The sequence below is a fragment of the Actinomadura sp. KC216 genome (genome assembly GCF_004348535.1).
GTDB lineage: Bacteria > Actinomycetota > Actinomycetes > Streptosporangiales > Streptosporangiaceae > Spirillospora.
This window is the reverse complement of the sequence record NZ_SMJX01000012.1, coordinates 1-55,754: the sequence shown is the minus strand read 5'-3', so window position 1 is coordinate 55,754 and position 55,754 is coordinate 1. Positions and strand designations below refer to the sequence as shown.

Sequence of the window (55,754 nt, the reverse complement as noted above, 5' to 3'; positions counted from 1 at the left end):
CCTCGACCTGGTAGAGCCTGACGCACCTGTAGCACTTGGACGTGATGGCCCCGTCCAGCAGATCGAGGTAGCGGATCGCCGTGCCTCGCCCGAGCCGCGTCCGCCATCGCAGCACGTACCGTTCGGCCCGGACGTTCAGCGGCCGCAGCGAGCCCATACGACCTTCCCTTCCTCATCGAGCTGCCTGACGCCCCAGTCGTGGACGAGCTGCACCACCAGCAGCAGGCCGCGCCCGCACGTCGCGTCGTGGTCCTCGTCCCGGACGACGGGCAGCCCCGTCCCGTCGTCCCGGACCTCGATGACGACCAGATCGTCACGCTTGTCCTGGAAAACCCGAACCACGATCTGCCCGAATCCGACGTGCTTGTATGCATTTGTAACCAGTTCCGTAACCACGATCCGAGCGACGTAGTCGTCGTCGCACCCCAGCTCACGGAACCGCTTGGCGATATAGCACCGCGCCTCAGCGGGCGCCCGGTCCGTCGGCTCCAGAACCAGCCCCGACCTCCCCGGCGCAAAAGCCCCTGTAGTCATCACCATGCCCCTCGAACGTGTCTGGTTGCTTGCTCGCAATTGAGGCAGCCGACGCTTCCCGGGACCCATCAAGCCCGAAAGAAAGAGAAAACCGACTATCTCTAACTTGATGGCAACTTGAGGGCGCTTGAGTCACCATTGCTGTATGACAGCCTCCCGCCAGCAGGGCAAACGCAACGGTGCGTCCCCCATGCTGATCGCCTTTGGCAAGGCGGTCCGGCGCTACCGCACCGCCACCGGGCTCAGCCAGGAACGGCTGGCCAATAAATTGGGCGTAACAACCCAATATGTATCTTTGGTAGAACTCGGACGCACCCGCTGCCGGTTCGAGTTCGCCACTGCGGCCGACGAGACGCTTGGGGCTGATGGGCAGATTCAGGAGCTCTGGAAAGACCTCGTCATGGACGCGGCCTACCCCACATGGTTCGACTGGCCCACCGTCGAGGCCGAGGCCGTAGAGCTCACGGAGTACAGCCTCACCGTCGTACCTGGCCTTCTACAGACGCCCGCGTATGCAAACGCGATCCTCCACGGAGACAAGGAGGCGGTCGATGCCCGCCTCAAGCGTCAGGAAATCCTCCGCAGGGACCAACCCCCAGCGCTGACCGTTTTGCTGGACGAGGCGGTCTTGTACCGCGAGACCGGCAACAAGGAAATCATGCGCGAGCAGCTTGAATACCTGATCAGCATGGCTGGCCCCAACCTCACCATCCAGATCGTGCCGAACCGCGGCGAGCACGCGGGCAACTCGGGCGCCTTCGTCGTGGCCACGCTTCAGGATCGCTCCGAAGTGGCGTACGTCGAGAGCGGGTATCGTGGACTCACCTTGAGTGAGCCAGACGCCCTGGCTACGATCGCAAAACCCTCCGCGAACTTCGCAGCCTGGCACTGCCGATGGCAGCGAGTATCGACCTGATCCGCAGAATGGTGGAAGAGAGATGGACCTGACTCAGGCTGTGTGGCGCAAGGCCAACCGCAGCACCTCCAACGGCGGCAACTGCGTAGAAGTCGCCAGCATCCCTGAAACCGTAGCCATCCGAGACAGCAAGAACCCCAATGGCCCCAAGCTCTTCCTAAGCCACAACGACTTCCGCCACCTCACTCAAACCCTCAAGAACCTCTAACAACAAGCTGGTTCACAGGACGGGGGTAGAGAAATGGACCTGATCCAAAGCACGTGGCGAAAGTCGTCCTACAGTGGCGCCAACGGCGGCGAGTGCATCGAAGTAGCCCGCACCCCGATCCACTTTAGCGTCCGCGACAGCAAAGACCCTCACGGCCCCAAACTCACCATCAGCCACCACGACTTCCGCCACCTCACCCAGCTTCTCAAGAACCTCTAACAACCAGCTGATTTGCCGCACCGAGGCGAGAAATGGACCTGAGTAACGCTGTGTGGCGCAAGGCGCGTGGGACGACGGAGAACGGCGGCAACTGCGTAGAAGTTGCCAGCCTCCCTGAAACCGTGGCCATTCGCGACAGCAAGAACCCCAATGGCCCCAAGCTCTTCCTTAGCCACAACGACTTCCGCCACCTCACCCAGATCCTCAAGAACCTCTAACCACCAGCTGACTTACCGTACCGAGGCGAGAAATGGACCTGAGTAACGCTGTGGCGCAAGGCACGCAAGAGCGCCGAGAACGGCGGTGACTGCGTGGAGCTTACCTCTGTGAGCAATGTGATCGCCATCCGAGACAGCAAAAACCCCAATGGCCCCAAGCTCGCCCTTAACCACAACGACTTCCGCCACCTCACCCAGACCCTCAAAGACCGCTAGAGGAAAACCGAGTGGCTGGGGCGATAGATAAGAGACGGGCGGAGCTTGCCCGTCGCAGCACCTCAAACGGTAGTTATGGCGCTCGCAACTCTGCTACAGCCTCCACCAGACCAGCGTGTTCTAGCTCATCGAGTACGTCATCCACGGTACCCGGCGGGTTGTTCCGAGTGTCTGCGATCTCTTGAACACATGCCCACACGTTGCGGTCGTCGATGTCGATCTGATCGAGAATGAACTCATCCGGTGTCTTGGCTTCCAGAGCCCAAGGCTGCAGAGCCTCCCTGGGAAAGTCCCTGACATTTGCAGTAACGATGACCTGAGCCCCCGCCTTGATGGCAGCGGCCAGCACGTGGCGGTCGTCTGGGTCCGGCAGTTTTAAGCCCTCGATCAGCGGCTCATAGTCGGTCACTATCGCGTCCGGCACCGCACGGTTCATCAATTGCCGAACCCTGGGTAGTCTCAGCTATGTCCGGCCGCCGAGCGGCGAGGTTCTTGAATACTTCATCCAGGATCTGGTCGGTCCACTTGGCGCGGATCCTGCTGGTCCGCTTCATGGCGATGCGGACGAACAAGTCCCGCATTGTGTTGCCGAACAGTACGTTGGCGTCATAGACCACGACGAAGGCCATGGCTCAGTTACCCAGCTCCTAGCCGAGCACTGACAACTCATCGGCCGCAGCTCGGCGCTCAGCATCATCGCGTCGCTGGTAGTCGAGCAGATCCTCATACCTGATCCGGCGGTGTCGCCCAACCAGCCGATACGGGATCTTGCCGTCTTCCAGCAGGCCGATCAGATAGGGACGGGATACGTTGAGGATGTCGGCCGCCTGCTGGGTGGTCAGCTCAGCCTTGAGAGGCATGACGTTCACTCCCCGGCCCTGGGCAGCCTGGATGAGGATGAACGCGAGCAGGTCAACCACCTCGCGTGGCAGGACCAGGGCGTGCTCACCTGCAAGCTCACCGGTAACTCGGATCTGCTGAGCGTCGGGGTTGCTGGTGAGGTAGTCAGCGATCCGCCGCTTGGCCCGTTTGGCCAGTTCGGCATCGATTGTTCCGGGGCTTAGGCGCTTGGCTTGCACAGTCGTCATGTATGCAGTATCCGCAACATACGCAATAAACGCAACCCTCGTACCGTGGACGGGTCTACCACCGCGCGGCACGGTCCGGGCCAGGCATGCGATCCCCCCAGGAGTCCAGCGACTGGAGCCTTACGCCGGAGACGGTTGGTGAGTGTTGGTGACCGGATGTGGCGGGTGTAGAAGCCGAACGCTGTCTGGAACGGCAGCCGGGGCAGTGGGCGCTTGGCAGGATTGGTGTGGTTCCGGGCGGGCGCGAGCGAGCGGCATGCTTGCAGAATCGGGTGATCGGCTGGATGACCGGGCCCTCGGAAGCGGGTCTATGGGTCGTACTAGTGGGCGCTTTGAGGGGGCGGGTGTGGGGACGCTGTTGAAGCGAGCGAAGTTGGTCGCCTGGGGCGAGCTCGCTGCTTCTTCGGGGTCTGCGGCCAAGGGCCCGTCGCTGCTGGCGAAGGTCGCGTGGAGTGGTCCGGACGATGCGCTTGCGGCGTTGGGTGACCTGCGCTTTCTGCTGTGTCGGGATGGTATAGCGGTTGAGCAGGCGACCGCTGCGGCCGTTCCGCTGTTGTGGGAGTTGACGCAGGCGCCGCAGGTGACCTGTCGGCCTGAGATCCTGCAGTTCCTGCAAGAGATTTGGTGTAGCGACGCCTGGAGCCAGGCCGCAGCCGCCTTGGGGGACTCGCCCGGTTACAGACCGAAGGTGGAGTGGGAACGATCGGCTCACCGGGCCGTTCGCGCCGAAGTAATGGCTGCGCGCCGGTTGACGCAAGATGCCGATCCCGAGGTCGCCCTGGCAGCGCAGTGGCTTGTCTCCGCTCTCGGTGAGGGCTGAGAGCGCCTGGCGGCAGGGCCGAGCTGAGGCAGGCGACCCTGCGTCCATGGAGTCTCCGGCCACCCAAAAGGCCCGGACCGATGACGGTTCCGGGCCTTTGAGGACAACGTCCTGGTTACTCCAAGATCAGGATGCTCTCGTCCGGCGCGTAGAGCGTGTTCTCGGACGGTGGAAGATTGAACCAGCCGGCCTGATCGGTGCAGTTCGGACGCATGATGAGCTTGATCGGCCTGGTGGTCTCGTTATAGAGGGCGCCGACCTTGGTGTGCCCGGCCTGGGACGAGAGGTTATAGCAGGCTCCCGCAGGAGGGTTCTCGATGACGACCCGGTAACCATTGCGCTGGTCGAAAATAAGCTTGCCGGACGCGGCGTTTGCGGGGGTCGGTACAGCGACTGCTCCCGCGACCGTCAGAACTCCGATACCGAGCGCGACTCGTCGCATCTCATCTCCTCGCTGCAAAAAGTGACGGTCAGTGAATTGACCAATTCAGTTTGCAGGCACCATGTCGCCAGCAAAATGGATGATCATTATGGCGTGCGACGAACAACCGGGCAAGCCGGTTTTGTACGGAGGCCGGTCTCGTATCGACGCATTAACGGCTGAGCGAACTCGAACCAGTGAGCTTCGCAGGCTCCGTCGAAGGCCTTCTGCCATCTCGGTTGGTTCCCATCCTGGGGGTGGCCTCAGAGTGGCAGGTGATCTACAGGGAGGCCGGGTACGGGCTCGGCCTGGCCAAACACCGGACGCAATGCGGCACCTGGGTCTGGTTCCACGGAGGCGTCAGCTGGGGCGTCGCCAGCGTCAACGCCGCTTCTGCGGACGGCCGGACGAGCGTGGAGATCGTGCTCGCCTCCGAGCCGAGCTACCCCGAAGCTAAGAAGGCCCAGCTGACCAGGTGCCTGAAGCTGACCGACCGGGCCCTGTGCGCTCATCGATGACGCGGCGGGCACCCATTTAGGTTGGGGCCATGACGACTCTCGCTCAGCTCCGCAAAACCGCCCTCTCGTATCCCGAGACCGTCGAGCAAGCCACCGATTCGGGAAGCGTCGTATTCACGGTGCAGGAGAAGCCGTTCGCGTCGTTGGGCACGGACAAGGTGGTTCAGCTCCGGCTTCCTGCGTCCGATGTGGAGGAGGTTCTTGCAGCTCATCCGACGGCGGAGGCGTTGGGGCGTGGTGCGGCGCCGGGCGGTGTGCGGGTGCCGATCGGGGACATCAATGGGCAGCAGCTCAATCACTGGGTTCGGCGTGCTTGGCTTTCGCAGGCGCCAGAACGGTTGGCGGCGGGGGTGGCCGCTGGGGACGGCGCGCGGCCCGGTGAGGTCGGCGACCTGCCCAAGGGCATTGGAGGGCCCGCCACCCGGGCGCTGGTGGGGGCTGGTATCACCTCGCTCAGTCAGGTCGCAGACCTGACCGATGCCGAGTTGCTGGCCATGCACGGGGTTGGGCCGAAGGCGGTTCGGATTCTTCGCGAGGCGCTGGCCTGAGGCAGCCCGAGTAGACTTCGGGGTGCGGAAGGTTCACTCGGTTGTCCGAGTGTCGTAAGAGGGAACCCGGTGCGAATCCGGGACTGCCCCGCAGCGGTGAGTGGGAACGACCGCCGTCATCACGCACTGGGCCGGAGGGCCTGGGAAGCGACGGTTAGTAGGACGCTTCTTCCGGGAAGCGATGCCCGCGAGTCCGAAGACCTGCCTCCGCCCGCGCGCCGGCCGGTGCGCGGTGGTCTGCGGCCTCGCGGGAAGGTCCGCGGCGTACGATTCGCCGTGCGCTCCTCCCGCGTCCGCCTACGGCACAGCGAGGGAAGCCGCCATGAACACGACGATCCTTGGATATCCCCGAATCGGGCCGCGCCGGGAGCTGAAGTTCGCCACCGAGGACTTCTGGGCCGGACGCATCGACGCCGACGCCCTCAAGGCGAAGGGCGCGGAGCTGCGTGCGGATGGATGGACGAGCCTGCGCGACGCCGGTCTGGACGCGATCCCGTCCAACACCTTCTCCTTCTACGACCAGGTGCTCGACACGAGCGTGCTGGTCGACGCCGTCCCCGACCGGTACCGCCACCTGACGGGGTTCGACCGGTACTTCGCGATGGCGCGCGGTGCGCAGGACGTCCCGCCGCTGGAGATGACGAAGTGGTTCGACACGAACTACCACTACATCGTCCCCGAGCTGGGGCCGGGGACGCGGTTCCGGCTGGCGGACGGCTCCGCCGCCAAGCCGCTGGTCGAGTACCGGGAGGCCAAGGCGCTGGGCATCGAGACCCGGCCGGTTCTCGTCGGGCCGCTCAGCTACCTGCTGCTCGCCAAGCCCGCGGAGGGGGCACCCGGCGACTTCCGGACGCTCGATCTTCTCGACGGGCTCATCGACGTGTACGCCGAGGTGCTGGAACGGCTCGCCGGGTCAGGGGCCGGGTGGGTTCAGCTGGACGAGCCCGCGCTCGTCGCCGACCGCAGTGACGAGGAGATCGCGGCATTCGCTCGTGCGTACGCGCGGCTGGGGCGGTTGACGAGCAGGCCACGGCTGATGGTCGCCACGTACTTCGGCACGATCGGCGCGGACGCGCTGCGCGTGCTGGCCGGGAGCCGCGTCGAGGCGGTCGGGCTGGACTTCGTGGCCGGGCCGGACAACCTTGATGTTCTGGCGTCGGTGGGCGGGCTGCCACGTAAGACGCTCGTCGCGGGTGTCGTGGACGGGCGGAACGTGTGGCGTGCCGACCAGGGGCGGGCGAAGGCCACCTGCGCGGCTCTGCTCGGGCTCGTCGATCAGGTTGTGGTGAGCGCGTCCTGCTCGCTGCTGCATGTGCCGATCGATCTGGACGCCGAGACGTCGCTGGATCCGGGCGTTCGGGGGCGGCTTGCGTTCGCGCGGCAGAAGGTCGCGGAGGTCGTCGCGGTCGGGCGGGCGCTGCGGGAGGACGTTCCCGCGTCGGTCGAGGCGTCGGCGCCGCCTGCGGGAGTCGATCATGGTGTTCGGGCCCGGCTGGAATCGCTTGGTGAGGCGGCGGCCGGGCGCGGTGATCGGGGTGCGCGGTTCGCCGCGCAGCAGGACGAGCTCGGGCTGCCCGCGCTGGCGACGACGACCGTCGGCTCGTTCCCGCAGACCCCCGAGATCCGCCGGATCCGTGCCGACTATCGCGCCGGGCGCGTCACCGCCGACGCCTACACGCGGGCCATGAAGGACGAGATCGCCCGCGTCATCGCGCTGCAGGAGGACCTCGGCCTGGACGTTCTCGTCCACGGCGAGCCCGAACGCAACGACATGGTGCAGTACTTCGCCGAGCAGCTCGACGGGTACGCCACCACCCAGTACGGGTGGGTGCAGTCATACGGGTCGCGGTACGTCCGGCCGCCGATCCTGCACAGCGATGTCGCGCGGCCCCGTCCGATGACGGTGGAGTGGGCGACGTACGCGCAGTCGCTCACCAGCAAGCCGGTCAAGGGCATGCTGACCGGACCCGTCACCATGCTGGCCTGGTCGTTCGTGCGTGACGACCAGCCGCTCGCCGACACCGCCCGGCAGCTCGCGCTCGCGCTGCGGGACGAGATCGCCGACCTGGAGGCGGCCGGGATCCGCGTCATCCAGGTGGACGAGCCCGCGCTGCGCGAGCTGCTGCCGCTGCGGGAGGCGGGCCGTCCGGCCTACATGGAGTGGGCCGTCGCCGCGTTCCACCTCGCGACCTCGGGCGTCGCCGACACGACGCAGATCCACACGCACATGTGCTACTCCGAGTTCGGCGAGATCATCGGGACGATCCGGGCGCTGGACGCCGACGTGACCAGCGTCGAGGCCGCGCGCTCGCACATGGAGCTCGTCGCGGATCTGCGTGACGGCGGGTACGAGAACGGGATCGGGCCCGGCGTCTACGACATCCACTCGCCGCGCGTTCCCGGTGCCGATGAGATCGAGGAGAACCTGCGGCGGGCGCTGCGGGCCGTCGAGCCTGGACGGTTGTGGGTCAATCCGGACTGCGGGCTGAAGACCCGTGCCTATCCGGAGACGGAGGCGTCGCTGCGGAATCTGGTGACGGCGGCGCGGCGGGTCCGTGCCGACGTGACCGGTGTGAGCGGCTGACCCCGGGCAGGCCGATCCCGGGATGTGGACGTCCCGGGGTCGGCCTGGTGCCGATCATGGGTTGCCGTCCGGGCTCAGGGGTTGCCCAGCGTGCGGGGGTCGGTTTCCTTGTCGTCGAGGCTGAGGAGCAGGGTGCGCAGGGTCGCGGCGAGGTCGTCCTGCTGGTGCCTGTCGAGTGCGGCGAGGATGCGCCGTTCGTTGTCGAGGTGGGCGGCGACGGCGCGGTCGATGAGTTCGCGGCCCTCGGGCGTGAGGTCGACGATGACGCTCCGGCGGTTGGCCGGGTCGATGTCGCGCGTGATGTAGCCCTTGGCGACGAGCCGGTCGAGCCGGTTGGTGACGGCGCCCGAGGTCACCATCGAGGAGCGGGCCAGCATGCCGGCGGTCATGCCGCCCGGCGTGCCGCCGCGCCGGAGGGTGGCGAGGACGTCGAACTCGCCTCTCTCCAGGCCGAACTCGGCGAAGAGCGCCTTGAGTTCACGCTCGACGATCCGGGTCACCCGGGACAGGCGGCCGAGGACCCGCATGGGGGATGCGTCCAGGTCCGGGCGGGCGCGACCCCACTGCTCCACGATGCGGTCGACCGCGTCGCGCTCCCGTTCCCGCTCCCGATCCGGCTCCCGGCCCACGATCAAAACCCCTCAACATTGAACTGTTTGACGCCAAGGTATCACCGGCGTACGGTCTTCATCGTTGAAAATTTCAGCATTGAGAGGTTAGCCCGTGCGTCGTTCGAGAATCTCCGCCGTGCTCGTGCTCCCGCTCGTCCTGGCCGCCTTGACGAGCGCCCCCGCCCAAGCCAGCTCCCCCACCCAAGCCGCCGCCCCGGTCCAGGCGGCCGTCGATCGCTTCCCGACCACGATCCCCTTGCCGGACGGGTTCCAGCCCGAGGGGATCGCGACCGGGCCCGGCCCGTTCGCCTACGTCGGCTCCATGGCCGACGGGTCCGTCTACCGCGCCGACCTGCGCACCGGACGCGGCGCGATCATCAGCCGCGGGACCGGCGGGCAGGCACTCGGGATGAAGACGGACGCGCACGGACGGCTGTTCGTGGCGGGCGGCACGGGCGGTGACGCGCGGGTTGTCGACGTCCGGACCGGGCGAGTGCTGGCCTCCTACCGGCTGGCCACCGGGCCGACGTTCGTCAACGACGTCATCCTCACGCGGGATGCCGCCTGGTTCACCGACTCCTTCGCTCCGGTGCTCTACAAGCTGCCGCTGCACGGCGGCGAGCTGCCCGCCGAGGCGGTCCGGATCCCGCTCACCGGCGACCTCGTGTACCGGACCGGGCCCGACGGCGCCGCCTTCAACGCCAACGGCATCACGCCGACCCCGGACGGCCGGGGCCTGATCGTCGTGCAGTCGAACACCGGCGGGCTGTTCCACGTCGACCCGGCGACCGGGACGACCCGCCGCGTGGACCTGCACGGCGAGTCGCTGCCGGACGGCGACGGGCTGCTCCTGCACGGCCGGACGCTGTACGCGGTGCAGAACCGCTTCGACACCGTGGCGGTCGTGCGGCTGAACGCGGCGGGCACGGAAGGCCGCGTCATACGGCGGGTGACCGACAGCCGGTTCGACCTGCCGACGACCGTCGCCGAGTTCGGATCGCGGCTGTATCTGCCCAACATCCGGTTCTTCAGCACGGAGCCGACCCCGCACCTCTCCTACAACGCCGTCGCCATCCCCCGGCCCTGAGCAGCGGGGCGCGTGTCGTATGGCCTGACCGCCGCTCTCCGGGCACGGTCAGGCCACCCGACCCCCTCCTAACTCCGGTCGTCCAGAGCCTCGTAGAGCCGGACGACCTGCTCGCACACCTCCGTGATGTCGGAGGCGGGGAGCTTTCCGGTCTCGCCGGAGCGCGCGCACCAGCGGAACGTCGCGGTCTCGCACCACACCGTCAGGTCGCCGGGGCCGGTGAGCATGCTGACGCCGAGCTCGTCCCTGCGCTGGAGGCGGTCGACGCCGCGCTGGACGAGGAGCTTCTCCAGGTTCCTCATCGCGTGCGGCTCGTCGACCTGCCGGGCGTGGCGGCGGGCGTGGACGGTGCGGGTGACGGGGAGCGCGAACCAGGTGGCCTTGCCGCGGACCGCCGGGTGGCTCAGCCGGGACCTGGACGGATGGTGCCCCCACCGCCCGTCCGCCAGGATCCGGATGATCTCCAGCCCGCGGCCGTGCTCGTGCATGTCACCGGGCGCCTCGCGGCGGCGGCGCCAGTGCCGGAGCGTGTCGAAGGCCTTGATGACCAGCTCGTCGCGGCCGCGCTCGTCGCTGCGCTGATACACCCAGAGTTCCGCGCCGGGCGTCCCGTCGCCGGACGTGGCGTGCTGCAGCACGTTGGTCGCCAGCTCGCTGACCATGATCGCGAGGTCGTGGACGTCGTTGACCGCCAGCCCCAGCGTGGGCAGCAGGCCCCTGACCTGGGATCGTGCCACGGCTGCGATGGAGTCGTCCCCTGGCAGGGGAAGGACGGCGCAGCCACCGTCCTCCAGCCGCCAGGGAATCCCGCACGCGGCCGCGGTCTTCGTCATGACGCCCACTCTCCGAGTATCGCGGAGCCATCATCGCAATTCAGACAATCGCGACATGAACCTCCGTGGTTCGCGACTCGCTATGTGTGAATCACAGATCCAAGCTTCGCACATCCCGGCGACCGAAACCGGCTACACGACCAAGGTTCTCCTTCTACAAATGAGACGTTCACCGATACGCCCGAAGCCGCACAGAACGCGCCCGCGCGGAGGGGCGGATGCGCGTACCGGCGGGCACGCGACGGCTCGGCCTCCGCGCTGTAACGTGGACGGCGCCTGAGAGAGGGCCGCACACACGCAGATCCCCCAGGGGTGCAGCCCTGGGGGATCTGGTGTGCGGCCCGGCCTCCGCCCCGGAGCCGGTCCGCTGGTCTCGCCGAGTGCGGTCCCTTACGCGAGGATCACCTGGTCGGTGGGCGGTCCGTGCGCCAGGTCAGCGGTCGTAGCGGCCGGCCCTGACGTCGTCCAGGAACGTGGCGAACACCGACCGGGGGACGACGTGCGCACCGGCCTCCGGCGTCTTGCTGTCCCGCAGCCCGGTGGCCGTCTCGAGGTCGGCGACCTCGACGCAGCCGCCGTTGCTGCTCGCGCTCGCGGTGGCCTTGAACCACCGTGCCTGAGAGAGGTTCATATCGCTTCATCTCCAGGTAGTTCTTACTCCGGAGCTAGCCCTCCGGAGCCTTACTCCAGCGTCGCGATGAGTTTCTCCAGGTGCTCCGCGGTGTCGGCGGTGCTCAGCGCCGCCGCGCGGATCTGCTCGAAGATCCGGTCATAGGCCTCCACTTTGCCGGGGGTGTCGATCTGCTGGATGTCGGCGTCGTTCTCCAGGAAGACCACGGGCGGCTCGTCCCCCGGGAAACGGAAGATGTTGACCAGCGTCGACATGCCGGGGTGCAGGCCGTCCGACAGGCGGAGCAGCCGCAGCTCGACGTTCGGGCGGCCGGACGCGGTCAGCAGATGGCGGAGCTGGGCGCGGCGGTCGCCCTCGTCGCCCCACTCGTACATCAGGGAAGCCTCGGTGATCAGGGCGATGAGCTGCGGCGCCGTGCCGTCCGTGCGGTCGAGGATCTGCTGGCGCCGCAGCCGCGCCCGCAGCGCCTGCTCGCGCCACTCCGGCGACTTCGTCCCGGACGACAGCAGGGCCTGCATGTACGGCAGCGTCTGCAGCAGGCCCGGCAGGACCAGCGGCATGATGACCCGGATGCTGGACGCGTCGCCCTCGTAGCCGGGGAACTCGTTGTCGAACACGTCCGGGTAATCGCGCCACCAGGCACGCTGCCGGGCCTTCGTGGCGAGTTCCTCCAGCTCGTCGAGGTCGCTGCCGTCGTAGATGCGCGCGAGGTCGCGGATGTCGCTGAGCTCGGGCCGCACCCAGGTGTTGGCCTCGAACCGGCCGACCTTGCCGCGGCCCCAGTTCAGCCGGTCGCACACCTGGTTGGCCGTGTATCCCGCCTCGACGCGCAGGTCCCTCAGACGGCGTGCCAGCCCCCGCTTGGCGATGGTGGCTCCGTAGGCCTCGTTCAACGGAACCACCTCCCTTGACAGACGACCGCCATCAGCATACGCCTTCCGAATTTGTGAATCACAGATTCAGCGCCGAATCGGCATACCCGGATCGGAACCCCGGTCCGGGCATGCCGGTCAGGACGCCGCGTTGTCGAACTCACCCTTCTTCACGCCGTCGAGGAAGCACGCCCACTCGTTCTCGTCGAACACCGAGATGAGCTCCCCGGACGTGCGCAGCAGCGTCCATCCGCCGGCGAACGCGACCTCGATCGCGCCCTCGTCGTTGCCGGAGCGCTTCCAGTCGAGGGCGTCCGGATCGATGCCCAGCTCTTCGACGGTCGGCTTCCGGGTCATGCCGGCTTCCTCGCCACCGCACAGTATCCCCAGCGCGAGCCCTCGCTGTCGGCCGCCACGGGGTCCTCGGCGCCCCACTCGCCGAAGTAGCAGACCTCCGCCGGCGCGCCCTTGTACGGCGGGACGATGTCCAGCCCGGTGAAGAAGCTCGCGATCTCCGCGCGGGACCGGGGATAGGCGCCGCCGGACGACGACTTGGCGAACACCTTCTTGAGGTCGTCGACCGCGCCCTCCATCTGCCGGTCGCTGGTGACGGCCGACAGGGCGAGGTAGCTGCCGGGCACCAGCCGGTCCATGTACTGCTGGATGAGGCCCCAGGGGTCGTCCTCGTCCGACACGAAGTGGGTGACGGTCACCAGGAGCAGCGCCACCGGCTCCGTGAAGTCGATCATCGCGCGGGTCTCCGGGTGCTCCAGGACGCTGTCCGGATCGCGGAAGTCCGCCGTGATGCAGGCCGTGCCGGGAACGTCCTTCAGCAGCTCCTTCGCGTGCATTTCGACGATCGGGTCGAAGTCGGCGTACAGGATCCGCGCGTCGGGCGCGACCGCCTGCACCGCGTCATGCGTGTTGTTCCCGGTCGGCAGGCCGGCGCCGACGTCGATGAACTGCCGGACGCCCTGCTCGGCGAGCCACCGCACCGAGCGCTGCAGGAACCCGCGGTTGGCCCAGGCGGTGTCCACCATGTCGGGCATGGCCTGGCGGACCTTCTCGGCGGCCTGGCGATCGACCTCGTAGTTGGCCGTGCCGCCGAGGATGTAGTCGTAGATGCGGGCCGGGCTGGGGACGGTGATGTCCACCCCGGGAGGAGCCTGCTCGGTCTCGCCCACCTGATTTCGCCTCCATTGCCACGATTTGTGATGCACGAATTATGAAGCAGCTTCCCCCGCCCGGGAGATCGTTACGGCCAGGCGGGGGACGAAACGCACAACCGGCCCGGCCGGACGGGTCCATTCGCACGGGGAGCGGCGGCCGGGCAGGTTCCTAGCATGGCGGCGGAGCGTCCCGGAGGGCGTGTGGGCTGACCAAATGTGAGCCGATCAAAAGCCGACGGGCGACACAGGGGGGCGCGATGAGCGGCGAGACCGACCTGCGGAACTTCATCGACGGCGAGTTCACCGGAACCGCCGGCCGCATGGAGATCGCCGACCCCGCGTCCGGGGAGGTCTACGCGACGGCGCCGAGATCGGGCGCGGACGACGTCGACCGGGCCTGCGCTGCGGCGGCGCGGGCGTTCGCCACGTGGCGGCGGACGACCCCCGGCGAGCGGATGGCGCACCTGCTCCGCATGGCGGACGCCATCGAACGGCACGCGGACGAGCTCATCGCCATCGAGTGCCGCGACACCGGCAAGCCTCCGGCGCTGACCATGCGCGAGGAGATCGTGCCGATCGTCGACCAGCTCCGGTTCTTCGCGGGGGCGGCCCGGATGCTCGAAGGCAAGGCGACGGCGGAGTACGTGCGCGGGCACTCCTCGTCCATCCGGCGGGAGCCGGTCGGGGTCGTCGGGGTGATCGCGCCGTGGAACTACCCGGCGATGATGGCGGTGTGGAAGTTCGGCCCGGCGCTGGCGGCGGGGAACACGGTGGTGCTGAAGCCGTCCGACACGACGCCCGCCAGCGCCCTGTACCTGGCCGGGCTGTTCGCGGAGATCCTGCCGCCCGGGGTGTTCAACGTGGTGTGCGGCGACCGGGACACGGGCGCCGCGCTGGCCGCGCATCCCGTCCCGGCGATGGTGTCGATCACCGGGAGCACGGCGGCGGGACGGGCCGTCGCCCGGTCCGCGGCCGACACCGTCAAGCGCGCGCATCTGGAGCTCGGCGGCAACGCGCCCGTGCTGGTGTTCGGCGACGCCGACATCGAGGCGGCGGCCGACGGCGTCGGATTCGCGGGCTACTTCAACGCCGGGCAGGACTGCACGGCCGCGACCCGGGTGATCGTCGCGGAGGAGGCGCACGACGCGTTCGTGGACGCACTCCTCCGGCGGGTCCGCACGATCGGGTTCGCGCCGGACGAGACCGATGACGGCGCGCTGTACATCCCGCCGCTGAACAATCCGAACCAGCTCGCCCACGTCGGCGGTCTGGTCGAGCGGACGCCGTCGCACGCGAAGGTCCTGGTCGGCGGGGAGCCGGCGGGGCCCGGGTACTTCTACCGGCCGACCGTCGTGGACGGGGTCGGCGCGTCCGACGAGCTGAGCCGCACCGAGATATTCGGGCCGGTCGTCACCGTGCAGACGTTCGCCGGAGAGGCGGACGCGCTCCGGCAGGCGAACGACTCGCCGTACGGGCTGGTGTCCAGCGTGTGGACGCGCGACCACGCGCGGGCGCTGCGCCTGTCCGCCGCGATCGACGCCGGGCACGTCGGGCTCAACTGCCACCTGCCGCCCGTCCACGAGATGCCGCACGGCGGCGTCAAGCAGTCGGGCTACGGCAACGATCTCTCGCTCTACTCCGTGGAGGAGTACACGCGCGTCAAGCACGTCATGTCCGCGCTCGGCGAGGAGAACGGGTGATGGAGGAACCGAAGGTCGGGCCGGTGGACGCCACGCGGGTGCCCCGGTACGGGGAGCCGGCCACGTTCGCGCGGCTGCCGCGGACCGACCAGGTCGATCGCGTGGACGTGGCGATCGTCGGGGTGCCGTTCGACACCGGCGTCTCCTACCGTCCGGGCGCGCGGTTCGGGCCGGGGCACGTCCGGGCGTCGTCGAAGCTGCTGCGGCCGTACCATCCGCCGCTGGACGTGGAGCCGTTCGGCGTGCAGCAGGTCGCCGACGCGGGCGACATCGGCGTGAACCCGTTCGACATCGAGGACGCGATCCGCACGATCGAGCGGCGGTCGGACGAGCTGCGCGCGGACGGCGCGAAGCTCCTGACGATCGGCGGCGACCACACGATCGCGTTGCCGCTGCTCCGCTCGCTGCACCGCGACCACGGCCCGATCGCCGTGCTGCACTTCGACGCGCACCTCGACACCTGGGACACCTATTTCGGCGCCCCGTACACGCACGGCACACCGTTCCGGAGGGCCGCCGAGGAGGGGCTCCTGGACCCCGAGCACTGCATGCACATCGGGATCCGCGGGCCGCTGTACTCGCGGGAGGACCTGACCGACGACGGCGTGCTCGGGTTCCAGGTCGTCCGCGCCGACGACTACGAGACCGGCGGGATCGCCCGGGCCGTCGAGCGGATGCGGGCGCGGCTCGGCGACCGCCCGGTGTACGTGTCGGTCGACATCGACGTGCTGGACCCGGCGCACGCGCCCGGCACCGGCACCCCGGAGGCGGGCGGGCTGACGAGCCGGGAGCTGCTCGGCACGCTGCGCGGCCTCGCCGGGGCCAACCTGGTCGGCGCGGACGTCGTGGAGGTCGCGCCCGCCTACGACCATGCCGAGATCACCGGTATCGCCGCAGCTCACGTCGGGTACGAGCTGCTGAGCGTGCTCGCCGTCGGGCACCGGACCAAGGGGGAGTGAGGCCCAGATGGAAGGCAGCGCCACCGAGCACACCGCCAAGCCCGCGTTCGCGTGGTCGCCTCGGGGGTGGCCGTCGGAGACGGCGTACGCGGATCCGGACGCCGAGGAGGTGTGGTGCTACACCGGCCGGTTCTCCTACTTTCCCGGCGAGACGGTCGCCTTCCATCTGAGCGCGAGCGTCCCGTCGTTCACTCTGGAGATCACCCGGGACGGGCCGAACCCGGAGGTCGTGTGGCGGCAGGACGGCGTCACGGCCGGTCGTTTCGAGTCGCCCGCGGACGCCTACGCCCAGGGATGCGGCTGGCCCGCCGGGCTCAGGCTGGAGATTCCGGACGACTGGCGCCCCGGGTTCTACATCGTGACCGTCCGGGCGGTGCGCGGCGACGGTGAGCTGTGGGAGCGCGAGCACTTCTTCGTGGTCAAGGCCGCTCCGGGACGGCGACCGAAGGCGGCGCTCGTCCTCGCCACGGGCACGATGCTGGCGTACAACGACTGGGGCGGCGCCAACCACTACCGGGGGCTCGGCGACGATCCGCGCGAGGACGCCGGGAGCCCGCTGTCGTCCACGCAGCGGCCGATCGCCCGCGGGATGATCCGCAAACCGGAGGGCGCGCCGCGCGAGGCGAACCACCTCACGCTGCCGATCGGCGGCGTGCCGCGCTACGCGTCCTACGAATGGGCGCGGCTGAACGGCTACAGCCGCCACCACGGCGACGCGTTCTGGGCGTCGTACGAGCGGCTGTTCGTGCTGTGGGCCGAGCGGACCGGCTACGAGCTCGACTACCTCACCCAGCATGACCTGCATGTGGACGAGACCGTCCTCGACGGCTACCGCTGCGTGATCGTGGTGGGGCACGACGAGTACTGGAGCTGGGAGATGCGCGACGCCGTCGACCGCTTCGTCGACGGCGGCGGGGGCTTCGCCCGGTTCGGCGGGAACTACCAGTGGCAGGTCCGGCTGAGCGACGACCTGACGACGCAGTACTGCTACCGGCTGCCGTCCCTCGACCCCGACACCGCGCGGTCCCCGCGCACGGCGACGACGATGTGGGAGGCCAAGTCGGTGGGACGGCCGGGAGCCATGACCGTCGGCCTGAACGGTCTCGGCGGCGTCTACACCCGGTACGGGGTCGCGACGCCGCGATCGTCGGGCGGGTTCACCGTCTACCGCCCGCACCACTGGGCGTTCGAGGGGACCGACCTGTACTACGGCGACCAGCTCGGCGCGGCGCCGACCTTCCTGGCGGCGTTCGAGGTCGACTCGGTCGAGTACACCTTCCGCAGGGGCCTGCCGTACCCGACGTTCGAGGACGGCGCGCCCGAGACCCTGGAGATCCTCGCGATGACCCCGGCGGTCCGGGGCGAGGAGGACCGCTTCGGCGGGCGGTGGCCCATCGGCGGGCCCGAGGAGGAGGTGTACGCCTACAACCGGGAGCTGGGCGACGACCTTCCCGACTATGTCCATGAGGGCGGGATGCGCGGCGCCGGGATGATCGCGGCGTTCACGCGCGGGCGCGGAGAGGTGTTCAACGGCGGTTCGACGGAATGGCCGTACGCGCTCCATGTGGGGGATCGGTTCGTCGACCGGATCGTCCGCAACGTCCTCGACCGATTCCTCGCGGACACCGTCAGGGACGAGGCATGACAATCACCGATATCGTCCGGCTGTCGCCGGAGAACGGCGTCGCCACGGTGCCGCCCATCGAGGACTACGAGGTCCTCTCGGCCGAGTGGAAAGAGACCGAATACCTCGCCTACGGCGGTCCTGCCAGGGACTACTCGGGCGGGTACTGGACGGGCGAGCCCGGTGCCGTGCGCATCGACCCGTGGCCGTACGACGAGATATGCGTGATCCTGAGCGGCCGCGTCGCCGTCGTCGACCTCGACGGCGGCCGCGCGGAATTCGGTGCCGGTGACGCCTTCTTCATCCCGCAGGGATTCGCGGGGGACTGGGTGACGGTCGAGCCCACGAGCAAGATTTTCGTCGCCGTCCGCCGGTAGCGGCCGGGCGCCGGTGAAACTGTCCGCCGGTGAACCCGCTGTTACTTCGCCATAACCGTCCCACCATTACGGTTGCCCCGTGGTTCCCCTTCGGCTTTTCGTGGATCGGCTGTCGCTGCGGCCGCTGGGCGCCACCGATCCGTCCGGCCGGTGGGTGCGCTGGGTGCACGTCAGCGAGCTGACCGACCCGTCGCCGTTCCTGCGCGGCGGGGAGCTGCTGCTGCTCGCCGGGACCGGGTTCCGCCCGGCCGAGAGCGGCGCGTACGTGCGGCGGCTCGCCGAGGCGGGGGTCGTGGCGCTCGGGTTCGGGGTGACGCCGGTCTTCGACGCCGTCCCGCCGGAACTCGTCGCCGCCTGCGACGAGCACGGCATGGCGCTGCTGGAGGTGCCGCCGCATGTGCCGTTCGCGTCGATCGTCGAGTTGCTGCACGCCGAGCTGGTCCGCGCCGAGACCCGCGACCTGAAGCACCTGTCGGACGGCCAGGCCGTGCTGATCAGGGCGGCGGCCGGGCCCGGACCGCTGCGCGCCGTCGTGGAGCGGCTGGCCGAGCTGCTCGGCGGCTGGGTCCTCGTCGTGGACCGCAACCGCGACCGGACCTGGTCCGCCGGGCCGGTCCGGCGGGACGCGGAGCTGACCGCGGCGCTGGAACGTGCCACCGCGAGCACCTCGCCGATGAGCGCGGCGCTCGTCACCGCCGTCGAGCACGTCGAGATCCAGCGGCTCTTCGGCCCCGCGCCGACCGGGTACGCGATGGCCGTCGCGCGGCGCGGCCCGTTCAGCGTCGCCGACCGGGGCGTCGTCGGCGTCGCGGCGTCGGCGCTTTCGCTGCTGTTCACCGCGCCGTCGGCGGCGGGCTCGCCGGAGGCGCTCGGCGCCGCCGCCGTGGCCGGGCTGCTGCGGCTCCCGACCCTCGCCCGCGCGCTCGCCGGGCCGCTCGACCTCGCCGAGGACGCGCCGTGGCGCGTCGTCCGCGGCCTGCTCACCGAGCCGCCGGGCTCCCGCGAGACGATCGTGCAGCGGCTGTCGGCGGTGCTCGGCACCCCGTTCGTGGAGCAGGACGGCGACTCCTTCACCGCGATCGTCCCCGGCGGCGAACCGGTGGACGACCTGTGCGGGCTCCTCGACGACGCCGGTCACCTCGCCGGGATCAGCCGCCCGCATCCCGCCGACGACCTCGATCCGGCGTGGGGCGAGGCCGGTGCCGCGCTGGACGGGGCGCGCATCGGCGGCGGGTGCGTGGTCGCGGGCGCCGAACCGCACGGCGTGATGGCGCTGCTCGACTCCGCGCAGGCCGCCCGGTACGCCGAACGGCTCCTCGGCCCGCTGGACGCCGCCGCCGCGGCCGGCGAGCTGCTCGGCACGCTGCGCAGCTGGCTGGCGCACCACGGCAACTGGGACCGGACGGCCACCGACCTCGGCGTGCACCGCAACACCGTCCGGCACCGGCTGCGGCAGGTCTCCCGGCTGCTCGACCTGGACCTGAACGACCCCGACACCCGCATGGAGCTGTGGTTCGCGCTCCGCTGGCGCACCCAGGCCCGGTGAGGGGGGCCTGTCCTGGGGCGATGCGTACAACGGGGGCGCCCCGGTGGGGCTGATCGTCCACTTCTACCGCCCGGAACGGCTGCATAGCGTGACCGCAATGGGCCCAGAGAGCCCGTGGAACTCCGGAGGCGGATGACCATGTCGACAACCTCACCAGGCGACGAGCGCGTGGCACCGGCCGCGGGCAGCGGCCGGCTGGCCGCGAACGCGATGGACACCAAGGACCTCGTCTTCACGGTCCTCGCCGCGCTGGCGCCGCTGACGTTGATCGTCGCCGTGGCGCCGCTGCACTTCCTGAAGGGCGGCGCGGCCGTCCCCGGCGGATACCTCGTGGCGGGCGTCGTGATGGCGCTGTTCGCGTCCGGGTTCATGACGATGAGCAAGTACGTCCGCAACGCCGGGGCGTTCTACGCGACGATCACCCGCGGGCTCGGCCGCCCGCTCGGCTCGGGCGCGGCGACGCTGGCGCTGCTCGCCTACAACGGGCTGCAGATCAGCACCTACGGGGCGCTCGGCCTCTACGCCGCGGGGACGTTCGAGAAGTACACCGACCTGTCCGTGCCGTGGTGGGTGTTCGCGCTCGTGGGGATCGTGCTGGTGGCGTGGCTCGGGTTCCTCGGGATCCAGACCAGCGCCAAGGTCCTCGCCGTCCTCCTCATCCTTGAGGTGGCGGTGCTCGTGGTGATGGCGGTCTACGTCCTCGCGAAGGGCGGCTCGGGCGACACGACGTACACCTCGTTCTCCCCCGGGACGGTGTTCAACACGTCCAACGCGGCGATGTTCGGTCTGGTGTTCGGCGCGTTCATGGGGTTCGAGTCCACCGCGATCTTCAGCGAGGAGGCGCGCGGCGGCGTCCGGACGGTCCGGCGCGCGACCTACATCGCGGTCGCGTTCATCGCGATCTTCTACGCGTTCGTCACCTGGACGCTCGTCCAGGCGATCGGCGCGGACGGCATCGGCGCGGCGGCCGAGCAGAACACCGAGACCCTCGTCACCGGGGTGTTCGACCGGTACACGCCGGAGAGCATCGTCGCGGTGATGGAGATCCTGCTGCTGACCAGCGCGTTCGCGGCGCTGCTCGCGCTGCACAACGCGGCGAACCGGTACCTGTTCGCGCTCGGCCGGGAGCGACTGATGCCCGCCCCGTTCGGCCGCACCCACCCGCGGACCCGCTCGCCGTACCTGGCGGGCGCCGCGCAGACGGTGCTGGCGACGGTCGTCGTCGCGGCCTGGGCCGTGTTCGACCTCGACCCCTACCTCGGGCTGCTGCTGTGGGGCAGCTCGATCGGCTTCCTCGGGATCATCACGCTGTGGGCGCTGTGCTGCCTCGCCGTGATCGTCTACCTCCGGCGGAACAGGGTGGACGACGGGCTGTGGCGCACCCTGATCGCCCCCGGCCTGAGCTTCGTCCTGCTCTGCGTGGTGATCGTCCTGGTGGTGTCCAACATCTCGCTGCTGACCGGCGCGGGCACCGTGACCAACGCGATCCTGCTGGGGTCGTGCGTGGTCGCCTTCATCGGGGGTATCGCCTCGGCCATGTCGCTGCGCTCCCGCGACCCCGGCCGGTACGCGGTGCTCGCGGAGAAGACCTACGAGCCGGAGAGCGTCCCCACCCCGGCCGCTCGCCCATGACCTGGGAGCGCGGCTACCGGGCCCTGGACCTGGCGGCGTCGTGGAACGCTCCGCTGACCCTGCTGGACGACGTCGACGCGTCGTTCACCGGCGAGCGGCACCTCTACGGCCTGCCGTTCCGGTTCGGCGACGACCTTGAGGGCGCGTCCCTCGTGCGCGTGACGGGCGAGACCGAGATCCCGGTGGACGACGACTGCCACTGGATCCTGTTCGCCCACGCCCTGGAGGAGCCGGACCTGTTCGAGGGGGCGCCGGTCGGCTCGGAGGCCGCCCGGTACACGGTCCGGTACGCGGACGGCGGCGCGGAGACGGTGCCCGTCCGGCGGCGGTTCGAGATCGGGCCGACGCCGCGCCTGTGGAGCGACCGCCCGATTCCGCTCGACTGGGGTCAGACCCCGTTCCTGGCACTGCCCGACGCGCAGCATCAGCTGATGCACCGCACCTGCGGCCGGTTCGACGCGGCGGGCGCGCGGTTCGTGGACATCGACGACCCGCAGGCCCGCTCCCCCTACGTCCTGCCGTACCGGTTCTACCTGTGGCCGTGGCGCAACCCGCACCCGGAGCGCCGGGTCGCCGCGATCGGGATCGCCTCCGCCGGGCCCGCGGTGCTGATCGGCGCCGTCACGCTGAGCCGCCTGCCGGAGGACCCGTTCGGCCGCACGGTCTCCCGCGACCTGATCTTCACGCTTTCGGACCGCGGCGGCCCGGTGGGCGAGGACTTCGCGGTGACCGTCGACCGCGGAACCGCCACCTACGTCTACCGGACGGTCGACGGCGGCAGCGTGTCCAGCCCGCCCGGCTGGGGTGGGGCGACGAACCCACGCGCCGGTTACGTCAAGGTGGCGGCGACGCCGTCCGCGACGGTGACGCTCGAAGTCGGCGGCACCGAGACCTCCGCCTTCACCTGGGGCGACCTCCTCGACCAGGGCCGGATCGTCACCGCGGACGGCACCGAATGGCGCCTCCCCGACCCCGGACGGGCCTGGATCAAGGGCACCGTCGTGGACGACGCGACCGGCGAGCCCCTCCCCTGCCGCCTGCATTTCCACACCCCGGACGGCGTCCCGCTCGCGCCCTACGGGCATCACACGCACATCAACTCCGACGGCAACACCTGGAACCTCGACATCGGCGGCGACGTCCGCCTGGGCCAGCGGACCTACGCCTACGTCGACGGCGAGTTCGAGGGCTGGCTCCCCCACGGGCCGGTCATCGTGGAGGCGGCGCGAGGCTTCGACTACGTGCCGCTGCGCGAGGAACTGACGATCCGTCCCGGGCAGCGGACGCTCGAACTGCGGCTCAAGCGCTTCCATGACCCGGAGGCGGACGGGTACGTCGCGGGCGACACCCACGTCCACTTCGTGTCCACGCACGGCGCCGAGCTGGAGGCGCGCGGCGAGGGCGTGCGCGTGACGAACCTGCTGATGAGCCAGTGGGGCCACCTCTACACCAACACCGAGGACTTCACCGGCCACCCGCACACGTCCGCCGACGGGACGACCCACGTGTTCGCCGGTCAGGAGAACCGGACCGCGATGCTCGGGCACATCAACCTGCTCGGCCTGCGGACGCCCGTCCGCCCGTGGTGCACGGGCGGCGCCGAGGAGTCCGATCTCGGCGGCGGCCTGGAGACGACCCTGGCCCGCTGGGCGGACGAGTGCCACGCCCAGGGCGGGACGGTCGTCCTCGCGCACTTCCCCGTCCCGAACGGCGAGGCCGCGGCGCTGATCGCCACCGGTCGGCTGGACGGCGTCGAGATGATCGCCTACGACGACTACAACATCGCGCAGTACTACCGGTATCTCAACGCCGGATACCGCCTGACGCTGGTCGGCGGCACGGACAAGATGACCAGCGAGGTCCCGATCGGCCTCGTCCGCACCTACGCCCGCGTGCCCGACCCGCGGACCATGGACTACTGGGACTGGTGCGCCGCCGTCCGGTCCGGTGACACGGTCGTGACGAGCGGCCCGCACCTGCGCCTGTCGGTCGACGGGGCCGCGCCCGGGTCCGTGCTCACCGGCGCCCCTTCCGTCCGCTGCACGGCGGAGTTCCGCTCGATCTTCCCGGTCGACCGGGTGGAGATCGTCGTCAACGGCTCCGTGGCCGGGTCACGGCGCTGGGACTCGGCGGTCCAGGCCGGTTCCGTCGACGTCGACCTCGCCGTGGATGAGCCGTCCTGGATCGCCGCCCGCTGCTACGGCCCCGGGGAGGGCGTGGCCCGGCACAAGGACGTCTGGGAACGTCCGATCATGGCGCACACGTCCCCGGTGTACGTCGCGCCCGGCGACGCCTACGAGCGCACGGACGAGGCCGTCCTCACCGAGATGCTGCAGCTCATCGACGGTGTCGAGCAGCACGTCACCACCCGCGCGAGAACCGCCTGGCCCGGCCCGGTCGACCACCGCCACGGCACCCCGGATCACGACCGCTTCCTCCTCGAACCCCTGGACGAGGCCCGGCGGACGATCCGCGAACGCCTCGGCGGTCAGGGTTTGCGGCCCACGGCGCAGTAGAAGTCCATGGCCCGGTCGGCGTAGAGGGTGCCGGGGTCGGGACGCCACTGGGGCAGCGGCACCAGGCCCGGCTCCAGCAGCTCCATGTTCTCGAAGAAGCGCTTGAGACCCTCGGCGCTGCGCATGATGATCGGGGTGGCGCCGCTGTCGTTCCATTTCCGGGCGACCTCGTCCATCGCCTCGGTGTTGGCCTCGTTGCTGGGGCAGGCGATCGCCAGGTACGAGCCGGACGGGAACGGCTCCAGCACCCGGTTCACGATCGTGTACGCCTCGTCGGTGACGCTGAACTCCAGAATGCCGAGCAGCGTGACCAGCACCGGCTTGGTGAAGTCGAGCGTGCGGGCGGCCTCGTTCAGGATCGTCTCGGGGTCGTGGAGGTTCGCGTCGATGAAGTCGGTGGCGCCCTCGGGCGAGCTGGCGAGCAGCGCCCGCGCGTGCGCGAGCACGACGGGGTCGTTGTCGACGTACACGACCCGGCTCTCGGGGGCGAGGCGCTGCGCGACCTGGTGGGTGTTGTCCCTGGTCGGGATGCCGGTGCCGATGTCGAGGAACTGCCGCACGCCCTCGCCGATCACATGGCGGACGAGGCGGCCGAGGAACTCGCGATCGGCGCGCGCCCACAGGACGACCTCGGGGATCGTCTCCTCCAGCTGGTCGCCCACCTCGATGTCGGCGGGGTAGTGGTCCTTCCCGCCGAGCCAGTAGTCCCACACCCGTGCGGGGTGCGCGACGCTGGTGTCGATCTGGATCTCCGGCTCCTGGCCGGGCGCGTACGCATCACCGGTCACGACTTCGCCTCCCACAGGGTTTCGGCGCTTCGGGGTCCACGTTTCCATGGCATGTCGGTGCGGGCCCGTTCATTCTGGCCGTACGGTCGGAAATCTGCAATCAGATCGTCCGCCGCGAAAAATGGCGACTCCCACCGGGGGCCTGGCCGTTCAGGCGCCCGGCCGCTCACTGCATCCCGTCGAGGAGGGCCGTCAGCAGGTCGCCGGTGGCGGACGGCGGGGACGCGTTGACCGACAGCCGGTCCAGGTGCCGCTTGTAGACGGACAGGTCGGCGGCCTTGTCCAAATAGAGCGCGCTGGTGAGCTGCTCCATGTACACGACGTCCGGCAGGCTCGGCTCGGCGAACCGCAGCAGCGTGAACGGGCCCGACATCGCCGCCATCGCGCTGCGCGCCGGGGGCACGATCTGCAGGGTGACGTCCTGCGTGCGGACCGCGTCGAGCAGCGCGACGATCTGGGCGCGCATGACGTCGCGGTCGGCGATGGGGCGGCGCAGCGCGGCCTCGTCGACCAGCGCCCACAACAGCGGGGGCTCGGCGCGGCGGAGGATGCGCTGGCGCCGCATCAGCACGTTGACCCGGCGTTCGAGCTCGGTCGCGGACGCCATCGGGTGGCCGAGCCCGAGCGCGGCGCGGGCGTACTCCTCGGTCTGCAGCAGCTCCGGGACGAACCGCGTCTCGTGGACCCGCAGCGCGGACGCCGCCTCCTCCAGCCCGATGTAGACCTCGAACCAGGGCGGCAGGATGTCGCTGTAGCTCTGCCACCAGCCGGGCCGGTTGGCGCCCTCGGCGAGTTCGAGGAGGGGTTCGCGCTCCTCCTCCGCGATCACGCCGTACAGGGTGAGCAGGTCGGCGACGTCGCGCTTCTTGAACCCGACCCGCCCGAGCTCCAGCCGGCTGATCTTGGATGCGGACGCGCGGATGGCCTCCCCCGCGTCCTTGGGCGAGATGCCCCTGCTCTCGCGCAGCCGCCGGAGCTGCCCGCCGAGCAGCATGCGCAGCACCGTGGGCCCGCTCTGCCCGGGCACGCGGCGAATCGGCTCCGGGTCGCCGTCCGGTCGAAGTGCTTTCACTTCCGCTCCCGCGCGCCACACAACGGCACGTCTCGATTGCACACTGTGATGTCGACACTAGTACTCATGAGCCGTGAAATGAGCGTCTTCGCCTTCGGTGAATGCGCCGAAGCTCGGGGCGTCGCCGGGGAGTCCAGGGTCGGGCAAGGCGGGGTTCGGGGCAAGGAAGTGGCCGGGCCGCACGGGGGCCACGGCCCGGCCTGATGCTTCACATCATCCGCTTTTCCGCGCGTTCTGACCAGATGGCCAGGTCATTCTTCCTCCGACAAATTTCAAATGGTGAAGGTCGCGGGTCATCACTGTGAGCGTGCTCTCGTTCTTTGAACACGTTCAACATACTGGGTTAGGCTCGTCCCGAGACGCCGGTAGCCGATGCCGGGAGCGATGCCGGGGGAGCCGATGAAGATAGTGATTCCCGGAGGCACCGGCCAGGTGGGCACGATCCTCGACCGGGCCCTGACCGCCGCGAACCACGACGTCGTGATCCTGACCAGGACGCCCCGGCGCGACCGCGAGATCCGCTGGGACGGCGAGACCCTCGGCCCCTGGGCCGACGCGATCGACGGCAGCGACCTGGTGATCAACCTCGCCGGACGCAGCGTCAGCTGCCGCTACACCCCCGCGAACCTGCAAGCCATGATGGATTCGCGCGTGAATTCCGCCCGGGTCGTGGGCGAGGCGATCGCGTCCGCCGCGCGCCCGCCCCGGGTGTGGTTCCAGATGAGCACCGCCACCATCTACGCCCACCGTTTCGACGCCCCCAACGACGAGGCGACCGGCGTGATCGGCGGCGCCGAACCCGGCGTCCCGCGCTACTGGGCCTACAGCGTCGAGATCGCCAAGGCCTGGGAGCGGGCGCAGGAGCGGGCCGAGACGCCCGCCACGCGCAAGGTCGCCCTGCGCAGCGCCATGGTGATGAGCCCCGACCGCGGCGGCGTCTTCGACGTGCTGCTGTGGCTCGCGCGGCTCGGCCTCGGCGGCCCGGTCGCGGGCGGCGCGCAGTACGTGTCCTGGATCCACGACCGCGACTTCGTCCGCGCGATCGAGTTCCTGGCCGGGCGGGACGACATCACCGGGCCGGTGAACCTCGCCGCCCCGAACCCGCTGCCGCAGCGCGCGCTCATGCGCGCGCTGCGCGCCGCGTGGGGCGTCCCGGCGGGCCTGCCCGCGACGGCCTGGATGGCGGAGATCGGCGCGCTCGCCATCCGTTCCGACACCGAGCTCCTGCTGAAGAGCCGCCGGGTCGTGCCCGGCGGCCTGCTTGACGCCGGATTCGCCTTCGACCATCCGCGCTGGCCGGAGGCCGCCGCCGACCTGGCCCGCCGGGTACGCGCCCGCCGCGGCTCCCCCGTTCAGGGGGTCAGGGAGATGTTCCAGAAGTCGGCGTAACGGCCGCCGCGGCGGATCAGTTCGTCGTGGTCGCCCTTCTCGACGATTCGTCCGCCGTCCAGGACGGCGATGTGATCGGCGCGTTGGACGGTGCGCATCCGGTGGGCCACCATGACCACCGTCCGGCCCGCCATGAGGCGGTCGATGCCCTCGTGGACCGCCGCCTCGTTCACCGGGTCGAGGGCCGAGGTGACCTCGTCCAGCAGGACGATGGGCGCGTCCTTCAGAAGCGCCCGCGCGATCGAGACGCGCTGGCGCTCGCCGCCCGACAGCAGCGCGCCGCCCTCGCCGACGCTCGCCGCCCATCCACCGGGGAGCCGCTCGATGACCTCGTCCAGCCGCGCCGCGGTCGCCGCCGCCCGGACCTCGGCGTCGCTCGCGCCGGGACGGCCGAGCCGCACGTTCTCCTCGATGGTGCCGTCGAAGAGATAAACGTCCTGGAAGACGATGGATATGCGGCTCATAAGGGTCTCGGTGTCGATGGCGCGCACGTCCACCCCACCGATGCGCACCGCGCCCGCGTCGACGTCGTAGAAGCGGGCCAGCAATTGCAGCAAGGTGCTTTTCCCCGCGCCGGACGGCCCGACGACGGCAAGCCGCGAACCCTCCGGAATGGACAGCGACACATCGTCGATCACGGTGCGGTCGCCGTGGTGGAAGGTGACGGAGTCGAATTCCAGGTCGTGGCGTTCCGGGCGGACCGGTTCGCGGGGTTCGGGGAGCGGTTCCGTGCTCAGCACCGCGTCCAGCCTGGCCAGTTCGGAACGCGCGCCGCGGAGCTTGCCGCCGATGTCCGACAGCGACAGCAGCGGATCGGCGCAGCGGGCCGCCAGCACCAGGATCGTCAGGACCTCCGCCGCGCCGATGTCGCCGCCGAGCGCGAGGTAGGCGCCGAGGGCCAGCAGGACGGTGAACATCGCTTGCACCGTCAGCGTCAGGCCGACCACGCCTGGCAGCGCCGACAGAACGGTCCGGCGGGACGCGCGCTGCAGGTCGCGCAGCGAGTCGTCCAGCAGCCGGAAGCGTTCGGCGGTGCGGCCACCGGCGCGCAGCACCGGCTGCGCCTGGAGGAACTCGATGACCCGCCCGGTGGCCTCGTGGTCGCGTTCGGCGCGCTCGGCGTCGGCGGCCGCCATGGAGCGTCCCGTCCAGCGCTGGATCGCCGCGACGACCGGGACGGCGGCCAGCGCGGCCAGCCCCATCTGCCAGTTGAAGGCGAGCATCACGAGGACGATCGTCAGGGGCGTCACGCAGGCGGAGATGTACGGCGCGAGCAGGTGGGCGATCACGGCCATCGCGTCCAGCACACCCCGGCTGGCCAGCACGGACACCTGCCCGACCCGGCCCGCGCCGTACCAGCCGATCGGCAGCCGGGCCAGATGGTCGCCGAGCCGGTGGTACATGCCGCGGAGCAGCGTCGTCCCGACGCGGAACCCGGACAGGTCGCTGGCGTAGCGCAGCACCGCGTAGCCGGCGACCGCCGTCCCGAACGCGATCAGCCACGGCCAGGCGTCCTCGGGCCTGTCCCCGAACAGGGCCCGCAGGACCGGGACCAGCAGCGCGTACGACAACCCCTCGACCACGGCGGTCGCCGTCATCAGCGCCACGGTGCGGCGCACCGGCCGCGCGTACTCGGGGCCCAGCACGCGTAGCAGCATCGGAATCATCGGGACACGTCTCCTTGCAGAACCTTGGACTCGTCGTCGGAGCGGCGCCAGAACGCGGCGAACTCGCCGTCCCGTGCCAGGAGTTCGGACGGCGCGCCGCGCTCGACGATCGAGCCGTCCCGCAGCATCACGACGGTGTCGGCGCCGGCGATCGTCTCCAGCCGATGGGCGATGACCAGGACCGTCCGGTCGCCGTCCAGCGTCGCCAGCGCGTGCCGCACCGCCTGCTCGGTCTGCGGGTCGGCGAACGCGGTCGCCTCGTCCAGGACCAGGACGGGCGCGTCCGCGAGCAGCGCGCGGCCGATCGAGATCCGCTGCGCCTCGCCGCCCGACAGCCCGGCCTCGTCGCCGATCACCGTGTCGTAGCCGCGCGGCAGCTCCAGGATCCGGTCATGGACGTTCGCCAGCCGCGCGGCGCGGACCACGTCGTCGCGACCGGCGTGCGGCACGGCCAGCGCGATGTTGTCCGCGACCGACGCGCGCAGGAGACGGACGTCCTGGAAGACGAACGAGACCGTCCGGTAGAGGTCCCGGGCGGCGATGTCGCGCAGGTCGGCGCCGCCCAGCACGACCGAGCCGTGGGCCGGGTCGAAGAACCGCGGCAGGAGCTGGACCAGCGTCGACTTCCCGCTCCCCGACGGCCCGACGATCGCGGTCGTCGTCCCCGGTTCGAGGACGAGATCGATCCCGCGCAGCACCTCCTGGCCGTCGTCGTAGCCGAACCGGACGCCGCGCAGTTCCACCCGGTGGCCTTGGGGCTTGGCCGGATTCGCGGGCTCCGGCAGGGGCTCCACCGCGAGGACGTCCCGGATCCGGCCCACGGCGCGGCGCGCGGCCTGCATCTCGTCGAACCCGTGGCCGAGGGCCGCCACCGGAGCGGTCAGGCCGAGCCCCAGCAGGAGGAACGGCAGCAGGTCGGCCGGGGCCAGGCCGCCGCCCGTGATCAGCGCCGCGCCGCCGACCAGCACGACCAGCAGCACGAACGGCGGCGACAGCGCCAGTTGCATCCCCGCGGCGATCGGCGAGATCCCGCGCACCCACCGGTAGAAGGTCGCGACGAAATCGTCCACGGCCGTACGGAAGCGGCGGTGCGCGCGGCCGGAGCCGCCGAACGCCTTGACCACCGCGATGCCCTGGACGAACTCGACGGCCGAGCTGGAGATCCGCCCCATGGCATCGTCGAACTCCTTCTGCTCGCGCGTCCGGGCCGGGGTCATCATCAGCGGGACGAGCGCCACCGCCAGCACCACCGGTCCCAGCGTGATCAGCGTGAGCCGCCAGTCGACGGTGAACAGGTAGACGAGCGACACCAGCGGCACGACGAACGCGGCGACCAGCTCGCCCGGGGTGTGGGCGATGAACGGGTGGACGGCGGCCACGTCCTCCCCGACGACCTTCGCCAGCTCGCCCGTCCGGCGCCGGGAGAACCAGCCGATCGGGACGCGCCCGAGGCTCATCGCAAGCAGGCGCCGGAGGGTGAGCTGCACCCGGCCGTCCAGCACATGCCCGATGCCGGACGACGCCCCCGTGAACAGCAGCCGGACGAGGAGCCCGGCGGCGCCCGCGACCACGACCGTCCAGACGTGGCCCTCGTCGATCGGGCCGGGGTCCAGCAGCGTGCGCCCGAGCTCGACGACCGCCAGCAGCGGCGCCAGCCCGGCGACGGCCCCGATCACCTGAAGGACCACGACGGCCGCGAAGCTCCATGCGTAGGGGCGCAGCGCCCCCGCCATGCTCGACTTTCGGAACATGTTCCTAAAGTACAACACGAAGCGCGGACGTCGAAGCCCCGATGTCACCGAGGGGTCCCGGCGGGCAGCATGATGGGACGGTGCCAGCACAAGAAGGACCACCCACGAGACCGCGCGCCGCGGCGTCGTCGGGCCGGGGGGCGTCGTCGGGCCGCACCGGGAGGCCGCCGGCGACCTCCCGCGCGGAGATCCTGGCGGCCGCCCGCCGGCTCATCGACCGCGACGGCTGGGAGGCCCTGACCATCCGCCGGCTGGCCGCCGAGACCGGCGTCGGGGCGACCACCCTGTACCACCACGTGCGGGACAAGGACGACCTGATCGTCCAGCTCGTCAACGAGCACGTCGACCAGGTCGCGCGCCCCGACCTGCCCGCCGAACCGCGGGACCGGATCATCGTCGCGTGGACCGCGATCCACGACGCCCTCGCCAGCTGGCCCTGGGGCGCGGAGGTCCTCACGGCCGACGGTTTCCTCGCGCGCCTGGGCGATTCGGCCCTGTGGTTCGTCGAGACCATCGTCGGCGGCGCGGTCGACCACGGATGCACTCATCTGCAAGCCGTCGACCTTTTCCGCAGCATCTGGTATTACACGGTCGGCGAGATCCTGGTCCGCGCGCACACCGTCCAGCGGCGGGACGGCATCGGCGACGCCGACAGCGAATTCAGCCTCCGCACTCTGGACCCGTCCCGATACCCGAATCTGGCCGCCATAGGCGACGAATGGCCGTCCCGCGCTTCCCTGGACCTTTACCCTCGGGTCCTCCAAATCATGGTCGACGGCCTGCTAAACGAAGCCAGAGCAAGCCGGCATTAATTCATCAGGCAGGCTCCCACCACCTCAGATTGGCGGCCGCCCGAGCCACCGGTTCGATGACCTCCCACGCCTCGGCGATCAGCCCGCCGTCGAACCGCCAGGTATCGACGACCACGACCTCCGGCCCTCCATTGGGAAGCCGGCGCCGCGAATACATCACCACGTGATCGCCGTCCGCCACCATCTGCAGGACCTCGACCTGCATGTCGGCGATGTTCTTCCACGCCGCGCGCACCCTGGCAAGCCATTCCGCCTTGCTGGCCGTCGCGTCCGGCCGGTGATGGACGAATTCGTCGCTCAGGACCGTCCCGAGCGCCTCGACGTCGCCCGTCCGGAGCAAGCCCGCCATCGCCTTTTGCACGATGCTCTTGTTCTCTTCGCTCATGGACGCAGTGTTTCCGCCGACCGCGTCGCTTGTCGATGAACTCCCACTTCATGGCGTCCGGCACCATGATGAGTAACCTGGTCGCTCATGCACACAGTCGGGGAGTTGCTGCGGCAATGGCGCCACCATCGGCGCCTCAGCCAGCTCGATCTGGCGATCGCCGCCGACGTCTCGGCGCGCCATGTCAGCCTGGTCGAGACCGGCAAGTCCAACCCGAGCGCCGACATGGTCCTCCGCCTCGCAGACCAGCTCGACGTCCCGTTGCGTGACCGCAACCGGCTCCTGCTCGCCGCCGGTTTCGCCCCCCGCTACACCGAACGTCCGCTGGAAGACAGCGCGCTCTCGGCCGCCAGGGACGCGATCGCACGGGTGCTCAGCGCGCACGAGCCCTACCCGGCGCTGGTCTTCGACCGCCACTGGAACATCGTGATGACCAACCGCGCACTGGACCCGTTCCTCGCGGGCGTCGCCCCCGACCTCCTGCGACCACCCGTCAACCTCATCCGCCTCGGCCTGGACCCGCGCGGGCTCGCTCCCCTGGTCGTCAACCTGGCCGACGTCCGCGCGGTGTTCCGCTCCCGGGTCAGCCGCCAGCTGGCCACCACCCCAGACCCCGAGCTCACCGCCCTCTACGAGGAACTGCTGGGCCCCGCCCCCGAGGAGGCACCGGCCCGATCCGCCGAGTCCGACGTCCTGATCCCAATGATCATCCGCTTCCAGGGGCGGGAGCTGCGGCTCTTCTCGACCATCACCACGTTCGGCACCCCGATGGACATCACCCTGGACGAGGTGGCGATCGAGTCCTACTACCCGGCCGACACCGAAACCGCCGCCTACTTCACGCGAATCCACGACCCTGCCTGACGCCTGGGGACGCGTCAGGAGTCGCGGCCGAACGCGGCGGCGACCCGTTCGGCGATCGGCAGACCCGTCCCACACTGCGAACAGGTCGCCGTACCGAACAAATACGTCAGCCGGCGGGCGACGGCATGGCACCCGTCCCGGACTGCCGTCCGATGGAGCAGGCCCGGCGCTCCACTCAGCTCACCGGGATCGGCCGACCGCAAAGGCGTGCTGATCACGTCGTCCTTGAGGGCGTAGTCCTGATGAGTGGCAAAGCAATCGGGATCGCCCAGCACGATGAACAGATCAACGTCACACGAAGGGCAGCTGATCTCGTACTCCTCGGTGACCAGGTTCTCCAGGTGCGAATCCCACACATCGACGCCTTCAAAGGCCATCAACGCCTGAAGCAGGTAGACATAGTTGGCGGAGTCCTTTGAGGCCGCATGCGTGCGAAGCGTGTCGTCGGTCAGCTCCCGCAGGACCGATATCTGCGCCGAATACCGGTCCCGGACGTCGAATACCTGGTGGTACTGCTCATCGGACCCCAAGATCGCGCCCGCCAGCAGCAACGGCTCGACCCTTTCCTCGGGCGCCCAGCGGGCCGCGAGATCACTCAGATACGGCAGAGCCGCCAGGCTGGCCGGAAAGACGGCACCCTGCGGGCACAACCGCGCCCACAGCCGCTCCCACAGATCCGAAGAGTTCGGAGTGAGCCGATCGAGGAGATCAGGGATGGAATCCGCCGACCCTTCCGCATCCTGCAAACCGCCCCAGTCCGTCATACGCAGATCAAACCACCGATACTTCTGCGCCGTCGATCGGTTCAGCCGGTCCGCTGAGGCCGTGGCGAAGGATGGCGAGAAAGCGCCGCACCCGGTCAACATCAGACTCCGCGACGGCAACGGCACTCGCCAGTTCCAGCACCTCACCAACAGCAAGGTCCGCGCGGAAGGCACCGGCCCGCTGAGCCTTGGAAAGCAACGTCTCCGCACTAGCGGTCAACGCCGCATGCCAGCGCTCGAACAACGCGGTGCGCCGTTCACCACCACTACCGGCGAAGGCCAGCGTCCGCCTCGTCGCCACATGGACGGCGAACGCTTCCAGCCAGGTGAAGAACGCTTCGCCGGGGTCCGGTTCACGCAACAGTGCGGCACCACGCTCGCAGAGCGCGGCGATCTCGTCGGCGTAGACCGCCGTGAGCAGATCACCGCGGGTCGGATAGTGCCGGTAGAGGGTCGCGTTGCCGACGCCCGCCCGCCGGGCCACCTCGTCAAGGGCGACGTCCGGTCCGCGCTCGTCGAAGAGCGCCCTGGCCGCCGCTTTCAGCAGCAGGGCATTCCGTTCGGCGTCCGCCCGGCGTGCCCGTCCGGAAGGTGGCGCCATCCCGACCTCCCCGCGTTGCTAAACAGGGACTTCCCCGTTTAGCGTAGCAGTAACCGGGGAGCTCCCCACTTGTCTAGGACCGGACGGGAGAAGCGATGACGACGTTCACCGCCGACGACCGCACCGCGATCACCGAGCTGATCTCCATGCACGGCCACCTGTGCGACAGCGGGGAACTGGACCGGCTGGACGAACTGTTCACCCCCGACGTCGTCTACGACGTCTCCGATTTCGGGCAGGCACCCCTGCGAGGAGTCGCGGCCTGCGCCGCCGCAGGACGGGCCTTGGGCGAACTGAACCCGGTCGGCCATCACGTCACGAACATCGTCCTCACCGAGATCGCCGACGACCGGGTGCAGGTGCGATCCAAGGGGATCGGCGTCAACGCCGACGGGACGGCCGGGAGCGTGACGTACGAGGACACCGTCCTGCGCACCCCGCAAGGCTGGCGAATCAGCCACCGAAAGGTCCGCGCCCACCGCACACCACTAGGCGGCCGCCTCTGATCTCCGCAGGGCCGAATCGTTAGGCAATGACCGCGTAATGGCCACGCTGAGCATGCAAGCGATGAGCGCCCCCGGGACGGCCTGCCCGTGCGACCATTCCCAGGTGATCAGAGTGACGTTAGATGTGGACGCCGATCCAGTGCCATTGCTGATGCTGCAGGCCGAAACCTGGGAAGTGCATATATGGGCAGCGCTAGCGGACTTGTCCCGGCTGAGCGGAATCCGTGAAGCCATCTGGGAAGAGCGACGGTCCCTGCAAGTAGGCATCTGCGCAGGCTCCCCGGTCTTCTGGTCGGTCGCCGGAGACGAGCAAGCAACGATGCTGATCGGCCAAGACGACGAGACATGGGATGCAGCACTGATGATCCCGCTCACAACGGTAGAGGAGATCGTCGCCCTGACCAACTGAGGGAGTTCCGCCGGACTTGGGAGATGGTGTCGGCATGAGCGAAGGGGAAATCAGTCCGTACACACCTGCCGCACGTCACGTCGTGGAGTCGATGCCGCGGACACGGGGCATCTGCTGTTCGGCTTGGTCGCTGGCAAGGCGAGGGGCATGGCCGGGGTGGTCCTGCGCGAACTGCTCATCCAGCCCGTGGTGATTCAGCGTGCGCTCGAGCAGCGACTGGGACGCGGCCACCAACTGGCCGGAAGGGAGGTGCCGCTGTCTAAGGCTGTGCGCATTGCACTGACCCTTGCCCCGCAGGAGAACCCCACTGCGGGGCCCGGCAGGATCGGGAATCGCACTCGGTCGGCATCACACCCTGCTGCATGAGCTCGGCCCCAATGACGACGAGCTCTATGTAATCACGCGACGACGAATTCCCCGACGACGTTCTCTACGAACACCGATACATCAGTCGCCGTCCGCGCACTAGAGAGGCCCTGGATCCCCTCCTCCGACTAGTGGCCGACGATGTGATGGCAGTCAACTGAACTGGTGGTAGCCGGGCATGGACACTCCCAAGCTCACCTCTGAGGAGGTCGACTTCCTGCTCCGTGACCTGTGCGTTCGTCTCGGATTTTGCCTAGACCCGTCGGACCAGGCAGCCCTTCGCGCTTCACCACCACCGAACGTGGACTCGTTCGCAGAGGCGGTCTTCCGGGCCGAGGGTTGGACCCATCGAACCATCGCGACCTGTGGCGTCAGGTTCGGGAGATGGTGGTGCGGGCTTTCAAGAAGAGCAGCGCCCGGCGTTCGCAGCCCTGATCAGGGACCTGACGTGACCAGGGACGTCGCTCGACCGACGTTGTCCTCCGGAACGGGGTCAACGGCCGAGAAGAGTACGCGGGCTTCCATCTCGACCTGACCGGAGGCGGCGGAATCCACGGTCCCTGCGAAGCTGACGGTCCTGGTGCCACCGGGCGCTATCGGTCCGCCAGCCACACCGCAAATGACCTCTGGTTTGCCCAGCGTCCAACCGCAAAAGCCCGAAACTCCTGTCAGCCCAGACGAGGGAAGACGGAAGTTGCGAGTCCAGACAGCGCTCATCGCGGCGCTCTGGACGGTGTCAGGGCCCTCATTCCGGATTGTCATCCGATAGGTGGCGTTCCCACCTGGAATAACGTACTCGGGGCCGGTGACACTTACCTTGAGGTCGGCCGTCGTCTCGACTTCGGCCTGTGCGTGTGCGGCGGGAAGAAGCGTCGGTATTGCTATCAAGCCGGCTAGAAGAGCAGCGGTTCGCTTCACCAGGGAGTCCTCGCAGTAGCCCGATTGCGATCTTGATAGGAAGATCATCAGTAAGGTAGGGCGCTGTCAACCACGCTGTTGACCGGACGAGGCTCATGGCCGGTACCGGCCGACATGAGACCAGAAGGCCAACCCTGTACGGGCCGCACAGGCCAGCGACGCATCGTGAGTGGCGCCACGAGCAACGTCTTCATTGTTCAGCACCTCCCGGTTGACGGTGGTGGACTGAGAGCTGAATATGAACCACCATGGATCCGACCTCTCCCGAGCGCGACGTTGAAGTGCCAATCAGCTTGCCCATGTCGCAATGGCACACAATCGACGGCACCGTTGACAACGAGGTGAGTACGGCGGCAGTTGAGCCGGACTTTGAGGTTGTCAGTGCTATGGGTATGAGCGTCCGTGAGGCCGGGTGGGTTCAGATCGCAAACTGGACTCCCGGCGTCCCTGGATCTGGCTCCTGGCCGCCAGCCGACGAAATCGTCACAGTCAGACTGACACTAGCTCAATGGAACTGGGTGGCCTCGGCACTAGAGGACTGGGCCCAAGTAGCGGACGGCATGCAAGACGGCGAAGACGGAGCCCAAGATCGCCGCGCGGTCCGCGAGCTGCTGCTGTCTCACCTACCGCGCTGACAAGCCCCACTCGGCTGCGAGAGTGACCAAGAAGTCGACCAGCCTCCCCTGACCACCACACGGGCGGCCCCGGTTGTGCCGGGTGGGCCGCCCGCTCCGCAATGGTTCCGCGCACGGTGGTACGAACATGGCACCAAACAGAGACATACCGCGTCTCACTCGTACGGCTAGCGTCTCGAACGGAGACGGAGGTCAAGGTGGGGCAGAAACCGCGTTGGCGCCTAGGCAATCGCTGGGTTCTCCCTGGCATGGTCCTGATGACCTCGTTGAGTACTTTCTTCGCGGGGATCGCGGGGTACTCGGAAGCACCAACTGAGGGCCAGTTGCTCGCCCTGGTTGGCGCGAGCGGCCTGGCTGGAATAGGCGTTGCTGCTGGTGCAGCCTCCGGAAGCTTCAAAAAAAAGACAGCCGCGATGCAATTTTCATCGGCGGATAGCCCCTCCTGCGGTGTGGCCGCTGTTCTTCCCCCGCCTTCCTCTCCCGGTTCCCAACGAGACCTGCACTGAGCGGCGGACGGGTTCCGTCAAGGGTGGCGTAGCCACCACGTGGTGACGCCCGTGGGGTGCCCTAAAAGGGGGCGAACGGCTGGCGGTTGAGACGCCTGGAAAGCCACGGGGTGTTGCACGCCTGGTTCTAGATCGGCGCCATGGCTGCGAGGCCGTTCAATGCGTCGACGCCTGGAGAGGCGTTTGGCCTGTTGAAGGCCCCTGTCAAGGCTGGCGTGGCGCGGTCGTCGCGGCGGTGGCTCGGCGCGGCCGGGCGCGGCCGTCCGGTGACCGGCGCCCACGCCGCACGCTCCGGGCGGCCAGGCGCGGGGCCGCGCCAGCGGCCTGAGCGCGCCGCCCCTTGACTGGCCGAACGGGTCGGCGTGCGGCCGGTCGGCAATTTCCGCAAGCTCGACAATGGCGAGTATCGGCTCCGCTACCGGGTCAAGGGCGGAACCATGCGGCGATTCCCTCAGACCTTCGCCACCCGCGCGGAGGCTGAGCGGGTGCTGTGGAAGATGGCGGAGGACGGTCGCGCGGACGTGACCCGAGATGATCGGCTGCGCGCGCTCATCCTGCTGGCTACGTTCGCAAGCCTGCGGTGGGGTGAGATCACGGCGCTTCGCCGCTGCGATATCGACCTGACCAACCGGACCGTGAGCGTCCGCGGCGCGTTCGTTGAGCGGGCCAACGGGGAGATGATCCTCGGTCCGACCAAGTCCCGGGCCGGTATCCGGACGGTCACGATCCCGGCCGCGATCGTCCCGGCCCTGGTCGCGCACCTGGGCAAGTACACCAAGAGGGAGCCGCGCGCCCTGGTTTTCACGGGGATCAAGGGCGGGCCGTTGCGCCGTAGCGGGTTCAACAAGGTCACGCACTGGAAGTACGTGGTGGAGGCGCTCGGCGTGCCGAACCTGCACTTCCACGATCTTCGGCACACGGGCAACCAGCTCGCCGCGGACATGGGCGTCTCGACCAAGAACCTGATGGCGCGCATGGGGCACGACAACGAGCGGGCCGCGCTGCGGTATCAGCGCAAGTCGGCCAAGGGTGACCGTGCGATCGCTGATGGCCTGGATGCTCTCGTCCAGGCGGAGCGGGGCGAGGATAACGGCGGTGCGGCGGGGGCGCGGGTGCCCGTGGCCTAATGGCACGTTAATGGCACGGTGGCCTGTGAGAGCCGGTGACAAGATCAAGGCCCGGGTCGGGATCAACATCCCTGACCTGGGCCTTTGGTGGTGGAGCGGGTGACGGGAATCGAACCCGCGCTGTCAGCTTGGGAAGCTGAAGTTCTACCATTGAACTACACCCGCGTGCGGCGCTCGTGGGCGCCATGCTGTGGATACTGTACCGGAAGTCGGGTGGGGCGTGGTCGTGGGATAGCGTTTCGGGGTGCTGCTCAGCGATCGTGACATCAGGGCCGAGCTCGAGTCCGGGCGGGTCAAGATCGACCCGTACGAGCCGGGGATGGTCCAGCCGTCCAGTGTGGATGTGAGGCTGGACCGGTACTTCCGGGTGTTCGAGAACCACAAGTATCCGCACATCGATCCGGCGATCGAGCAGCCGGATCTGACGCGGATGGTGGTGGTGGACGCCGAGGAGGCGTTCGTGCTGCATCCCGGGGAGTTCGTGCTGGCCTCGACGTATGAGGTGTTCGGGCTGCCGGACGATCTCGCCGCGAGGCTGGAGGGCAAGTCGAGTCTGGGGCGGCTGGGGCTGCTGACGCACTCGACGGCGGGGTGGATCGATCCCGGGTTCGCCGGGCACGTGACGCTGGAGCTGTCGAACGTGGCGACGCTGCCGATCAAGCTGTGGCCGGGGATGAAGATCGGGCAGATGTGCCTGTTCAGGACGAGTTCTCCGGCGGAGTACCCGTACGGGTCGGCGCGGTACGGGTCGCGGTATCAGGATCAGCGGGGGCCGACGCCGTCGCGGTCGTACCTGAACTTCCACCGGACGAAGGTGTAGTTCGATCGTGACCTGAACGTGATGCAAAGCACCGAAAGATGAAACATGTTCTTCAAACGGGTAGTTTCGGGCGACGCATGGGATGAACGTCCGGTTGACAGCCGCTTTGGCTGAGATCGGACGCCAGGACGACCCGTTTCCGCGCGGCGACGCGGGGACCCGAAAGGAGATCGTGTCAGTACTCCGCGCGGAAAGCGTCACCAAGCTCTTCGGCCGTAAGGCGGCCGAGGCACAGCGGAAACTCAAGGCGGGCGCCGGGCCGGCGGCGATCCGGGAGCTCGGGGTCACACCGGCGGTGGTGGACGCCACGTTCGAGGTCCGGCAGGGCGAGATATTCGTGGTCATGGGCCTGTCGGGGTCGGGGAAGTCGACCCTGATCCGGATGCTGAACGGGCTGCTGGGAGTCACGTCCGGGCGGGTCGAGATCGACGGCCAGGACATCGCGAAGCTGTCGCCGAAGGCGCTGCGGGCGCTTCGGCAGAACAAGGTCAGCATGGTCTTCCAGCACTTCGCGCTGTTCCCGCATCGGACGGTTCTCGCGAACGCGGCGTACGGGCTTGAGGTGCGCGGCGTGCCGAAGGAAATGCGCGAGAAGACGGCGCGCGAGTTCCTCGGACTGGTGGGTTTGGAAGGCTGGGAGAACATGCTTCCCGGCGAGTTGTCGGGCGGTATGAAGCAGCGGGTCGGGCTCGCGCGGGCACTCGCGGCGGGTACCGACATCATTTTGATGGACGAGGCGTTCAGCGCCCTGGACCCGCTGATCCGGAGGGAAGTCCAGGATCTGCTGCTGGATCTGCAGGGCCGCTTCGGCAAGACGATCGTCTTCATCACGCACGACCTGAACGAGGCCATGCGCATCGGCGACCGCATCGCGGTGATGCGGGAGGGCCGGATCGTCCAGATCGGCACGGCTGAGGAGATCCTGACCGATCCGGCCAATGACTATGTCGCGCAGTTCGTCGCGGATGTGGACCGTACCAAAGTGTTGACGGCGGCCTCGGTGATGGAGAAGCCGCTGGTCACCGTGCTGGCGACGACGGGGCCGCGGACGGCGCTGCGGACGATGCGCGAGCATCAGACCTCGGCGGCGTTCGTGATCGGGCGCGATCGGAGGCTGGTGGGGCGGGTGCGCGCCACGGTGATCGCGGACGCCGTCCAGGAGAACGTGCAGAGCCTCGACGGGCTGATCGACCCGGAGGACCCGGAGCCCGTCGCGCCGGACACTCCGGTCGCGGAGCTGTTCGTCCGGTGCGCGGAGAGCGATCTGCCGGTGCCCGTCGCGGACGAGGACGGGACGCTCGTCGGTGTGATCCCGCGGGTGACGTTGCTGGCGGCGCTCGGCGCGATCAGCTCGACAGTGGACGAGGAGCCGGTGTTGGCGAAGGAGGGCAGTGGCGTTGACGAGTAACGCGGTGAAGCTGCCCCGGGTGCCGGTCGGCGAGTGGTTCGACAGCCTGGTGACCTGGTGCACCGACAACCTCTCGTGGCTGTTCGATGGGATCGGCTCGGCGATCGAGTCGTCCGTCGACGGGCTGACGGACGCGCTGAACGTGCTGCCGCCGCTGGGGCTGACGCTGGTCCTGGCCGTGCTGGCGCTGGCGATCAGCGGCTGGAAGCTCGGCCTGTTCGCCGTCTTGGGCTTCCTGCTGATCGACAGCATGGAGCTGTGGGACCCGGCGATGGACTCGCTGGCCCTGGTGATCGTGTCGGCGGTGGTGTCGACCGTGCTGTCGGTCCCGATCGGGATCGCGGCGGCGCGCAGCGACATGGTGAGCCGGATCGTCCGGCCGGTCCTCGACTTCATGCAGACGATGCCGGCATTCGTCTACCTGATCCCGGCGATCTTCTTCTTCAGCATCGGCGCCGTGCCCGGCGTGGTCGCGACGGTGATCTTCGCGATGCCGCCGGGGGTGCGGCTGACCGAGCTCGGCATCCGCGGCGTCGACCCCGAGATGGTCGAGGCGGGCGAGGCGTTCGGCACGCCGCCGAACCGGATCCTGACCCGGATCCAGATCCCGCTCGCGATGCCGTCCATCATGGCCGGGATCAACCAGCTGATCATGCTGTCGCTGTCGATGGTCGTCATCGCGGGCATGGTCGGCGCGGGCGGGCTCGGCGGCGTGGTGCTGGAGGGCATCAACCGGGTGGACGTCGCGAAGGGCTTCGAGGGCGGTATCGCGGTGGTCGTGCTGGCCATCTACCTGGACCGTCTCACCGGTGCCCTGGGCGGCGGCCCGAGCGTGCTCCGCGCGCTGTTCGCGCGCGGCAGGTCCGGCGCGCGTCGCGGTACGGCCCACCGCGGCGCGCCGGCGATGGCGGGAGCCGCGGGTCGGGTCGACTCCGCGGCCGATTCGTCCGCCGGTTCTTAGCCGAGCTCATCGGCTGAGCCGACTTTTTCAAGCTCTCGGCTGGCCCGCGCCCTGCGACGTGCTCTGCGCCCGCCCGGACGGGCGCGGCACGCCGGCCGAGGAGCCCGCTCCCCCACCCCCCAATCGGTAGCAACGAAAGGACGGGAATGCGCTTCAAACTCAAGGGCCTGACGGTCGCCGCGATGACGCTGACGCTGGGATTGAGCGCCGCCGCGTGCGGCGACGACTCCGGCTCCGGCGGAGAGAACGACAAGAGCATCACCATCGGCATGGTGTCCGGCTGGGCCGAAGGCGAGGCGGCCACCGCGCTCTGGAAGAGGCTCCTGACCGACAAGGGCTACAGCGTCGAGGTCAAGACCCTCGACACCGGGCCGCTCTACGCGGGCATGTCGAAGGGGGACGTCGACCTGTTCGTCGACAGCTGGCTCCCCGGCACCCACGAGGACTACTGGAAGCAGTACGGCGACAAGCTCGAGAAGATCAGCGCCTGGTACGACTCGGCGCCGCTGACGATCGCCGTGCCGAACTACTCCCCGCTGCAGTCGCTGGACGACCTCAAGGGCAAGGGCGGCCAGTACGGCGGCAAGATCGTCGGCATCGAGAAGAGCTCCGGCCTGTACCGGGTGTCGCAGGAGGAGATGCTCCCCGCGTACGGGCTGAAGGACGAGTACCAGGTCACGACGTCCTCGACCGCGGCCATGCTCACCGAGCTGAAGAAGGCCATCGACGGGAAGAAGGACATCGTCGTCACGCTGTGGCGGCCCCACTGGGCGTACACGAAGTTCCCCATCCGCGACCTGAAGGACCCGAAGGGCGCCATGGGCAAGCCGGACGGGATCTACACGGTCGCCCGCAAGGACTTCAGCAAGGACCAGCCCGACGTCACCTCCTGGCTGAAGAAGTTCCGGATGGACGACAAGCAACTCGGCTCCCTCGAGGACCTGATGGAGAACAAGTACAAGGGCAAGCCCGACCAGGCCGTGAACGAGTGGCTGCAGAACAATCCCGCGTTCGCGAAGTCGATGACCGGCTGACGGATGCGAGTGCGGCAGAGGGCCGTCCGGGATACCGGACGGCCCTCTGCCTGTGTCAGTGCGCGAGGCCGACGGTGAAGAGGACCGCCGCCAGGCCGAGGCCGGTGGCGCACAGCGTCAGCACGCGCGGGTGGACGCTGTGCGCCTCCGGCAGGATCTCGGCGGCGGACAGGTAGAGCAGGACGCCGGCGAAGAACCCCAGGTAGGGAGTCAGGACGGCGTCCGGCAGGGACACGAGCGTCCCGACGGCCGCGCCCACGATCGGCGCGATCGCGTCGGCGAGCAACAGCGCCAGGGCCGGACGGCGGTCGGCGCGAGTCGCTTGTGAAGGGGCGGTTCCCTGCGGCCCCAGGGAACCGCCCCGGTACAGGGACGCGGCGGTGAAGGTGTTGAAACCGTCCGCGAAGTCGTGGGTGATGACGGCCAGCGCGACGAAGATCCCGACCTCGGTCCCGGACTGGAAGCCGAGGCCGATGCTGAGGCCGTCCACCAGGCTGTGCGCGACGAGCGCGGACGCGGCGAGCAGCCCCGCCGAACCCGACCCGCCCTTGCCGCCATGTGCGTGCGCGTGGGCGTGGACGTGCGGCGCGTACTCGTCCTCATGCGCCCGGTGGATCGCCACCGCCTGCTCCACGACGTGCAGCAGCAGGAACCCGGCCGCGAACCCGATCATGGGCGTGGGGACGCCGAGCAGGCTGTGCCGCGCCATCTCCAGCGACTCCGGGACGAGATCGAACGCGACGACGCCGAGCATCAGCCCGCCCGCGAGCCCGAGGACGAGATGCCGATGGTCGCGCACCCGCATCGCCGCGAGGCCCCCGGCGAGCGTCATCACGAACGCGAGGAGGGACACGAGCACGGCCATTCCTGGGTCTTACCAGGCAGGACCGCGCCGCAACCCCCGCCCCGCCACCGGGAACGGGAGCCGAGGACGGGACGGGGATGCGGATCAGTTCAGCGGATCGGGGGCGATCACGCTTCCGGCGGGCGGCGCCTTGACGGTCACCGGCTCCTCGTAGGAGAGGTATTCGATGCTGTTTCCCGGCCCGCCGTCCACGAGCAGCACGTAGGGCCGGCCCTGGGTCGCGACGTGGATCTTGTCGCCGCTCGCGGCGGTGAGCACCGTGGTCGGGATGGTGCCGGCTTTGCCCGTCTCGCCCTTCTCCCATCCGCCGACGGCCTTCACCGCCTCGGTGAGCAGGGCCGACCTGTCGGTGAAGGCCGCGATTTCCTTGAAATCGGGGTTCTTGAGGGTTGATTTGACGTGCTTTCCGGCGAACGTCCGCGCCGCGAACTTCCCGCCGATCGACGTCCAGAACGCCTTGTTCCCGGACAGGTAGATGGTCTTCCCGATTCTCGTTATCTCGACCCGCTGGTCGTCCTGGGAGAACCATCCGGTCGCCTTCGTCTTCCCCGCGTAGCGGAAGTCGATCTTGAACTTCTCGCCGCCGTCCTCGAACTGCGCGCGCATCCGCAGGAACCGCGCCGACGCCGTCGCCTTGCGGGCGCGGGTCAGGATCTCCGCGGCCGTCAGCTTCTCGACCCCGTTCGGCACGGCGGCCCCGGCGGCCCCGCCGGTCCCGGCGCTCGCGGCGGGCTTCGCGGCCGTGGAGGACGACGTCTTCGACCGCGCTGCGCCGGTCTCGTCCCCGGCGAGCGGTCCACACGCCGTGGTGACCACGAGCACGAGTGCGAGGCCGGCCCCCGTTGACAGCGCGGGCCCGCCGAGCCGGCCGCCGCCGCCCGGTCCGCCCGGTCGACCGCCGATTCCGCCGTCCGGCCCGCCCGGACGCCGTCGGTAATGAAGCACTCAGGTCCCCTTTCACATCTTTATCGGTGGCATCACCCGATGTCCGGAAAAAGGCTGCCGGATGCCGATGCGGAATCACTGTCGCTATGCTGCGGTCACTGCGCCACGGCTGCGGAATGACGGCGGAGGCGCTGGACGGGGTGCGTTGGGGGTGATCACGCTGCCGAGCAAGGAGGCGTCTCCGCGCTTCGAGATCCTGGGCCGGCCGGCCGCGTGGCGGGACGGACAGCCGCTCGACCTGGGCCCCGGCAAGCAGCAGGCCGTGCTCGCCGTGCTGCTGCTGACACCGAACCGGCCGGTGCCGACGACCGCGATCGTGGACGCGGTGTGGGGCGACGAGCCTCCCGACAATGGCGCGAACGTCGTCCAGAAATATGTGGCCGGATTGCGCCGCGTGCTGGAGCCCGACCGCTCGCCGCGCTCCCCGGGACGGCTGCTGACGCTGTCCGGTGCGGGATACGCCTTGCACGTCCCGCGCGGAGGGCTCGACGCCGACGTCTTCCGGGACCGCGTGAAAGAGGCCCTCGCCGAGCGGGCCGCGGGCGACGTCGCGCGGGCCGGGACCCTGCTGCGGGACGCGCTGGACATGTGGCGCGGCCCGGCGCTCGCCGGTCTGAACGGCGGCTTCTTCACCGCCGCCCGCGACCGTCTGGAGGAGGAGCGGGCCGCCGCGCTGGAGGCGTCCGCCGAGATCGGGCTGGACCTGCGGGAGCACGCGCGGCTGGTGCCCGAGCTGATCCGGCTGGTGGCCGAGTTCCCGCTCCGGGAGGGCTTCCGGTACCTGCTGATGCTCGCCCTCTACCGGAGCGGCAGGCAGGCGGAGGCCCTGGCCGCCTACCGGGACGCGCGCGCCTTCTTCGCGGAGGAGTTCGGCTCCGAGCCGGGCGAACGGCTCCAGAGCCTGCACGTGGGCATCCTTCGCTCCGATCCGTCGCTGGCGGCGCCCGGCCCTGGCGCGGCGAGACGTTCCGCGTCCGAGCCGCCGGACGACGACGGACGGCCCGCAGCCGATGCGGCCGACACGGTGGAGGCGGTGGCGAGGCCGTCGCCGCCCGTCCCGTCCGGGTTCGCTCCTCCTGACCCGCGCCTCAATCCCGCTCCCGTAGCGGACGCTCCAGACGCTCCAGGTGGGAGGCTTCTCGCCTACCCGGCTCCGGCCGCGGCACCGGCTCCTCCGCCGTCCTGGCCCTCCTACAACGGTCCGGCCTTCGCCAACGGATCCGCCTTCGGCAACGGCGTGGCCGGGTACTCGGCGGCGCCCGCCGCTTGGGGGGCATGGCCGGCTCCCGTCGAGAAGAAGCGGCCTGCGTGGCCGTTGCGGGCCGTCCTGGCGTCGATCCCGCTGCTCAGCCTCGGGCTCGCGACGTGGGCGGTGCTCGCCTACTTCGCGGCCCGGCGCCGGAGCTGGTGGCTCGCCCTGGCGTCGGCCGTCCAGCTCGGGCTGACGGTCCTCGGCTTCGGCAGCGCCCTGGCCTCGGACGTCGACCAGACGACCTGGTGGGACGTCCCGATGATGTTCTCGCTGCTGGCCACGATGCTGGGCGGCGCCGTCCACCTCGTGGTCCTGACGGCGGAGCCGTGGTCGCCGCCGCCACCGGACGACGAGCGCGCGGCGGCCGCGATGGCCGTCCCGATGATCGAGCAGCGGGTCCGCCGGGAGCAGGCGCGTTCCCTGGTGGCGCATCACCCGGAGGTGGCGCGCCACCTGGGGATCGGACGTCCCGACGTGGCCCGCGCCTTCGACGACGGGGGCCTGATCGACGTCAACACGGCGCCCGAGCACGTGCTCGCCGCGCTGCCGGGCCTGGAGCCGTCCCACGCCAAGCTGATCGTGCTGTCGCGGACGGCGCAGGGCCCGCTCGCCACCGTCGACGACCTCGTCCACCGCCAGATCATGCCGTTCCAGACGGTGCACGCCCTGCGCGAGACGCTGATCGCCGTCCCGCCGAACACCGACGCCGCCGTGCCCGACGAGGAGTTCGGCGCCCCGGCGGCGCCCGCCGCCGGGGGCTGAGGTCCGCCGCCGGACCGGGGACCCGCCGCGCTACTCGGCGGCGACCGGCTCCTTCTCCTCGGGCGGGGTGGCCTCGCCCTTGATGGAGCGGATCAGGAGCTGGGACACGTCCACGACCTCCAGCGACTCCTTCGCGTCGCCCGAGTTCTTCTTCTCGTTGATGGCGTCGCCCAACATGACCAGGCAGAACGGGCAGGCGGTGGAGACGGTGTCGGGGTTGGTCTCCAGTGCCTCGTCCACGCGCTCGGTGTTGATGCGCTTGCCGATGCGCTCTTCCATCCACATCCGGGCGCCGCCCGCGCCGCAGCAGAAGCCGCGGTCCTTGTGCCGGTGCATCTCCTGCGTCTTGACGCCGGGGACGGTCGCCATGATGTCGCGCGGCTGCTTGTAGACCTTGTTGTGGCGGCCGAGGAAACAGGGGTCGTGGTAGGTGATGTTCTCCTCGATCGGGGTGACCGGCGTGAGCCTGCCCGACTCGACCAGATGCGCCAGCAGCTGCGTGTGGTGGACGACGTCGTAGTTCCCGCCGAGCTGCGGGTACTCGTTGGCGAGGGTGTTGAAGCAGTGCGGGCACGTCGCGACGATCTTCTTGGCGCCCGCGTCGTTCAGCGTCTCGACGTTCTGCTGCGCGAGCATCTGGAAGACGAACTCCATGCCGAGGCGGCGCGCCGGGTCGCCGGTGCACGCCTCCATCGGGCCGAGGACGGCGAACTTCACGCCCGCGATGTGCAGCAGCTCGGCGACGGCCTTGGTGGTCTTCTTCGCGCGGTCCTCCAGGGCCCCGGCGCAGCCGACCCAGAACAGGTACTCGGTGTCGTCGGGGACCTTCTCGTCGACGACCTCGACCTCGAAGTCGAGCTCCTCGATCCATTCGAGGCGCTTCATCTCGGACATCCCCCACGGGTTGCCCTTGTTCTCCAGGTTCTTCAGCATGACGCCGGCCTCGGACGGGAACGACGACTCGATCATGACCTGGAAGCGGCGCATGTCCAGGATGTGGTCGATGTGCTCGATGTCGACCGGGCACTGCTCGACGCAGGCGCCGCAGTTGGTGCACGACCACAGGACGTCGGGGTGGATGACGCCGTCGTCGCCGACCAGCGCCTTGTCCACCTCCATCGCGAGCTTCTGCTCGTCGGTGAACTTCTCCCGTGCCTCCTCCGACGCGGTGAAGTAGGGCGCCTTGGCGAGGGCGTGGTCGCGCAGGTCCAGGACGACCATCTTCGGCGACAGCGGCTTGCCGGTGTTCCAGGCGGGGCACTGCGACTGGCACCGGCCGCACTCGGTGCAGGTCGCCATGTCGAGGAAGCCCTTCCAGGTGAAGTCCTCGATCTTGCCGCGGCCGAAGACGTCCTCGTCGGGGTCGGCCTCCTCGAAGTCGAGCGGCTTGCCGCCCGACATCATCGGCTGGACGGCGCCCAGGCCGTCCGGGCGGCGCTTGAACATCACGTTCAGCGGCGCCAGGAAGATGTGCAGGTGCTTGGAGTTCACGACGAACACCAGGAACACCAGCGCGACGCCGATGTGGGCCAGCAGCCCGACCGACTCCAGCACGTGGAGGGTGTCGTCGCTCATCCCGTCGAACAGCCGCCCGGTCAGGTGGGAGAAGTAGGCCGCCTTGCCGTAGCCGAAGTTGTCGCGGGCGACCTCGACGCCGCGGAAGAAGAACATCGTCCAGATCACGTTGAAGATCATGAACAGCGTGATCCAGGCGCCGGACAGGTGCGAGCCGGAGAACCGGGACGCGCGGCCGATCCGCTTCGGCGAGTTCTTCACCCGGATCGCGGTGAACACGATCAGGCCGGCGAGGGCGGCCAGGGCGATGGTGTCCTGGACGAACCCGATCGGCCCCCACGTCTGGAGGCCGGGGATGTGCGCGTCGAGCCCGAACAGCAGTTGGACCGCCGCCTCCAAGTACACGGTGGCGAGCAGGAAGAACGCCCACATCACGGCGAAGTGCGCGGCGCCCGCGACCGTCCACTTCAGCAGCTTGCGCTGGCCGAAGACCTCGGTGACCTGGTCCTGGACGTCGGCTTTCGGGTCGCGCTTGACCTGCAGGACGCGTTCGGGGTCGGGCTGGCCGCTCTTGGCGATGGCATAGAGGAACAGCACCCGCCGTCCGGCGAGCGCCAGCGCGACCGCCGTTCCGGCGAGCCCGATGACCAACGTGATCCAGAACACTGTTCCGTCCTCCTGGGTACGGCGATGGCAGTCAGCGTAGAACTCGCGCCGGACGGCGCATCAGCCGGGTCCCGAACACTACTCGGTAGTAGCTTAGTGGTTCCGGCGTGCCGATGAGTCTTGGGCGGTTCCCGAGTCCATACCACAGGGGCGAGAACCGTCCAGCGGGGTCCCGTCCACCGGTAGGGGTTCCGTCCCGTCTACTCGTATCTGCCGTCCAGCGGAGGAGACCAGATGACATCGATGCCCGACCTCACGGCCGCCACGCACCGGATGGCCGGCCTGCTCGCGGGCGTCCGCGACTACCAGCTCACCGCGCCGACCCCCGCGGACATGACGCTCGGCACGGTGCTCGACCATGTGAACGGGCTGTCCTTGGCGTTCACCTGGGCCGCCCGCAAGGACTTCCAGGACGGCCCCTCGCAGCCGCCGTCCTCGGACGCCTCCCGCCTGCCCCCGGACTGGCGGGCCCGCATCCCCGAGCGGCTCGACGCGCTCGCCGCCGCCTGGCGCTCGCCGGACGCCTGGCAGGGCATGACGCAGGCCGGCGGCCTCGAACTGTCCGGCAGGGACGCGGGCCATGTGGCGCTGAACGAGCTGGTCGTGCACGGCTGGGACATCGCCCGCGCCAGCGGCCAGCCCTACGACCCGACCGACGAGGAGATCCAGGCCTGCCTCGTGTTCGTCGCGCCGACCGTCGAGCAGAGCGGCGGGCAGGGCATCGAGGGCCTCTTCGGTCCCGCCGTCGACGTCCCCGACGACGCGTCCCCGCTCGACCGCCTCATCGCGCTCACGGGCCGCCGCCCGGACTGGACGGCTCCGTAGCCGCGCCGCGCCGCCGTGCGCGGCGGCCGGCGCCCGACCTCCCCGGCGGCGTCAGACGCGCTCGAAGACCGCGGCGAGGCCCTGGCCGCCGCCGATGCACATCGTCTCGAGGCCGTAGCGGGCCTCGCGGCGGTGCATCTCGCGGGCGAGCGTCGCGAGGATGCGGGCGCCGGTCGCGCCGACGGGGTGGCCGAGGGAGATGCCGGAGCCGTTGACGTTGACGCGGTCCCAGTCGGCGTCCTTGAGGTCCCATTCGCGGGTGACGGCGAGGACCTGCGCGGCGAACGCCTCGTTCAGCTCGATGAGGTCGATGCCGGAGAGGGTGAGACCGGCGCGCTCCAGGGCCTTGGCGGTGGCGGGGACGGGCCCGATGCCCATCGTGCGCGGCGGCACGCCCGCGCGCGCCCACGACACGAGCCGGACGAGCGGCCGCAGGCCCAGCTCGGCGGCCCGCTCGGGCGTGGTCACGACGCAGACGGCGGCCGCGTCGTTCTGGCCGCTGGCGTTGCCCGCGGTGACGGTCGCCTGGTCGTCGGTCTTGCCGAGGACGGGACGCAGCTTCGCCAGCGACTCGACCGTCGTGTCGGGACGCGGGTGCTCGTCGGTGTCGACGACCGTGTCGCCCTTCCGCGACCGGACGGTCACCGGCACGATCTCCTCCGCGAACGCGCCCGACCGCTGCGCGGCGACGGCGCGCTGGTGGGAGCGGACGGCGAGCTCGTCCTGCTCCTCGCGTCCGATGCCGTACTCGCGGCGGAGGTTCTCGGCCGTCTCCAGCATCCCGCCGGGCACCGGGTGGTTGGCGCCGCCCGCGGTGACGCGGCCCTGCGCGAGCCCGTCGTGCAGTTCGAGGGACGGCCCGCGGATCCCCCAGCGGGCCTGGGTCGTGTAGAAGGGCGCGTTGCTCATGCTCTCCACACCGCCCGCGATGATCACGTCGTCGGCGCCGGTCTGGACCTGCATCGCCGCGTTGACGACGGCCTGGAGACCGGACCCGCACCGCCGGTCGAGCTGCACGCCGCCGACCTCGACGGGAAGCCCGGCGTCGAGCGCGGCGACGCGTCCGATGGCGGGGGCGTCGGACGTCGGGTAGCAGTGCCCGAGGATCACCTCGTCGATCGCGTCGCCGGGCAGGCCGGTGCGCTCGACGAGCGTCCGGATCACGGTCGCGGCGAGTTCGGCGGGCGGGACGGTCTTCAGCACCCCGCCGAACCGGCCGATCGGGGTACGCAGCGGCTCGCAGATCACCGCGTCGCGCATGGTGGGCTCCTCGCGTCGTTTTCAGGCACTTCGCAGAGTACGTCCCTGGATCGGGAGGGCCGCGGCCGGGCTTCCGCCTGGCGAGAGGTTGAATGCACGGAAGCAGGGGAGCGGGGAGCGTGGAGCGGACGAGCGAGGAGGCGGCGACGGTGGAGCAGTGGGCGCGGCGGGTGACGACGGTCCGGGTGATCGGCGCCGGGGCGATGGGACGCGGGATCGCGCAGCTCGCCGCGGCCGGAGGGCTGACGGTGGAGCTGGCCGACGTCCGGCTGGAGGCCGTGACCGGCGCGGTCGAGCACATCGGCGCCATGTTCGACAAGCTCGCGAGCAAGGGACGCATGGCGGCCGACGAGGCGGAGCGGGCGAAGGCTCGGCTCCGCCCGGTCGGGGAGCCGCTCACGCCGTTCCAGGACTGCGACCTGGTGGTCGAGGCCGTCCGGGAGGACATGGCGACGAAGCGGGAGCTGTTCACCGCGCTGGAGAAGGTCTGCCCCGAGCACACGGTCTTCGCGACCAACACCAGCTCGCTGCCGGTGACGGCGATCGGCGCCGCGCTGGACGATCCGTCCAGGCTGGCGGGGCTGCATTTCTTCAACCCGGTCCCGTTGATGCGGCTGGTCGAGGTGATCCCGGCCGCTCGGACCGCCGGATGGATTCCGGGCGCGCTCGCTGACCTCGTCAGGCGTCTCGGCCACGAGCCGGTGCTCGCGCCTGACGCGCCCGGCTTCCTCGTCAACCACGCTGGGCGCGGACTGGTGACGGAGGCTCTGCAGATCCTGTCGGAGGGCGCCGCCGAGCCCGCCGACATCGACCGCATTGCGCGGGACGTCCTCGGCCTGAAGATGGGTCCCTGCGAGTTGCTCGACCTCACGGGCATGGACGTGTCGCATCCAGTGATGGAGTCCATCTGGACGGGGTTCTATACGGAGCCGAGGCTGCGTCCGTCCAGGATCGGGCGGGCTCGGCTGGAGGCGGGCCTGTACGGCCGCAAGACGGGCGAGGGTTTCTACAAGTACGTGGACGGCGCGAAGCAAGAGCCACCCGAAGTGGAAGCGCCCTCGGTGGAACCGCGTCCTGTATGGATACACGGCGACGTCCGGGAGGAGCTGGGCGCGCTGCTTTCGACGGCCGGAGTGGAGGTCGAGCCAGGGAACGAGCCGTCCAGCCAGGCCGTGGTGTTCGTCGCCCCGATCGGCCAGAGCACCATCACCGCAGCCAGAACCGAGAACCTTCCCCTAGAGCGCACCTTGGGAATCGACCCGTTCGGTGGCTTCTTCACGCGCCTCTCCTTGGCCGTCCACCCGGGCGTCGACAAGGAGGCTGGACGAGCCGCTCTGGCCGCCCTCCTCGCCACAGGACGATCCGTCACCGTGGTCAGGGACGCGCCCGCGCCCGTCGCCCAACGCCTCTTCGCCTCGATCGTCAACGTGGCCTGCGGTATCGCTGAGCAACGGCTGGCACGTCCATCGGACATCGACACCGCCGTGAAGCTCGGGCTCGGGTATCCGCGCGGGCCGCTGGAGTGGGGCGAGCACGCCGGGACGGCCCGCGTCCTGGAGATCCTGCGCGGCCTGCACGCCGCCACCGGCGACCCGCGGTACCGCCCGAGCGGCTGGCTGGCCGAGCGGGCGGTGCTCGGGCTCCCGCTGACCGAGACCGGCACCGTCCCGTCCGACCTCACGCCTTGACGGCCTCCACCGGACGCTCGGCATCAGCCGAAGGTCCTGGAAGCCGGCGCAGCACGAGCGCGGCGAAGAGCGCAGCACCCAAGGTCGCGCCCCCGGCAGCGAACGACCCGACCGAAACGGCATGCGCGAACGCGACCCGAGCAGCGTCCGCAAGGCCGGGATCACCCGACGCGACGGCCCCGCCAAGCGAATCCCGCGCAGAGTCGGGCGCACCGTCCGGAAGGGCTCCGGCATACGCCGCGGAGATAACGCTGCCTAGAACAGCGACACCGAGCGCGCTGCCAAGCTCCTGCCCGGCATCATTCACCGCAGATCCGACACCGGCCTCCTCACGCGGCACGGCCGCCATCAACGTGCTGTAGGCGGGCGGCGTCCCGAGCCCAGCCCCGAACCCGAGAACGACAAGCCCGACCGCCAGAGCCGCGTATCCGTCACCCGGCCCGGCGAACCCCAGCGCGCCGAACCCGGCCGCGACGGCGACGAATCCGCCGACGAGCGCCGGACGCGCCCCGAACCGCGCCTCCATCGACGCCCCCAGCCCGTTCCCGATCGCGGCGGAGACGGCGACCGGCAGCAGCGCCAGCCCCGCCTTGAGCGGCCCGTAGCCGTAGCCGAGCTGAAGGAGCTGGGTCAGCGCGAACAGCACCCCGGCCAGCGCGAACGCGAACATAGCGATCATCGCGGCGGCCCCGGAGAAGTCGCGGCGGCGCAGCAGGCGCAGGTCGAGCATCGGCTCGGGGTTGCGGTGCTGCCACAGCAGGAACAGCCCGAGCGCGACGGCGGCGACGGCACAGCCCCCGACCGTCCGGAGGCCCGTCCAGCCGTGCTCCGGTCCGGAGATGACGGCCCACACCAGCGTCGCCATCCCGGCCGTGGAGAGGACGGCGCCCGGCACGTCCGGCCGCCGCCGGGGCCCCCGCGACTCAGGCACCAGCACGAGCAGCCCGGCCACCGCGACAACCGTGACAGGGACGTTCACCAGGAAAACCGACCCCCACCAGAAGTGCTCCAGCAGGAACCCGCCGACCGTCGGCCCGGCAGCAATGCCGATCATGGACGTCGCGCCCCAGATGGCGAACGCCTTGGTGCGCTCGTCCGGCCCGAACACCTGCGCCATGATCGACAGCGTCCCCGGCATGAGGAAGGCGGCGCCCACGCCCATCAGCCCCCGCATCGCGACGAGCTGCGCCGGGTCCTGCGCGAACGCGGCCAGCAGGGACCCGGTACCGAACACGGCGAAGCCGATCAGCATGGCGCGGCGCCGCCCGTGCCGGTCGCCGAGGCTGCCCGCGGTGATCAGCAGCCCGGCGAACACGAGCGAGTAGGCGTCGATCACCCACTGGACGTCGGACGTGCCGGCGTCCAGGTCCCTGAGCAGGGACGGGATCGCCACGTTGAGGATCGTGTTGTCGACCACGACCACGAACAGGCTGAGGCACAGCACCCCGAGGATCTGCCACCGCCGCGGATGCGGTTCAGGTTGCGACATCATCCACCCACCTATCTCGTACAGCGTTCGATGAGACTCGCACACTGTACGACGCGACTCGCACGCTGTTCAACCCCCGGTACCATGTGCGAGACGGATCGATGACGAGGGGGGCGGGCGATGGCGGAGAAGGCACCGGTGTCCGTCTGGACGCGTCCGGGACGGCCCCGGCGCGACCAGCCGACGCTCAGCCGCGACCAGATCGTGGACGCCGCCCTGGAACTCCTCGACGCCGAGGGCCTCGCCGGGCTCAGCATGCGGCGGCTCGGCACCCGCCTGAACTCCGGCGCCACGTCCGTCTACTGGCACGTCGCGAACAAGGACGAGCTGCTGGAGCTCGCCCTCGACCGCGTCATGGGCGAGGTGACGGCCCCGCCACCGGACGGCGCGGGCGGCTGGCGCGCGTCCGCCACCGCCTACGCGCGCGGCTTCCGCGCGATGATCCACCGCCACCCGTGGACGGTCACGCTCTTCGGCAGCCGTCCCATGATCGGCCCGAACGCCACCCGCGTCCTGGACGAAGCGCTCGTCGCGTTCGGCGCCGCGGGCTTCACCGGCTTCGACCTCGAATACGCCTGGTCACTGGTGGTCGACTACGTCATCGGCGCCGCCGGGAGCGAGGCCAGCTGGCAGCGCACCCAGTCCGGCGTCACCGCGACCGACTGGGTCGAGATCCTCGCCCCCTACCTGGCCCGCGTCGGCGGCGACCGCCCCGCCGTGGCGGCCCACATCCGCGACGTCTGGGCGAACGAGACCGGCGACATCCTCGAAGGCCGCTTCGAGTTCGGCCTCGCCTGCCTCCTCGACGGCCTGGAAGCCCGAAGGCCCCCCGCCCGGTGACCGGGCGGAGGGCCTGACAGAACCCCGGATCAGAAGGGCAGCGCGGCAGGCGGCTTGGGCTTGGTGTCCGTCCAGCCCATGTCGCGGACGGCCATGTAGTCGATGACGAACCCGGGCCGGCGGTCCTTGTAGGGGCCGCCGGGCTTGGTCAGCACGTACTGGGAGGCGAGCACCTCACCGGTCTCCTTGTCGAACACGAGCTCCTTGCGGGCCTGATAGGTGCCCTGCCGCTCGCGCGGCGTGCCGAACTCGCCGGTGACCTCGATGGTCCTGCCGGCGGACGCCAGCGCCACGCCCTTGCGGCCGAGCGGGTCGACGACCTCGCCGATCGCCTCCACGCCCGGCACGTCGGCCGCCGCCCGCATCAGCCCGGCCCGCACCTTCGGCGGGACCGGCGAGTTGGCGATGAGCCCCCCGACCGCGCCGAGCTTCGCGAAGGAGTCGAACTGGTGCTTGGGAAGCGGCCCGCGCTCCTTCTCCAGTTCCTTCAGCTTCTCGGGCGACGGCGCTCCCACCGCGCGCCACTGCATGGCCTCATCGGTGAGGAACTTCTCGGCGAGCCTCTTCGGATCGGTCGGCAGGTTCCGCAGTTCCTCGGTGGTCATCCGGCCGTACCACCTGCCACCGCCCGAAGGGTCGGAATGGTCGGTCTCCCACCCCATCTTCTCCGCCGTGTTCAGGGTGAGCCATTTGTCGCCCGACCACGCCCTGATCTTCACCGGGGCCCCGGCCTTCTTCCAGGCCGCCGCGTCCGCCGGAGTCTGCGGCCGGGCCGGAATCATGCGCCACGCACTGCCCGTCGCCGATCCGGGCTCGGCGCCCGCCCACCGGAACGCCTCCGTGTGCGCACCGACGATCACATAGGCGCCCGTCTTGGCCGGAACCACGTACGACTGGCCGCTGACGTCGTCGGAGAACCAGTACTTGCCGATCTCCTGCTTCGCCGCGTTCTCCGCCGCGACGAGAACGGCCGCCTTCCCGAGGTCCACCTCCGGGCCGACCCGCGCGACCCCACCG

General features: G+C 69.8%; 57 protein-coding genes, 1 tRNA gene, 1 pseudogene and 1 riboswitch (1 of these 60 running past the window's edge). Of the genes and pseudogenes, 31 read left to right on the top strand and 28 right to left on the bottom strand.

The genetic code is table 11. From position 1 onward, the window contains the following. Together E1264_RS04125 and E1264_RS04120 are read right to left on the bottom strand one after the other, a co-directional pair. Positions 1-157, bottom strand: the start of a protein-coding gene (locus E1264_RS04125) for a hypothetical protein (protein ID WP_132169694.1). 221 nt of this gene lie to the left of the window's left edge; only the first 157 of its 378 coding nucleotides appear in the window; its start codon is at positions 155-157; its stop codon lies beyond the left edge, outside the window. Further along, positions 136-534 (bottom strand): ATP-binding protein, encoded by a 399-nt coding sequence (locus tag E1264_RS04120; RefSeq protein WP_165963977.1) that lies wholly within the window; start codon positions 532-534, stop codon positions 136-138. The genes E1264_RS04125 and E1264_RS04120 overlap by 22 nt, the downstream gene beginning before the upstream one ends. Positions 535-679: 145 nt before the next feature. On the opposite strand from E1264_RS04120, the gene E1264_RS04115 reads away from it, so the two are divergent. The 5 genes from E1264_RS04115 (at position 680) to E1264_RS45100 (ending at position 2,311) form a co-directional block, all read left to right on the top strand. After that, positions 680-1,450 (top strand): helix-turn-helix transcriptional regulator, encoded by a 771-nt coding sequence (locus tag E1264_RS04115; protein WP_243710735.1) that lies wholly within the window; start codon positions 680-682, stop codon positions 1,448-1,450. Positions 1,451-1,472: 22 nt separating this feature from the next. Continuing rightward, positions 1,473-1,658, top strand: a complete 186-nt coding sequence (locus E1264_RS04110; RefSeq protein WP_132169690.1) for a DUF397 domain-containing protein — start codon at positions 1,473-1,475, stop codon at positions 1,656-1,658. Positions 1,659-1,691: 33 nt separating this feature from the next. Then, on the top strand, positions 1,692-1,877 hold the full coding sequence (locus E1264_RS04105) for a DUF397 domain-containing protein (protein WP_132169688.1): 186 nt from the start codon (positions 1,692-1,694) through the stop codon (positions 1,875-1,877). A gap of 32 nt (positions 1,878-1,909) precedes the next feature. Next, positions 1,910-2,095, top strand: a complete 186-nt coding sequence (locus tag E1264_RS04100; protein ID WP_132169686.1) for a DUF397 domain-containing protein — start codon at positions 1,910-1,912, stop codon at positions 2,093-2,095. Positions 2,096-2,203: 108 nt separating this feature from the next. Beyond that, complete coding sequence (locus E1264_RS45100) at positions 2,204-2,311, top strand: DUF397 domain-containing protein (protein ID WP_243710734.1); 108 nt, start codon at positions 2,204-2,206, stop codon at positions 2,309-2,311. Between the two features lie 73 nt (positions 2,312-2,384). Here the strand turns inward: E1264_RS45100 and E1264_RS45095 are convergent, their stop codons facing one another. The 3 genes from E1264_RS45095 to E1264_RS04085 are packed head-to-tail and all read right to left on the bottom strand — an operon-like array spanning position 2,385 to position 3,399. Beyond that, complete coding sequence (locus E1264_RS45095) at positions 2,385-2,720, bottom strand: PIN domain-containing protein (RefSeq protein WP_243710733.1); 336 nt, start codon at positions 2,718-2,720, stop codon at positions 2,385-2,387. Further along, positions 2,707-2,940 carry a hypothetical protein gene (locus tag E1264_RS45090; RefSeq protein ID WP_243710732.1) on the bottom strand — a complete coding sequence of 78 codons (234 nt, stop codon included), beginning with the start codon at positions 2,938-2,940 and terminating at the stop codon, positions 2,707-2,709. Before E1264_RS45090 ends, E1264_RS45095 begins: the two co-directional genes overlap by 14 nt. A gap of 18 nt (positions 2,941-2,958) precedes the next feature. Then, positions 2,959-3,399: a helix-turn-helix domain-containing protein gene (locus E1264_RS04085; RefSeq protein ID WP_132169682.1), complete on the bottom strand. Its 441-nt coding sequence runs from the start codon at positions 3,397-3,399 to the stop codon at positions 2,959-2,961. Positions 3,400-3,745: 346 nt separating this feature from the next. Between E1264_RS04085 and E1264_RS04080 the strand changes: the two genes are divergently transcribed. Beyond that, positions 3,746-4,219: a hypothetical protein gene (locus E1264_RS04080; RefSeq protein WP_132169680.1), complete on the top strand. Its 474-nt coding sequence runs from the start codon at positions 3,746-3,748 to the stop codon at positions 4,217-4,219. A gap of 115 nt (positions 4,220-4,334) precedes the next feature. Here the strand turns inward: E1264_RS04080 and E1264_RS04075 are convergent, their stop codons facing one another. After that, positions 4,335-4,661: a hypothetical protein gene (locus tag E1264_RS04075; RefSeq protein WP_132169678.1), complete on the bottom strand. Its 327-nt coding sequence runs from the start codon at positions 4,659-4,661 to the stop codon at positions 4,335-4,337. 236 nt (positions 4,662-4,897) lie between these two features. On the opposite strand from E1264_RS04075, the gene E1264_RS04070 reads away from it, so the two are divergent. The 3 genes from E1264_RS04070 to metE all read left to right on the top strand — a co-directional run bounded on the left by E1264_RS04070 (position 4,898) and on the right by metE (position 8,290). Further along, on the top strand, positions 4,898-5,158 hold the full coding sequence (locus E1264_RS04070) for a hypothetical protein (protein ID WP_132169676.1): 261 nt from the start codon (positions 4,898-4,900) through the stop codon (positions 5,156-5,158). A gap of 29 nt (positions 5,159-5,187) precedes the next feature. Beyond that, positions 5,188-5,706, top strand: coding sequence for a hypothetical protein (locus E1264_RS04065; protein WP_132169674.1), 519 nt, complete (start codon positions 5,188-5,190; stop codon positions 5,704-5,706). Positions 5,707-5,718: 12 nt separating this feature from the next. Further along, positions 5,719-5,930: riboswitch (cobalamin riboswitch) on the top strand. A 98-nt stretch (positions 5,931-6,028) separates the two neighbouring features. After that, a complete protein-coding gene (gene metE, locus E1264_RS04060) occupies positions 6,029-8,290 on the top strand; it encodes a 5-methyltetrahydropteroyltriglutamate--homocysteine S-methyltransferase (RefSeq protein ID WP_132169672.1) in 2,262 nt (753 codons plus the stop codon). A gap of 74 nt (positions 8,291-8,364) precedes the next feature. Here the strand turns inward: metE and E1264_RS04055 are convergent, their stop codons facing one another. Then, positions 8,365-8,919 (bottom strand): MarR family transcriptional regulator, encoded by a 555-nt coding sequence (locus E1264_RS04055; RefSeq protein ID WP_243710731.1) that lies wholly within the window; start codon positions 8,917-8,919, stop codon positions 8,365-8,367. Between the two features lie 118 nt (positions 8,920-9,037). On the opposite strand from E1264_RS04055, the gene E1264_RS04050 reads away from it, so the two are divergent. Further along, positions 9,038-9,988 (top strand): superoxide dismutase, encoded by a 951-nt coding sequence (locus E1264_RS04050; protein WP_243710730.1) that lies wholly within the window; start codon positions 9,038-9,040, stop codon positions 9,986-9,988. Positions 9,989-10,056: 68 nt separating this feature from the next. Here the strand turns inward: E1264_RS04050 and E1264_RS04045 are convergent, their stop codons facing one another. The 5 genes from E1264_RS04045 to E1264_RS04025 all read right to left on the bottom strand — a co-directional run bounded on the left by E1264_RS04045 (position 10,057) and on the right by E1264_RS04025 (position 13,508). Continuing rightward, on the bottom strand, positions 10,057-10,821 hold the full coding sequence (locus tag E1264_RS04045; protein ID WP_132169671.1) for a hypothetical protein: 765 nt from the start codon (positions 10,819-10,821) through the stop codon (positions 10,057-10,059). A gap of 433 nt (positions 10,822-11,254) precedes the next feature. Then, positions 11,255-11,452 (bottom strand): DUF397 domain-containing protein, encoded by a 198-nt coding sequence (locus E1264_RS04040; protein ID WP_132169669.1) that lies wholly within the window; start codon positions 11,450-11,452, stop codon positions 11,255-11,257. Between the two features lie 50 nt (positions 11,453-11,502). Then, on the bottom strand, positions 11,503-12,345 hold the full coding sequence (locus tag E1264_RS04035; protein WP_132169667.1) for a helix-turn-helix transcriptional regulator: 843 nt from the start codon (positions 12,343-12,345) through the stop codon (positions 11,503-11,505). A 117-nt stretch (positions 12,346-12,462) separates the two neighbouring features. Next, complete coding sequence (locus E1264_RS04030) at positions 12,463-12,681, bottom strand: DUF397 domain-containing protein (RefSeq protein ID WP_132169665.1); 219 nt, start codon at positions 12,679-12,681, stop codon at positions 12,463-12,465. Next, positions 12,678-13,508, bottom strand: a complete 831-nt coding sequence (locus E1264_RS04025; protein WP_132169663.1) for an SAM-dependent methyltransferase — start codon at positions 13,506-13,508, stop codon at positions 12,678-12,680. Before E1264_RS04025 ends, E1264_RS04030 begins: the two co-directional genes overlap by 4 nt. 242 nt (positions 13,509-13,750) lie before the next feature. On the opposite strand from E1264_RS04025, the gene E1264_RS04020 reads away from it, so the two are divergent. The 7 genes from E1264_RS04020 (at position 13,751) to E1264_RS03990 (ending at position 23,847) form a co-directional block, all read left to right on the top strand. Further along, positions 13,751-15,193 carry an aminobutyraldehyde dehydrogenase gene (locus E1264_RS04020; RefSeq protein WP_132169661.1) on the top strand — a complete coding sequence of 481 codons (1,443 nt, stop codon included), beginning with the start codon at positions 13,751-13,753 and terminating at the stop codon, positions 15,191-15,193. Continuing rightward, positions 15,193-16,152 (top strand): agmatinase, encoded by a 960-nt coding sequence (gene speB / locus E1264_RS04015; protein ID WP_132169659.1) that lies wholly within the window; start codon positions 15,193-15,195, stop codon positions 16,150-16,152. Before E1264_RS04020 ends, speB begins: the two co-directional genes overlap by 1 nt. A 7-nt stretch (positions 16,153-16,159) precedes the next feature. Continuing rightward, positions 16,160-17,797 (top strand): N,N-dimethylformamidase beta subunit family domain-containing protein, encoded by a 1,638-nt coding sequence (locus tag E1264_RS04010; RefSeq protein WP_132169657.1) that lies wholly within the window; start codon positions 16,160-16,162, stop codon positions 17,795-17,797. Continuing rightward, positions 17,794-18,153, top strand: coding sequence for a cupin domain-containing protein (locus E1264_RS04005; RefSeq protein ID WP_165963976.1), 360 nt, complete (start codon positions 17,794-17,796; stop codon positions 18,151-18,153). The genes E1264_RS04010 and E1264_RS04005 overlap by 4 nt, the downstream gene beginning before the upstream one ends. Positions 18,154-18,232: 79 nt before the next feature. Further along, positions 18,233-19,699, top strand: a complete 1,467-nt coding sequence (locus E1264_RS04000; protein WP_132169653.1) for a PucR family transcriptional regulator — start codon at positions 18,233-18,235, stop codon at positions 19,697-19,699. 132 nt (positions 19,700-19,831) lie between these two features. Further along, positions 19,832-21,331, top strand: coding sequence for an APC family permease (locus E1264_RS03995; protein ID WP_132169651.1), 1,500 nt, complete (start codon positions 19,832-19,834; stop codon positions 21,329-21,331). Continuing rightward, positions 21,328-23,847, top strand: a complete 2,520-nt coding sequence (locus E1264_RS03990) for a CehA/McbA family metallohydrolase (RefSeq protein WP_132169649.1) — start codon at positions 21,328-21,330, stop codon at positions 23,845-23,847. Before E1264_RS03995 ends, E1264_RS03990 begins: the two co-directional genes overlap by 4 nt. Here E1264_RS03990 and E1264_RS03985 read toward each other — a convergent pair. After that, the gene (locus tag E1264_RS03985) at positions 23,820-24,635 is read right to left on the bottom strand and encodes an SAM-dependent methyltransferase (RefSeq protein ID WP_243710729.1); all 816 of its coding nucleotides are present in this window, start codon (positions 24,633-24,635) and stop codon (positions 23,820-23,822) included. The genes E1264_RS03990 and E1264_RS03985 overlap by 28 nt on opposite strands. Positions 24,636-24,801: 166 nt before the next feature. Then, positions 24,802-25,707, bottom strand: coding sequence for a helix-turn-helix transcriptional regulator (locus tag E1264_RS03980; RefSeq protein WP_243710728.1), 906 nt, complete (start codon positions 25,705-25,707; stop codon positions 24,802-24,804). A 399-nt stretch (positions 25,708-26,106) separates the two neighbouring features. On the opposite strand from E1264_RS03980, the gene E1264_RS03975 reads away from it, so the two are divergent. Beyond that, entirely contained in the window at positions 26,107-27,096 is a 990-nt protein-coding gene (locus tag E1264_RS03975) for a DUF1731 domain-containing protein (RefSeq protein WP_132169645.1), read from the top strand. Here the strand turns inward: E1264_RS03975 and E1264_RS03970 are convergent. Together E1264_RS03970 and E1264_RS03965 are read right to left on the bottom strand one after the other, a co-directional pair. Beyond that, complete coding sequence (locus E1264_RS03970) at positions 27,060-28,763, bottom strand: ABC transporter ATP-binding protein (protein ID WP_132169643.1); 1,704 nt, start codon at positions 28,761-28,763, stop codon at positions 27,060-27,062. The two genes, E1264_RS03975 and E1264_RS03970, sit on opposite strands and share 37 nt — an antisense overlap. Continuing rightward, positions 28,760-30,514: an ABC transporter ATP-binding protein gene (locus E1264_RS03965; RefSeq protein WP_207935702.1), complete on the bottom strand. Its 1,755-nt coding sequence runs from the start codon at positions 30,512-30,514 to the stop codon at positions 28,760-28,762. The genes E1264_RS03970 and E1264_RS03965 overlap by 4 nt, the downstream gene beginning before the upstream one ends. Positions 30,515-30,594: 80 nt before the next feature. Between E1264_RS03965 and E1264_RS03960 the strand changes: the two genes are divergently transcribed. Continuing rightward, positions 30,595-31,326 (top strand): TetR family transcriptional regulator, encoded by a 732-nt coding sequence (locus tag E1264_RS03960; RefSeq protein WP_207935701.1) that lies wholly within the window; start codon positions 30,595-30,597, stop codon positions 31,324-31,326. Positions 31,327-31,330: 4 nt separating this feature from the next. Here the strand turns inward: E1264_RS03960 and E1264_RS03955 are convergent, their stop codons facing one another. After that, complete coding sequence (locus tag E1264_RS03955; protein WP_132169639.1) at positions 31,331-31,711, bottom strand: nuclear transport factor 2 family protein; 381 nt, start codon at positions 31,709-31,711, stop codon at positions 31,331-31,333. Positions 31,712-31,798: 87 nt separating this feature from the next. On the opposite strand from E1264_RS03955, the gene E1264_RS03950 reads away from it, so the two are divergent. Continuing rightward, positions 31,799-32,575, top strand: coding sequence for a helix-turn-helix transcriptional regulator (locus E1264_RS03950; protein WP_132169637.1), 777 nt, complete (start codon positions 31,799-31,801; stop codon positions 32,573-32,575). Positions 32,576-32,589: 14 nt separating this feature from the next. Here the strand turns inward: E1264_RS03950 and E1264_RS03945 are convergent, their stop codons facing one another. Together E1264_RS03945 and E1264_RS03940 are read right to left on the bottom strand one after the other, a co-directional pair. Beyond that, positions 32,590-33,339, bottom strand: coding sequence for a hypothetical protein (locus E1264_RS03945; protein ID WP_132169635.1), 750 nt, complete (start codon positions 33,337-33,339; stop codon positions 32,590-32,592). A 7-nt stretch (positions 33,340-33,346) separates the two neighbouring features. After that, positions 33,347-33,940: a TetR/AcrR family transcriptional regulator gene (locus E1264_RS03940; RefSeq protein ID WP_132169633.1), complete on the bottom strand. Its 594-nt coding sequence runs from the start codon at positions 33,938-33,940 to the stop codon at positions 33,347-33,349. A 95-nt stretch (positions 33,941-34,035) separates the two neighbouring features. On the opposite strand from E1264_RS03940, the gene E1264_RS03935 reads away from it, so the two are divergent. Both E1264_RS03935 and E1264_RS03930 read left to right on the top strand, forming a co-directional pair. Next, positions 34,036-34,446: a nuclear transport factor 2 family protein gene (locus tag E1264_RS03935; RefSeq protein ID WP_132169631.1), complete on the top strand. Its 411-nt coding sequence runs from the start codon at positions 34,036-34,038 to the stop codon at positions 34,444-34,446. Positions 34,447-34,483: 37 nt separating this feature from the next. Continuing rightward, positions 34,484-34,855 carry a hypothetical protein gene (locus E1264_RS03930; RefSeq protein ID WP_165963975.1) on the top strand — a complete coding sequence of 124 codons (372 nt, stop codon included), beginning with the start codon at positions 34,484-34,486 and terminating at the stop codon, positions 34,853-34,855. Between the two features lie 75 nt (positions 34,856-34,930). Here E1264_RS03930 and E1264_RS43045 read toward each other — a convergent pair whose 3' ends face one another. Then, positions 34,931-35,086, bottom strand: a complete 156-nt coding sequence (locus E1264_RS43045; protein WP_165963974.1) for a hypothetical protein — start codon at positions 35,084-35,086, stop codon at positions 34,931-34,933. Between the two features lie 570 nt (positions 35,087-35,656). After that, positions 35,657-36,139 (bottom strand): DUF11 domain-containing protein, encoded by a 483-nt coding sequence (locus E1264_RS03925; RefSeq protein ID WP_132169627.1) that lies wholly within the window; start codon positions 36,137-36,139, stop codon positions 35,657-35,659. A gap of 1,503 nt (positions 36,140-37,642) precedes the next feature. On the opposite strand from E1264_RS03925, the gene E1264_RS03920 reads away from it, so the two are divergent. Continuing rightward, positions 37,643-38,407 carry a site-specific integrase gene (locus E1264_RS03920; RefSeq protein ID WP_132169625.1) on the top strand — a complete coding sequence of 255 codons (765 nt, stop codon included), beginning with the start codon at positions 37,643-37,645 and terminating at the stop codon, positions 38,405-38,407. A gap of 91 nt (positions 38,408-38,498) precedes the next feature. Here E1264_RS03920 and E1264_RS03915 read toward each other — a convergent pair. Next, a tRNA-Gly gene (locus E1264_RS03915) sits at positions 38,499-38,572 on the bottom strand. 79 nt (positions 38,573-38,651) lie between these two features. Between E1264_RS03915 and dcd the strand changes: the two genes are divergently transcribed. The 4 genes from dcd (at position 38,652) to E1264_RS03895 (ending at position 42,630) form a co-directional block, all read left to right on the top strand. Continuing rightward, positions 38,652-39,227, top strand: coding sequence for a dCTP deaminase (gene dcd / locus E1264_RS03910; protein ID WP_132169623.1), 576 nt, complete (start codon positions 38,652-38,654; stop codon positions 39,225-39,227). A gap of 172 nt (positions 39,228-39,399) precedes the next feature. Beyond that, the gene (locus E1264_RS03905) at positions 39,400-40,635 is read left to right on the top strand and encodes a glycine betaine/L-proline ABC transporter ATP-binding protein (protein WP_243710727.1); all 1,236 of its coding nucleotides are present in this window, start codon (positions 39,400-39,402) and stop codon (positions 40,633-40,635) included. After that, the gene (locus E1264_RS03900) at positions 40,619-41,596 is read left to right on the top strand and encodes an ABC transporter permease subunit (protein WP_132169619.1); all 978 of its coding nucleotides are present in this window, start codon (positions 40,619-40,621) and stop codon (positions 41,594-41,596) included. Before E1264_RS03905 ends, E1264_RS03900 begins: the two co-directional genes overlap by 17 nt. Before the next feature lie 146 nt (positions 41,597-41,742). Then, positions 41,743-42,630 (top strand): glycine betaine ABC transporter substrate-binding protein, encoded by an 888-nt coding sequence (locus E1264_RS03895; protein WP_132169617.1) that lies wholly within the window; start codon positions 41,743-41,745, stop codon positions 42,628-42,630. 55 nt (positions 42,631-42,685) lie between these two features. Here E1264_RS03895 and E1264_RS03890 read toward each other — a convergent pair whose 3' ends face one another. Together E1264_RS03890 and E1264_RS43040 are read right to left on the bottom strand one after the other, a co-directional pair. Next, a complete protein-coding gene (locus E1264_RS03890; RefSeq protein ID WP_132169615.1) occupies positions 42,686-43,495 on the bottom strand; it encodes a permease in 810 nt (269 codons plus the stop codon). Positions 43,496-43,579: 84 nt separating this feature from the next. Further along, a complete protein-coding gene (locus E1264_RS43040) occupies positions 43,580-44,440 on the bottom strand; it encodes a hypothetical protein (protein ID WP_165963973.1) in 861 nt (286 codons plus the stop codon). A 151-nt stretch (positions 44,441-44,591) separates the two neighbouring features. Here E1264_RS43040 and E1264_RS03875 point away from each other — a divergent pair, with 151 nt between their 5' ends. Further along, entirely contained in the window at positions 44,592-46,454 is a 1,863-nt protein-coding gene (locus E1264_RS03875) for a BTAD domain-containing putative transcriptional regulator (protein ID WP_165963972.1), read from the top strand. A gap of 30 nt (positions 46,455-46,484) precedes the next feature. On the opposite strand, the gene E1264_RS03870 is transcribed toward E1264_RS03875, so the two are convergent. After that, positions 46,485-48,635 (bottom strand): (Fe-S)-binding protein, encoded by a 2,151-nt coding sequence (locus E1264_RS03870; protein ID WP_165963971.1) that lies wholly within the window; start codon positions 48,633-48,635, stop codon positions 46,485-46,487. A gap of 234 nt (positions 48,636-48,869) precedes the next feature. Here E1264_RS03870 and E1264_RS03865 point away from each other — a divergent pair, with 234 nt between their 5' ends. Then, positions 48,870-49,460 (top strand): TIGR03086 family metal-binding protein, encoded by a 591-nt coding sequence (locus tag E1264_RS03865; protein WP_132169607.1) that lies wholly within the window; start codon positions 48,870-48,872, stop codon positions 49,458-49,460. 51 nt (positions 49,461-49,511) lie between these two features. Here the strand turns inward: E1264_RS03865 and E1264_RS03860 are convergent, their stop codons facing one another. Beyond that, complete coding sequence (locus E1264_RS03860) at positions 49,512-50,720, bottom strand: acetyl-CoA C-acetyltransferase (RefSeq protein WP_132169605.1); 1,209 nt, start codon at positions 50,718-50,720, stop codon at positions 49,512-49,514. 119 nt (positions 50,721-50,839) lie between these two features. On the opposite strand from E1264_RS03860, the gene E1264_RS03855 reads away from it, so the two are divergent. After that, positions 50,840-52,408, top strand: a complete 1,569-nt coding sequence (locus E1264_RS03855) for a 3-hydroxyacyl-CoA dehydrogenase (protein ID WP_243710726.1) — start codon at positions 50,840-50,842, stop codon at positions 52,406-52,408. Here E1264_RS03855 and E1264_RS03850 read toward each other — a convergent pair. After that, positions 52,398-53,900 carry an MFS transporter gene (locus tag E1264_RS03850; protein ID WP_132169603.1) on the bottom strand — a complete coding sequence of 501 codons (1,503 nt, stop codon included), beginning with the start codon at positions 53,898-53,900 and terminating at the stop codon, positions 52,398-52,400. The genes E1264_RS03855 and E1264_RS03850 overlap by 11 nt on opposite strands. Before the next feature lie 117 nt (positions 53,901-54,017). Here E1264_RS03850 and E1264_RS03845 point away from each other — a divergent pair, with 117 nt between their 5' ends. Next, positions 54,018-54,737 carry a TetR/AcrR family transcriptional regulator gene (locus E1264_RS03845; RefSeq protein WP_132169601.1) on the top strand — a complete coding sequence of 240 codons (720 nt, stop codon included), beginning with the start codon at positions 54,018-54,020 and terminating at the stop codon, positions 54,735-54,737. 29 nt (positions 54,738-54,766) lie between these two features. Here E1264_RS03845 and E1264_RS43035 read toward each other — a convergent pair. Beyond that, positions 54,767-55,754: pseudogene (locus tag E1264_RS43035) on the bottom strand (hypothetical protein); the annotation flags it as partial.

Coding starts and splice junctions, on each gene's coding strand:
- E1264_RS04120 (WP_165963977.1), bottom strand. CDS start 534: ATGACTACAGGGGCTTTTGCGCCGGGGAGGTCGGGGCTGGTTCTGGAG.
- E1264_RS04115 (WP_243710735.1), top strand. CDS start 680: ATGACAGCCTCCCGCCAGCAGGGCAAACGCAACGGTGCGTCCCCCATG.
- E1264_RS04110 (WP_132169690.1), top strand. CDS start 1,473: ATGGACCTGACTCAGGCTGTGTGGCGCAAGGCCAACCGCAGCACCTCC.
- E1264_RS04105 (WP_132169688.1), top strand. CDS start 1,692: ATGGACCTGATCCAAAGCACGTGGCGAAAGTCGTCCTACAGTGGCGCC.
- E1264_RS04100 (WP_132169686.1), top strand. CDS start 1,910: ATGGACCTGAGTAACGCTGTGTGGCGCAAGGCGCGTGGGACGACGGAG.
- E1264_RS45090 (WP_243710732.1), bottom strand. CDS start 2,940: ATGGCCTTCGTCGTGGTCTATGACGCCAACGTACTGTTCGGCAACACA.
- E1264_RS04085 (WP_132169682.1), bottom strand. CDS start 3,399: ATGACGACTGTGCAAGCCAAGCGCCTAAGCCCCGGAACAATCGATGCC.
- E1264_RS04075 (WP_132169678.1), bottom strand. CDS start 4,661: ATGCGACGAGTCGCGCTCGGTATCGGAGTTCTGACGGTCGCGGGAGCA.
- E1264_RS04065 (WP_132169674.1), top strand. CDS start 5,188: ATGACGACTCTCGCTCAGCTCCGCAAAACCGCCCTCTCGTATCCCGAG.
- metE (WP_132169672.1), top strand. CDS start 6,029: ATGAACACGACGATCCTTGGATATCCCCGAATCGGGCCGCGCCGGGAG.
- E1264_RS04045 (WP_132169671.1), bottom strand. CDS start 10,821: ATGACGAAGACCGCGGCCGCGTGCGGGATTCCCTGGCGGCTGGAGGAC.
- E1264_RS04040 (WP_132169669.1), bottom strand. CDS start 11,452: ATGAACCTCTCTCAGGCACGGTGGTTCAAGGCCACCGCGAGCGCGAGC.
- E1264_RS04030 (WP_132169665.1), bottom strand. CDS start 12,681: ATGACCCGGAAGCCGACCGTCGAAGAGCTGGGCATCGATCCGGACGCC.
- E1264_RS04020 (WP_132169661.1), top strand. CDS start 13,751: ATGAGCGGCGAGACCGACCTGCGGAACTTCATCGACGGCGAGTTCACC.
- speB (WP_132169659.1), top strand. CDS start 15,193: ATGGAGGAACCGAAGGTCGGGCCGGTGGACGCCACGCGGGTGCCCCGG.
- E1264_RS04010 (WP_132169657.1), top strand. CDS start 16,160: ATGGAAGGCAGCGCCACCGAGCACACCGCCAAGCCCGCGTTCGCGTGG.
- E1264_RS04005 (WP_165963976.1), top strand. CDS start 17,794: ATGACAATCACCGATATCGTCCGGCTGTCGCCGGAGAACGGCGTCGCC.
- E1264_RS03995 (WP_132169651.1), top strand. CDS start 19,832: ATGACCATGTCGACAACCTCACCAGGCGACGAGCGCGTGGCACCGGCC.
- E1264_RS03990 (WP_132169649.1), top strand. CDS start 21,328: ATGACCTGGGAGCGCGGCTACCGGGCCCTGGACCTGGCGGCGTCGTGG.
- E1264_RS03975 (WP_132169645.1), top strand. CDS start 26,107: ATGAAGATAGTGATTCCCGGAGGCACCGGCCAGGTGGGCACGATCCTC.
- E1264_RS03970 (WP_132169643.1), bottom strand. CDS start 28,763: ATGATTCCGATGCTGCTACGCGTGCTGGGCCCCGAGTACGCGCGGCCG.
- E1264_RS03965 (WP_207935702.1), bottom strand. CDS start 30,514: ATGTTCCGAAAGTCGAGCATGGCGGGGGCGCTGCGCCCCTACGCATGG.
- E1264_RS03955 (WP_132169639.1), bottom strand. CDS start 31,711: ATGAGCGAAGAGAACAAGAGCATCGTGCAAAAGGCGATGGCGGGCTTG.
- E1264_RS03950 (WP_132169637.1), top strand. CDS start 31,799: ATGCACACAGTCGGGGAGTTGCTGCGGCAATGGCGCCACCATCGGCGC.
- E1264_RS03945 (WP_132169635.1), bottom strand. CDS start 33,339: ATGACGGACTGGGGCGGTTTGCAGGATGCGGAAGGGTCGGCGGATTCC.
- E1264_RS03940 (WP_132169633.1), bottom strand. CDS start 33,940: ATGGCGCCACCTTCCGGACGGGCACGCCGGGCGGACGCCGAACGGAAT.
- E1264_RS03935 (WP_132169631.1), top strand. CDS start 34,036: ATGACGACGTTCACCGCCGACGACCGCACCGCGATCACCGAGCTGATC.
- E1264_RS03930 (WP_165963975.1), top strand. CDS start 34,484: ATGGCCACGCTGAGCATGCAAGCGATGAGCGCCCCCGGGACGGCCTGC.
- E1264_RS03895 (WP_132169617.1), top strand. CDS start 41,743: ATGCGCTTCAAACTCAAGGGCCTGACGGTCGCCGCGATGACGCTGACG.
- E1264_RS03890 (WP_132169615.1), bottom strand. CDS start 43,495: ATGGCCGTGCTCGTGTCCCTCCTCGCGTTCGTGATGACGCTCGCCGGG.
- E1264_RS03865 (WP_132169607.1), top strand. CDS start 48,870: ATGACATCGATGCCCGACCTCACGGCCGCCACGCACCGGATGGCCGGC.
- E1264_RS03860 (WP_132169605.1), bottom strand. CDS start 50,720: ATGCGCGACGCGGTGATCTGCGAGCCGCTGCGTACCCCGATCGGCCGG.
- E1264_RS03850 (WP_132169603.1), bottom strand. CDS start 53,900: ATGATGTCGCAACCTGAACCGCATCCGCGGCGGTGGCAGATCCTCGGG.
- E1264_RS03845 (WP_132169601.1), top strand. CDS start 54,018: ATGGCGGAGAAGGCACCGGTGTCCGTCTGGACGCGTCCGGGACGGCCC.